Origin of the sequence: Pectinatus brassicae (assembly GCF_014201835.1) — a bacterium.
Taxonomy (GTDB): Bacteria; Bacillota; Negativicutes; order Selenomonadales; family Selenomonadaceae; genus Pectinatus; species Pectinatus brassicae.
Window position 1 is genome coordinate 1 of the sequence record NZ_JACHFH010000015.1, and the last position, 57,671, is coordinate 57,671.

At 33.1% G+C, this 57,671-nt stretch carries 56 protein-coding genes (1 of these 56 running past the window's edge); 41 read left to right on the forward strand and 15 right to left on the reverse strand.

The annotated features are described in order from the left end of the window. Window positions 1-80 precede the first annotated feature (80 nt). Both HNR32_RS06810 and bla read right to left on the reverse strand, forming a co-directional pair. Window positions 81-296 carry a hypothetical protein gene (locus HNR32_RS06810; RefSeq protein WP_183861020.1) on the reverse strand — a complete coding sequence of 72 codons (216 nt, stop codon included), beginning with the start codon at window positions 294-296 and terminating at the stop codon, window positions 81-83. Window positions 297-812: 516 nt separating this feature from the next. Continuing rightward, window positions 813-1,718, reverse strand: coding sequence for a class A beta-lactamase (bla, locus tag HNR32_RS06815; RefSeq protein WP_183861022.1), 906 nt, complete (start codon window positions 1,716-1,718; stop codon window positions 813-815). A gap of 286 nt (window positions 1,719-2,004) precedes the next feature. Between bla and HNR32_RS06820 the strand changes: the two genes are divergently transcribed. Next, window positions 2,005-2,226: a hypothetical protein gene (locus HNR32_RS06820; RefSeq protein ID WP_183861024.1), complete on the forward strand. Its 222-nt coding sequence runs from the start codon at window positions 2,005-2,007 to the stop codon at window positions 2,224-2,226. 109 nt (window positions 2,227-2,335) lie between these two features. On the opposite strand, the gene HNR32_RS06825 is transcribed toward HNR32_RS06820, so the two are convergent. Both HNR32_RS06825 and pdxR read right to left on the reverse strand, forming a co-directional pair. Then, window positions 2,336-2,947: a LysE family translocator gene (locus HNR32_RS06825; RefSeq protein ID WP_183861026.1), complete on the reverse strand. Its 612-nt coding sequence runs from the start codon at window positions 2,945-2,947 to the stop codon at window positions 2,336-2,338. 332 nt (window positions 2,948-3,279) lie between these two features. Then, window positions 3,280-4,695 (reverse strand): MocR-like pyridoxine biosynthesis transcription factor PdxR, encoded by a 1,416-nt coding sequence (gene pdxR, locus HNR32_RS06830; protein WP_183861029.1) that lies wholly within the window; start codon window positions 4,693-4,695, stop codon window positions 3,280-3,282. Window positions 4,696-4,894: 199 nt separating this feature from the next. On the opposite strand from pdxR, the gene HNR32_RS06835 reads away from it, so the two are divergent. From HNR32_RS06835 to HNR32_RS06875, 9 genes are all read left to right on the forward strand, one after another. After that, window positions 4,895-5,596, forward strand: a complete 702-nt coding sequence (locus tag HNR32_RS06835; protein WP_183861031.1) for an AzlC family ABC transporter permease — start codon at window positions 4,895-4,897, stop codon at window positions 5,594-5,596. Beyond that, complete coding sequence (locus HNR32_RS06840; RefSeq protein WP_183861033.1) at window positions 5,583-5,918, forward strand: branched-chain amino acid transport AzlD family protein; 336 nt, start codon at window positions 5,583-5,585, stop codon at window positions 5,916-5,918. The genes HNR32_RS06835 and HNR32_RS06840 overlap by 14 nt, the downstream gene beginning before the upstream one ends. Before the next feature lie 80 nt (window positions 5,919-5,998). Continuing rightward, window positions 5,999-7,129, forward strand: a complete 1,131-nt coding sequence (locus tag HNR32_RS06845; RefSeq protein ID WP_221300581.1) for an ATP-grasp domain-containing protein — start codon at window positions 5,999-6,001, stop codon at window positions 7,127-7,129. A 20-nt stretch (window positions 7,130-7,149) separates the two neighbouring features. Further along, complete coding sequence (locus HNR32_RS06850; protein ID WP_183861037.1) at window positions 7,150-7,731, forward strand: hydrolase; 582 nt, start codon at window positions 7,150-7,152, stop codon at window positions 7,729-7,731. 119 nt (window positions 7,732-7,850) lie between these two features. After that, window positions 7,851-8,681: a 4Fe-4S binding protein gene (locus HNR32_RS06855; RefSeq protein WP_183861039.1), complete on the forward strand. Its 831-nt coding sequence runs from the start codon at window positions 7,851-7,853 to the stop codon at window positions 8,679-8,681. An 87-nt stretch (window positions 8,682-8,768) separates the two neighbouring features. Continuing rightward, window positions 8,769-8,930, forward strand: a complete 162-nt coding sequence (locus HNR32_RS06860; RefSeq protein WP_183861041.1) for a hypothetical protein — start codon at window positions 8,769-8,771, stop codon at window positions 8,928-8,930. Beyond that, the gene (locus tag HNR32_RS06865; RefSeq protein WP_183861043.1) at window positions 8,930-9,328 is read left to right on the forward strand and encodes a type II toxin-antitoxin system death-on-curing family toxin; all 399 of its coding nucleotides are present in this window, start codon (window positions 8,930-8,932) and stop codon (window positions 9,326-9,328) included. The genes HNR32_RS06860 and HNR32_RS06865 overlap by 1 nt, the downstream gene beginning before the upstream one ends. Window positions 9,329-9,435: 107 nt before the next feature. Next, a complete protein-coding gene (locus HNR32_RS06870) occupies window positions 9,436-9,795 on the forward strand; it encodes a VOC family protein (RefSeq protein WP_183861045.1) in 360 nt (119 codons plus the stop codon). Between the two features lie 218 nt (window positions 9,796-10,013). Then, window positions 10,014-12,668, forward strand: a complete 2,655-nt coding sequence (locus tag HNR32_RS06875; RefSeq protein WP_183861047.1) for a calcium-translocating P-type ATPase, PMCA-type — start codon at window positions 10,014-10,016, stop codon at window positions 12,666-12,668. 100 nt (window positions 12,669-12,768) lie between these two features. Here HNR32_RS06875 and HNR32_RS06880 read toward each other — a convergent pair whose 3' ends face one another. Then, a complete protein-coding gene (locus tag HNR32_RS06880) occupies window positions 12,769-14,031 on the reverse strand; it encodes an APC family permease (protein WP_183861049.1) in 1,263 nt (420 codons plus the stop codon). Window positions 14,032-14,156: 125 nt separating this feature from the next. Here HNR32_RS06880 and HNR32_RS14120 point away from each other — a divergent pair, with 125 nt between their 5' ends. The 9 genes from HNR32_RS14120 (at window position 14,157) to HNR32_RS06920 (ending at window position 24,802) form a co-directional block, all read left to right on the forward strand. Continuing rightward, window positions 14,157-14,294 (forward strand): helix-turn-helix domain-containing protein, encoded by a 138-nt coding sequence (locus HNR32_RS14120; protein WP_231038069.1) that lies wholly within the window; start codon window positions 14,157-14,159, stop codon window positions 14,292-14,294. Window positions 14,295-14,324: 30 nt separating this feature from the next. After that, window positions 14,325-15,050, forward strand: a complete 726-nt coding sequence (locus HNR32_RS06885; RefSeq protein ID WP_231038068.1) for a substrate-binding domain-containing protein — start codon at window positions 14,325-14,327, stop codon at window positions 15,048-15,050. A 555-nt stretch (window positions 15,051-15,605) separates the two neighbouring features. Further along, window positions 15,606-16,667 carry a Fic family protein gene (locus tag HNR32_RS06890; RefSeq protein ID WP_183861051.1) on the forward strand — a complete coding sequence of 354 codons (1,062 nt, stop codon included), beginning with the start codon at window positions 15,606-15,608 and terminating at the stop codon, window positions 16,665-16,667. After that, window positions 16,668-18,182, forward strand: a complete 1,515-nt coding sequence (locus tag HNR32_RS06895) for a class I SAM-dependent DNA methyltransferase (protein ID WP_183861053.1) — start codon at window positions 16,668-16,670, stop codon at window positions 18,180-18,182. 33 nt (window positions 18,183-18,215) lie between these two features. Further along, entirely contained in the window at window positions 18,216-19,352 is a 1,137-nt protein-coding gene (locus tag HNR32_RS06900; RefSeq protein ID WP_183861055.1) for a restriction endonuclease subunit S, read from the forward strand. Window positions 19,353-19,372: 20 nt separating this feature from the next. Continuing rightward, window positions 19,373-20,203, forward strand: a complete 831-nt coding sequence (locus tag HNR32_RS06905) for a GIY-YIG nuclease family protein (RefSeq protein ID WP_183861057.1) — start codon at window positions 19,373-19,375, stop codon at window positions 20,201-20,203. A 39-nt stretch (window positions 20,204-20,242) separates the two neighbouring features. Further along, complete coding sequence (locus tag HNR32_RS06910) at window positions 20,243-23,548, forward strand: DEAD/DEAH box helicase family protein (RefSeq protein WP_183861059.1); 3,306 nt, start codon at window positions 20,243-20,245, stop codon at window positions 23,546-23,548. 273 nt (window positions 23,549-23,821) lie between these two features. Next, a complete protein-coding gene (locus tag HNR32_RS06915) occupies window positions 23,822-24,268 on the forward strand; it encodes a GNAT family N-acetyltransferase (RefSeq protein ID WP_183861061.1) in 447 nt (148 codons plus the stop codon). Window positions 24,269-24,298: 30 nt separating this feature from the next. Further along, window positions 24,299-24,802, forward strand: a complete 504-nt coding sequence (locus tag HNR32_RS06920) for a GNAT family N-acetyltransferase (RefSeq protein ID WP_183861063.1) — start codon at window positions 24,299-24,301, stop codon at window positions 24,800-24,802. A gap of 124 nt (window positions 24,803-24,926) precedes the next feature. Here the strand turns inward: HNR32_RS06920 and HNR32_RS06925 are convergent, their stop codons facing one another. The 3 genes from HNR32_RS06925 to HNR32_RS06935 all read right to left on the reverse strand — a co-directional run bounded on the left by HNR32_RS06925 (window position 24,927) and on the right by HNR32_RS06935 (window position 27,550). Continuing rightward, entirely contained in the window at window positions 24,927-25,364 is a 438-nt protein-coding gene (locus HNR32_RS06925; protein WP_183861064.1) for a hypothetical protein, read from the reverse strand. Between the two features lie 282 nt (window positions 25,365-25,646). Then, entirely contained in the window at window positions 25,647-26,057 is a 411-nt protein-coding gene (locus tag HNR32_RS06930) for a hypothetical protein (protein ID WP_183861065.1), read from the reverse strand. Next, the gene (locus HNR32_RS06935; protein ID WP_183861066.1) at window positions 26,054-27,550 is read right to left on the reverse strand and encodes a Y-family DNA polymerase; all 1,497 of its coding nucleotides are present in this window, start codon (window positions 27,548-27,550) and stop codon (window positions 26,054-26,056) included. The genes HNR32_RS06930 and HNR32_RS06935 overlap by 4 nt, the downstream gene beginning before the upstream one ends. 462 nt (window positions 27,551-28,012) lie before the next feature. Here HNR32_RS06935 and HNR32_RS06940 point away from each other — a divergent pair, with 462 nt between their 5' ends. From HNR32_RS06940 to HNR32_RS06980, 9 genes are all read left to right on the forward strand, one after another. Continuing rightward, on the forward strand, window positions 28,013-29,791 hold the full coding sequence (locus HNR32_RS06940) for a BglG family transcription antiterminator (RefSeq protein ID WP_183861067.1): 1,779 nt from the start codon (window positions 28,013-28,015) through the stop codon (window positions 29,789-29,791). 13 nt (window positions 29,792-29,804) lie between these two features. Then, the gene (locus HNR32_RS06945) at window positions 29,805-30,272 is read left to right on the forward strand and encodes a PTS sugar transporter subunit IIA (protein ID WP_183861068.1); all 468 of its coding nucleotides are present in this window, start codon (window positions 29,805-29,807) and stop codon (window positions 30,270-30,272) included. A gap of 22 nt (window positions 30,273-30,294) precedes the next feature. Next, window positions 30,295-31,164 (forward strand): ketose-bisphosphate aldolase, encoded by an 870-nt coding sequence (locus HNR32_RS06950; RefSeq protein ID WP_183861069.1) that lies wholly within the window; start codon window positions 30,295-30,297, stop codon window positions 31,162-31,164. Between the two features lie 25 nt (window positions 31,165-31,189). Next, on the forward strand, window positions 31,190-31,504 hold the full coding sequence (locus tag HNR32_RS06955) for a PTS fructose transporter subunit IIB (protein ID WP_183861071.1): 315 nt from the start codon (window positions 31,190-31,192) through the stop codon (window positions 31,502-31,504). 14 nt (window positions 31,505-31,518) lie between these two features. Further along, on the forward strand, window positions 31,519-32,604 hold the full coding sequence (locus HNR32_RS06960; protein ID WP_183861073.1) for a PTS fructose transporter subunit IIC: 1,086 nt from the start codon (window positions 31,519-31,521) through the stop codon (window positions 32,602-32,604). Between the two features lie 16 nt (window positions 32,605-32,620). Then, entirely contained in the window at window positions 32,621-33,472 is an 852-nt protein-coding gene (locus tag HNR32_RS06965; protein ID WP_183861075.1) for a class II fructose-bisphosphate aldolase, read from the forward strand. A 225-nt stretch (window positions 33,473-33,697) separates the two neighbouring features. Further along, entirely contained in the window at window positions 33,698-33,976 is a 279-nt protein-coding gene (locus HNR32_RS06970; RefSeq protein WP_183861077.1) for a hypothetical protein, read from the forward strand. Beyond that, the gene (locus tag HNR32_RS06975) at window positions 33,977-34,579 is read left to right on the forward strand and encodes a hypothetical protein (RefSeq protein WP_183861079.1); all 603 of its coding nucleotides are present in this window, start codon (window positions 33,977-33,979) and stop codon (window positions 34,577-34,579) included. 204 nt (window positions 34,580-34,783) lie between these two features. Further along, complete coding sequence (locus HNR32_RS06980) at window positions 34,784-34,948, forward strand: hypothetical protein (protein ID WP_183861081.1); 165 nt, start codon at window positions 34,784-34,786, stop codon at window positions 34,946-34,948. Window positions 34,949-35,027: 79 nt separating this feature from the next. Here the strand turns inward: HNR32_RS06980 and hbs are convergent, their stop codons facing one another. Further along, window positions 35,028-35,306 carry a non-specific DNA-binding protein Hbs gene (hbs, locus tag HNR32_RS06985; RefSeq protein ID WP_183861083.1) on the reverse strand — a complete coding sequence of 93 codons (279 nt, stop codon included), beginning with the start codon at window positions 35,304-35,306 and terminating at the stop codon, window positions 35,028-35,030. A 217-nt stretch (window positions 35,307-35,523) separates the two neighbouring features. Here hbs and HNR32_RS06990 point away from each other — a divergent pair, with 217 nt between their 5' ends. The 5 genes from HNR32_RS06990 (at window position 35,524) to HNR32_RS07010 (ending at window position 41,184) form a co-directional block, all read left to right on the forward strand. Beyond that, a complete protein-coding gene (locus HNR32_RS06990; RefSeq protein ID WP_183861085.1) occupies window positions 35,524-35,976 on the forward strand; it encodes an Lrp/AsnC family transcriptional regulator in 453 nt (150 codons plus the stop codon). Window positions 35,977-36,126: 150 nt separating this feature from the next. After that, window positions 36,127-37,497, forward strand: a complete 1,371-nt coding sequence (gene murD, locus HNR32_RS06995) for a UDP-N-acetylmuramoyl-L-alanine--D-glutamate ligase (RefSeq protein ID WP_183861087.1) — start codon at window positions 36,127-36,129, stop codon at window positions 37,495-37,497. 342 nt (window positions 37,498-37,839) lie between these two features. Next, entirely contained in the window at window positions 37,840-38,742 is a 903-nt protein-coding gene (locus HNR32_RS07000; protein ID WP_183861089.1) for a DUF4392 domain-containing protein, read from the forward strand. Between the two features lie 43 nt (window positions 38,743-38,785). Next, entirely contained in the window at window positions 38,786-39,655 is an 870-nt protein-coding gene (locus HNR32_RS07005; RefSeq protein ID WP_183861091.1) for an aminotransferase class IV, read from the forward strand. A gap of 734 nt (window positions 39,656-40,389) precedes the next feature. Then, on the forward strand, window positions 40,390-41,184 hold the full coding sequence (locus HNR32_RS07010) for a hypothetical protein (RefSeq protein ID WP_183861093.1): 795 nt from the start codon (window positions 40,390-40,392) through the stop codon (window positions 41,182-41,184). Window positions 41,185-41,250: 66 nt separating this feature from the next. Here the strand turns inward: HNR32_RS07010 and HNR32_RS07015 are convergent, their stop codons facing one another. Together HNR32_RS07015 and HNR32_RS07020 are read right to left on the reverse strand one after the other, a co-directional pair. Continuing rightward, a complete protein-coding gene (locus HNR32_RS07015; protein WP_183861095.1) occupies window positions 41,251-41,469 on the reverse strand; it encodes a (2Fe-2S)-binding protein in 219 nt (72 codons plus the stop codon). A gap of 49 nt (window positions 41,470-41,518) precedes the next feature. Beyond that, entirely contained in the window at window positions 41,519-41,926 is a 408-nt protein-coding gene (locus HNR32_RS07020) for a LytTR family DNA-binding domain-containing protein (protein WP_183861096.1), read from the reverse strand. A gap of 547 nt (window positions 41,927-42,473) precedes the next feature. On the opposite strand from HNR32_RS07020, the gene HNR32_RS07025 reads away from it, so the two are divergent. From HNR32_RS07025 to HNR32_RS07040, 4 genes are read left to right on the forward strand one after another with little or no spacing between them, the layout of a single operon-like run. Beyond that, window positions 42,474-43,178 (forward strand): 4'-phosphopantetheinyl transferase family protein, encoded by a 705-nt coding sequence (locus HNR32_RS07025; protein WP_183861098.1) that lies wholly within the window; start codon window positions 42,474-42,476, stop codon window positions 43,176-43,178. Beyond that, window positions 43,141-43,329 (forward strand): hypothetical protein, encoded by a 189-nt coding sequence (locus tag HNR32_RS07030; RefSeq protein WP_183861100.1) that lies wholly within the window; start codon window positions 43,141-43,143, stop codon window positions 43,327-43,329. Before HNR32_RS07025 ends, HNR32_RS07030 begins: the two co-directional genes overlap by 38 nt. Then, window positions 43,295-44,863, forward strand: a complete 1,569-nt coding sequence (locus HNR32_RS07035) for an MATE family efflux transporter (RefSeq protein WP_183861102.1) — start codon at window positions 43,295-43,297, stop codon at window positions 44,861-44,863. The genes HNR32_RS07030 and HNR32_RS07035 overlap by 35 nt, the downstream gene beginning before the upstream one ends. A gap of 38 nt (window positions 44,864-44,901) precedes the next feature. Beyond that, the gene (locus HNR32_RS07040) at window positions 44,902-50,982 is read left to right on the forward strand and encodes a non-ribosomal peptide synthetase (protein WP_183861104.1); all 6,081 of its coding nucleotides are present in this window, start codon (window positions 44,902-44,904) and stop codon (window positions 50,980-50,982) included. A 67-nt stretch (window positions 50,983-51,049) separates the two neighbouring features. On the opposite strand, the gene HNR32_RS07045 is transcribed toward HNR32_RS07040, so the two are convergent. Both HNR32_RS07045 and HNR32_RS07050 read right to left on the reverse strand, forming a co-directional pair. Continuing rightward, window positions 51,050-51,511 (reverse strand): ATP-binding protein, encoded by a 462-nt coding sequence (locus HNR32_RS07045; protein WP_311636573.1) that lies wholly within the window; start codon window positions 51,509-51,511, stop codon window positions 51,050-51,052. A 3-nt stretch (window positions 51,512-51,514) separates the two neighbouring features. Beyond that, window positions 51,515-51,814: an STAS domain-containing protein gene (locus tag HNR32_RS07050; RefSeq protein WP_183861108.1), complete on the reverse strand. Its 300-nt coding sequence runs from the start codon at window positions 51,812-51,814 to the stop codon at window positions 51,515-51,517. Between the two features lie 159 nt (window positions 51,815-51,973). Here HNR32_RS07050 and HNR32_RS07055 point away from each other — a divergent pair, with 159 nt between their 5' ends. Both HNR32_RS07055 and HNR32_RS07060 read left to right on the forward strand, forming a co-directional pair. Continuing rightward, window positions 51,974-52,393: a hypothetical protein gene (locus HNR32_RS07055; protein ID WP_183861110.1), complete on the forward strand. Its 420-nt coding sequence runs from the start codon at window positions 51,974-51,976 to the stop codon at window positions 52,391-52,393. Continuing rightward, a complete protein-coding gene (locus HNR32_RS07060; RefSeq protein ID WP_183861112.1) occupies window positions 52,309-54,096 on the forward strand; it encodes a SpoIIE family protein phosphatase in 1,788 nt (595 codons plus the stop codon). Before HNR32_RS07055 ends, HNR32_RS07060 begins: the two co-directional genes overlap by 85 nt. Window positions 54,097-54,213: 117 nt before the next feature. On the opposite strand, the gene HNR32_RS07065 is transcribed toward HNR32_RS07060, so the two are convergent. Both HNR32_RS07065 and sigH read right to left on the reverse strand, forming a co-directional pair. Continuing rightward, window positions 54,214-54,429, reverse strand: coding sequence for a hypothetical protein (locus HNR32_RS07065; RefSeq protein WP_183861114.1), 216 nt, complete (start codon window positions 54,427-54,429; stop codon window positions 54,214-54,216). A gap of 710 nt (window positions 54,430-55,139) precedes the next feature. Beyond that, complete coding sequence (gene sigH, locus HNR32_RS07070; protein WP_183861133.1) at window positions 55,140-55,856, reverse strand: RNA polymerase sporulation sigma factor SigH; 717 nt, start codon at window positions 55,854-55,856, stop codon at window positions 55,140-55,142. Between the two features lie 275 nt (window positions 55,857-56,131). Here sigH and HNR32_RS07075 point away from each other — a divergent pair, with 275 nt between their 5' ends. Both HNR32_RS07075 and HNR32_RS07080 read left to right on the forward strand, forming a co-directional pair. Beyond that, window positions 56,132-56,935, forward strand: a complete 804-nt coding sequence (locus tag HNR32_RS07075; protein WP_196611012.1) for an epoxyqueuosine reductase — start codon at window positions 56,132-56,134, stop codon at window positions 56,933-56,935. A 14-nt stretch (window positions 56,936-56,949) separates the two neighbouring features. Next, on the forward strand, window positions 56,950-57,671 hold the 5' portion of the coding sequence (locus HNR32_RS07080) for a DUF362 domain-containing protein (RefSeq protein ID WP_183861116.1). The gene runs 430 nt beyond the window's last position; the window shows 722 of its 1,152 coding nt (coding positions 1-722); its start codon is at window positions 56,950-56,952; the stop codon falls past the right edge of the window.

Sequence of the window (57,671 nt, forward strand, 5' to 3'; positions counted from 1 at the left end):
CCCGTGTAGATATTTTTATGGTGATTATATTCTAACACGAGAATAGTCCCTATGGATTTTTTATTTACTGTTCAATTTGATTATACAATTAACCAAAGTATTTTATTATAAAATTTATCCGTTATTACTTCTGCATTTTCAATAATTATTGGTTTTAACTGTTCCAAATAATCTATTCCGGGATTACTCATTTCCAATAATTTTCTTGTAAGCGCATCCGTACCTGTGCTTTTATTAATCAAATCGACATCAACACCATTTTTCTTAGAAAATAACATTTCATTCACTCCGTTCATAATTATTTGATAAATATTACTTCTACAATAATACATCCGCTTCCTTTAATAAAATTAAAAGCCAGACTGGTATAGTCAGATAACTGTTATTTATCCGTTGCTTTCTGGAATCTTTTATAAGACGCTCAAAAATATTATTATGATAAAGATTGTATAAACAGATACATGTTTTTACAATTTTTGTACTCACATACTCTTGATATATTTCAAAACCAAGATTTTGATGTAACTTAATACTAGCAATATAATTCTTATTAACATTACTTGCAATAATTTTATAACCTAATGATTTAGCATATGCTATAGCTGTTTTTGAACCTTGTAATGCATAGCCTTTCCCCTTTTTCTGGTGAAATTCCTATACCAAAACTAACAGTTGAGCTTATATGTTAATATAAGGAAACTACTCCTTTTATATCGTCATTAACTACAATTGCAAACATTTCAAAATATCGTTTACAATATATTTTTAGAACGGTTATTGTTGTCTTTATTGATAACAATAAATTTACAGGTTTATCTTGATGGCCCTCTATTTATTTTATTTATCACAATTTTTGTAACCATAGCCACCAATGCATCATTACTTTTTGCATCTACATTTTTATGTGTAGTCATAACAACAAGGATAATTGGTGCATGGCTAGGACGTGTAATAAATGCGATATCATTACGTGTTCCATAACCACCACTTCCGCTTTTATCAGCAACTTTCCAATCAATTGGAACACCTGCCCGAATCAATGTGTCAGTAATATTATTTCCCGACATCCAATCAAGCAAGAGCGTACGTTTTTCCCTTGGCAATATATTATCTAAAGTATATGCTTTAAAATTCATTGCCATTTGATAAGGGGTACTTGTATCTGAAGTGTCTCCTGGTATAGCTGTATTTAATGTAGGTTCATTTCTCATCACTTGTGTGGTCGTATCATTTATATTTAATAAGGATTTTTTAAAACCATTAATACCTCCAATTTGGCATAATAATAAGTTTCCTGCGGTGTTATCACTAAATCGAATAGCTGCCGAACAAAGATTTTCGATTGTCATGCCTGTTTCTATATGTTTTGATGTAATTGGAGCATAAGATAAAATATCTTCATTATTATAGCTTACGTTTTTTTTCAAATTTTTTAATGAGTTTTGACGTAAAATTTCGCCCACTATAAAAACTTTAGCTAGAGAACAATATGCAAAACGTTCATCATAACGATAACGCACAACAGATCCATTTTCTGTATCCAAAGCATATACTCCAATACGTGCATTATTATCTTTTTCCATTTGTCTAAATTCAGTTTCTATATTTTCTTTTTTATTATTTGCTGATGCTATTAATATTTCATTTCCTGTGAAAAAGAAAACTGCTATTAAAAATATAATATACATTTTCTTATGTCCAATAAATTTTGTATTCACTTTAGTAAACTCCTTTATATTGACATTATGATAGTCAATTTGATATTTGAAAATAATTATCATAAGTAAAAAAATAGAAAAGAATAGTGTCTTAATCACTTATTTTTATATTAATTAAGCATAAAATCGTATAATTTATTTCATCTATTAATTTTAATAAAAGTCAAGAAAACTATTTAAAAAAATAAATAAATATTTATAAAAAATTTGATACAAAACAATACAAAAGTGCTATTATAATTTGGTGATTTATATTAGATGTTTTATAAAAGGAGATCTTAAAAAGATGTTAAAAAAGAAAAAATTAACCACTCTTGTTCTATCTTCATTTATGGCTGTTGGCATATTTGGAGCAACTATTGCATCCGCACATCATGCTACGTCAAAGGTTGACACTAAACCTAAATATGCTGTTGAAACTAATAATGTTCAAGCTGATCAAACTAAACATCATCACCATCATAAAAAAGCTACTTCAGAAAAATATTCTGCTGCAAAAACCAAATAAATTATTTTAACAATTAGAAATTATTTGGTTTCATTTACTTAAATAATAAAAATAAATCACAAGTGCTGTCAGTAATCTGATAGCACTTTATTTTTATATAAACAATATATTATTTAATTTGTGAAATTATACTATACATACCAAATGTACAAATTATTATTCCAGATACTTTATTAATCCAGTTTAATTTTCTTTGATCAAACCGATTTTTAAACTTATTTACTAATTCGCTTAATATTATCCACCATAATATAGATCCTAAAAAAACACCTATTACAAGAAACCGGGCTGACATATATTTCCCTGTAGTATTTCCTACTCCTAATCCCATAAATATTGCGCTAAATGATACTATGGTCATTGGATTGGTTAAAGTTAATATTAATGCTGAGGTGTAATCTTCTAATCTATTAGTACTCCTTGCTTTAGATGATTTTTCAGCTGGTAGAGATATGAATATATGATATCCTAAATAAATTAGATATATTCCTCCAATAATTTGTAAATAACTATGAATATGTAACAAAAAATCTGATATAGTATTTACACCAAATGCAGCTATACATCCATAAAACATATCTGCAGTAGCTGTACCTAAACCAGATATAATTCCACTTGTTCTCCCGTTGGCGATTGTCCGACGTATACAAAGCACTCCTATAGGACCTATTGGCGCTGCAACAGCAAGACCTAATATTAAGCCCTTAAATAAAAAAATCATAATTTCAACTCCAAAACCATCATTCTAATTGATAACACTTCTACTCAATATAGTAAATTCCTCTTTTTGTTTTACAACATAAATAACAGAAAGTGATATCTTGTCCATGCCTATTTATTAGTCATATACCGAGCTTATTCCTAACCCGAATAATTAAAAAACTAAAAAACAATAGACCTTCTCGCCAAGATAATAGAAAGCCAGGGCTGATGGGCACAATTACAGTGTCCACTTGCTCTGGTTTTGTCGTTCGCAGCCACGGTTGTTTACAGGCCGCATTATTATTATAAATATGTTGAATTTTTGAGGTATATTAGTAGATTGAAATTGAATCATAAAAATTTAGACCAGGCTTTTTTTAATCTATGTACACAATCAGGAATATCTTTTAAAGAAATTTTACTAAAGCCTAAAAAAAGTGTATTATCAGGGCAGTCTGCTCTATCCTGCCAAAATTGCATTGTAGGATAAACTTGGACGGACTGTTTTTTGGCGGCGATAATCAATTCAGACTGCTGGACATCGGCAGCAAATTCCAATAGGAAATATTGTCCGCTGTTATTGCCAATGATTTTAATTTTATCATTAAAAATACTAAATTCTTTATTAAAAAGCTCTAAACGTTTGCGAAATATACTATTAAGCCGCCTAATATGACGGTCATATTCACCGTTTTCCAGTAAATAAGCAACTACATATTGATTTAGGATAGGAACAGTACTGTTATAATTTTGGAATTTATCCATATAAATTTCTAGTAACTGTGGTGGTAAAATTATATATCCCATGCGCAGTGAGGGTGATAGTCCTTTGGAGAAAGTCCCAAGATAAATTACATTATTATTTTCATCAATGGACTGTAAGGATGGTATTTGCTTGGCATAATAACGCAGCTCGCTGTCAAAATCATCTTCTAATATATAGGAAGTATTTGTTTTAGCCCACGTTAATAATTCTAATCGTCTATGTATTGGCATTGTGATACCGGTGGGAAATTGATGCGAAGGTGTTGAATAGATTAGGCAGCTTGATATGTCTTGGGGAAATTTATTGACATTAATACCGTATTTATCAATCGGAATAGTCTTGATTTTTAAGTTGTTATTTTTAAATACAGCGGCAGCTTTATGATAACCAGGTTCTTCCATTAAAACGGAAGGTCTCTTATCATGTAATAACTTACAAATAATATCTAATGATTGCTGTAGTCCGCAGGTTATTATAATTTGTTCAGGCTGGCATTTAACACCACGAATTCTTCTGAGATAAGCAAGTAAATTTTCCCGCAGATATATTTCTCCCTGTTTGTCTAAATGTGAAGATAATCGTGCTTGCTGGTCGAGAATATCAAGGCATTTTATTGTAGTGCGGCGCCAGAGCGTTTTAGGAAATAAATCATTGGTATGGCTGCCATTAGTTAAGTCATATTTAATGTCTTGTGCTTTATAAGTAGCTGGCAATGGCTTTTTTATCACTAAAAAAGGTTGTGCAGATGTGGTGATGGACAATTTAGGCAAAGCAGTAATTATATAGCCAACACCTTTTTGGGCAATGATATATCCTTCTGTAGCTAATTGGCTATAGGCAGTATCAACAGTATTGCGGCTGATATGTAAAGTTTGGGCTAAGGTACGGCTGCCTGTCAAAATAGTGCCTTCTTTTAAAACATGCAGTAGTATATCAGTTTTTATTTGGTTATAAATTTGTAAGTATAAAGGTTGTTTAGTATTTTTATTAAGATAAATCATAATATTATCCTCCAAATAAAATGGTGGCACTGTTTTTTTATTATTTAGTGGCTCTTATATAAGTGCCACTTTTAGTGTATCATAAATAAAAAATAAAACAAACGATTATAATAAGAATAAAATTTGACAGTAATACTTAAAAAGTGTAATATTGTAAAAATATATTGTATACAATAATAGTTTGGAAAGCGAGGTAATTATGTCTGTACAAAAGGCTGCTTTTCGCGCAGCGCTGCCCCATACTTTACCAATTTTAGCAGGTTTTTTGTTTTTAGGTATTTCCTATGGTTTTTTAATGATCAGTAAAGGTTTTTTGCCCTTATATCCTATTTTTATGAGTATGTTTATATTTGCCGGTTCTATGGAATTCGTTACAATGGGGCTATTATTAACAACTTTTAATCCGTTAGCGGCATTTATACTGACATTAACAGTAAATGCCAGACACATTTTTTATGGTATTTCCATGCTGGATAAATTTAAGCATATGGGAAAAAAGAAATTATATCTTATTTTTGGTATGTGCGATGAAAGTTTTGCCATAAATTATGCCACCAGAGTCCCCAATGGAATTGATAAAGACTGGTTTATGTTTTTCGTTACCTTGTTGAATCATATTTATTGGGTTGGCGGAGCTACTATCGGGGCAATACTTGGCAAGTATATACATATTGATACTACGGGGATAGATTTTGTTATGGCAGCATTATTTATCGTGATTTTTCTTGAGCAATGGCTGCAAAATGCTCAGCATAGCTTTTCATTATTGGGGCTATTTATTTCAGGCTGTTGCTTATTGTTATTTAATGATAATTTTATAATTCCGGCGATGATTTGCATCGTGGTAAGCTTTTTATTATTAAAGAAAGTAAAAGAGGTGAAGGCCGATGCAGTCAACTAGTTATGCCATTATAACTATTGCCGTAGTAGTTTTAGGAACGATGCTGACACGGTTTTTACCATTTATTGTTTTTCCGTCAAACAAACAGCCTGCACCAATCATAAAATATTTGGGCAATACATTGCCGGGAGCAGTAATTGCTTTACTAGTAATATACTCATTAAAAGACACTACTATTCTTAGTGGTAATCATGGCTTGCCGGAATTAATCTCTATAAGCGTGATTGTGATATTACATTTATGGCGTCGTAATATGCTGCTTAGTATTGCAGCAGGAACTATTATTCATATGGTACTGCTACAGACAATTTTTGTCGGATAATATTATTGTATATATAAGCAAAATATATTGGAGGAAGTGTTGTTGTGGTTATTTTGGATAGGCCTTATATTTCAGAATTAATGTTAAAGTATTTAAGTGATAATGATATTCCGGTACTTAATAATGATTTTGCACGAGAGTGTTCAACAAGATATAAGCTAAACCTTATGAATGATGAAAAATTTAAACAAGAATTTTTAAAAACAGGAAAACTATATACAACCTCTGAGAATGCGTTGGAATGGATATATGTCAACTTACCTGAGCATGATATTGTAAAAAAGATACAATTATTAAAAGATAAGGCTGCTTTTAGACAAAAATTGCAACCATTATATCCAGAGTTTTTCTATAAAGAATTATCCTTTGAGGATCTTGTTGCATATAAGGATAAAGAAATAAAATATCCCCTGGTATTAAAGCCGGCTGTTGGCTTTTTAAGTTTAGGTGTATATACAATTTATACTAAAGATGATTTTGATGAAGCGATAGCTGAAATACAGAAGAATGAACAGAAGTGGTCGGAAAATTTTCCGGCAGCAGTAATAAAAAAATCCTGCTACATTTTAGAAGAATATATACCGGGAAAAGAATATGCTGTTGATTTTTATTATGATGAAGCTGGTAACCCCGTTATTTTAAACATTTTTACGCATAAATTCGCTTCCTGTTCTGATGTCAGTGATAGAGTATATTACACAAGTAAAGAAATAATTGAACAGTATAAGCTGGCATTTGAAGAGTTTTTTCAAAAAGCCAATACGTATTTGGGATTAAAAGATTTCCCAGTGCATGCCGAGATAAGAATGCATAATGGCAGGGTTTATCCAATAGAATTTAATCCGATGCGGTTTGCCGGTTTGTCCAGTACTGATGTGGCTTATTATGCTTATGGCATAATAACTGTAGATTATTTTTTACATAATAAAAAACCTGATTTTGCAAATATACTTGCCAATAAGGGAAACTTATTATACAGCTTGATATTGCTTGACAAAGCTGATAAAAATATACCGTGTAGGGCATTTGATTACGAAAAAATTTGTCAGTCATTTAAAAAAGTATTGGCTTTGCGTAAAATAGATAATCCTGCTTTAGATGTATTTGGTTTTGTTTTTGCCGAAACGGCAATGAATGATGAACAGGAACTAGACTATATATTAAAATCGGATTTGCGGGAATTTTATAAAGAAGCAGTACCAGTAAAATAATATATTATGAGGTGATTTAAATGCAGACAACGATAAGTAAAGAACAGGCAATAAGTCTTTTGAAAAAATACAATAAAGAAGAATTCCATATTGTACATGGGATAACTGTTGGGGCGGTTATGCGTTGGTACGCAGAAAACTTAGGTTATGAACAAGAGGCAGATTTTTGGGAAAAAGTAGGACTTTTGCATGATGTTGATTTTGAACAATATCCGCAGCAGCATTGCCAAATGGCACCGCAGTTATTGCAGGAAATCGGGGCGGAAGATGAATTCGTTCATGCTGTATGTTCACACGGCTATGGTATTTGCGTTGATATTGAGCCAAAAGAAGAGATGGAAAAAGTACTCTTTGCCAGTGATGAACTTACCGGCTTAATCGGGGCAGCAGCTCTTATGCGTCCATCAAAAAGCGTGCAGGATATGGAACTAAAAAGTCTAAAGAAGAAATTTAAGGATAAAAAATTTGCAGCTGGCTGTTCAAGGGATATTATAAAGCAGGGTGCACAAATGCTTGATTGGCCAATAGATGATTTGTTGGAAAAAACGCTTATGGCGATGAAGGATAAAGAAGAAATAATACATAAAGAAGCTGTAATGTAAATAAAAAACTCTTGTTGAAATAATTTTTACTTCAGCAAGAGTTTTTTATTGATTTTACTAATAGTGTATGTGGGCGTATAGTATAGATATAAGAAAATATAGTTAAATAAGGTGATTTTATGAATAAAATGGATATAATGTCCTTAGCGGAAACATTTGTAAATAGCTCAAAAGATAATATTATGATGCAGGAACGAGCAAATGTTCATCAATTATCAGAACCAAAGATATTCGAAGAGCCATTATGCGGGATAAGTGCAGCAACAGACAGTCTTTATTATGAATTAAAGAATGAAACCGGGATAGGTGAGCATTTCCTTTTGCCGCAGCAGTGGCTACCACAGGCGAAAAGTGTTATATCATTTTTTCTGCCGTTTACTGAGCAGGTACGGATAAGTAATAGAAAAGATAAAATCCAGCCTTCACAGGAGTGGCTATATGGTCGCGTTGAAGGACAGGAATTTATTAAAAAATTCATTATACATATACAACAAAAAATTCAGCAGACTGGTTATAAAGCAATTGTTCCAGCTATGGATGAAAAATTTTGGTCTAAAAGTAAATATGATTCAGCTACAGCCCATCCTGATAATTCATTTACCAGCAATTGGTCAGAGAGGCATGTCGCATTTGTGTCGGGGCTTGGAACATTTGGTTTATCAAAGGGGATTATTACCGAAAAAGGGATGGCTGGACGTTTGGCAAGTTTAGTTACTGACATGGAATTAGCGCCTGATATTCGTCTGTATAAGGAAATATATGAATACTGTACTGAGTGTGGTGCTTGTGTAAAAAGATGCCCAGTCAGTGCTATTTCATTGGCGCAAGGGAAAAATCATGATATTTGTTCTAGCTTTTTGAATAGCACCAAAGAAAAATATGCGCCTAGATATGGCTGTGGTAAATGCCAGACAGCAGTTCCTTGTGAAAATAAGATTCCGTACGTATGATATGTTAGCGAATATGGTATATCAAATGAGTTAGCTTTTAATAATTTGTTGTTGTATAATATAACTACATAGAAGGGAGTGCTTTGTATGGAGATACAGAATGATGGTAAACAAAAACCAATTAATCCGCAAAAAAGAAAAATTATTACCAGTGCGAATAATAATGATTTGGCTGAAAGAATAAAAGCTTCGTCTGCACGCATTATGAAGAAAAATGCTAAACTCTATAAAGCTCTTGAGAATAAATAATGGACTTTAAAGAAATCAGAGCTTTTATTATGGAAGATGTCATTGCTTTTCATAATGATTTAGAAAAAGATTTTGTTGTTAAGTCAGGTATTAAAGATTTGGGATTACTGGATTCAGCTGTTAATAATCCATTTCAAACATTCGGCAGTGAAGAGCTTTATCCATCAATTTTTGATAAAGCTGCCCAGCTTTGCTATGGTATTGCAAACAATCATGGTTTTACAGATGGCAATAAGCGGACCGCTGTACACAGCATGGAAGTTTACTTAGATATTAATGACATAATTATAGATTATGACGAAGAAGAAATGGAGAATATTATAGTCAGTGTTGCCGCTGGTAATATGACCAGCAAAAAATTAGCTGATTGGCTAAAAGAAAAAGAAATTAAAAAATGATTCTTCACTGCTTAATAATATTCGAGACTTTGTTAGATTATTATAACTAGATATTGTTAATGTAAATGAATTAGTGTTATCTTTTAATAAGAAAAGGAACTGATTTTATGAAATTTAAATTTGCTCATAATAATTTTAATGTGCTTGATTTAGAAAAAAGCATGGCTTTTTACGAAAAGGCATTGAATTTAAAAGAAGTACGTCGTAAGGAAAAGCCTGATTTTACTTTGGTATATTTAGGTGATGGTAAAACTAATCATACATTAGAGCTTACTTATTTAAAAGACCGTAAGGAAAAATATAATCTGGGAGAAAATGAATTTCATTTAGCATTTGCTGTGGAAAACATGGATGAAGCTCATGCTTTGCATGAAGAGATGGGCTGTATATGCTATGAAAATAAGGAAATGGGAATATATTTTATTTCTGATCCCGATGGTTATTGGCTGGAAATAATACCAGCTTAAATGCAGGGATAATATACAATTAATAATAATAAAAGAGTTATTGCTTTAGATAATATTTTATAATATAGTAAGATATTGTTTAGATGCGGATAACTCTTTTTTATGTAGTATTAGCAAAATTAATAAAAGGAATTTTTATCCAGTGTTTAGAAAATGTTATTTAATAGTTATTAAACAACAGCAATTTCTATCGAAAATAATAGTCGGGGAGAACGTATATGAGTGAGTTTATAAAGGACCGCAAAAAATTATTGCAGGAATTGCATAGTGATTTAGAGCAGGGCCTGTCTAATGAACAAACTGAAAAAAACAAGGAAAAATATGGGATAAATATACTTTCACGTGAGAAACCAAAATCCATGGTAAAGCGGGTATGGGAAGCTTCTACCGAGCCAATGATTATTATGCTGATTATGGCAGGGATTATTGATGTAGCCGTTAATTTTATACGCTTAAGTGCTATGGGCGAAGCTGATTTTTTAGAATCAATTGGAATATTTGTGGCAATTGCTCTTTCAGTGGTAATCACTGTTGTTATGGAAGGAAAAAGCGCCAAGGCTTTTGAAGCACTGGCTAAAATTGGTGATGATGTCAGCAACAAAGTTCTTCGTAATGGGGAAATTTCTATATTAAAGCAACAGGAACTTGTTGTTGGAGATATTATCATGCTGGCTATGGGGGATAAAATTCCAGCAGATGGAAGACTGCTGGAAGGAGTAAGTATAGAATCAGATGAATCAGCGTTAACAGGTGAGAGTGTTCCGGTCAAGAAAAATGCAGATGCTATATTGAAAGACGAAAAAACGCCGTTGGCTGAGCGTATTAATATGTTGTATGCCGGTAATTATATTACTAATGGTTATGGCAAGATGCTTATTACTGCTGTAGGCGATAATACGGAATTTGGTAAAATAGCCCAGGAATTGACTAAAACGGGGAAATCTTCTACACCATTACAGGAAAAACTATCTAAATTGGGAAAATCAATCACTATTTTAGGTGTACTGGCGGCAGCAATTATTTTTATTTCTGAAGTTATAAGTTTTATGACAGTAGGTACCCTTACTTTAGAAGTGCTTTTGGAAGCATTTATTACCAGTATAGTATTGATAGTAGCGGCTGTTCCTGAAGGGCTGCCTACTATTGTAGCGGTATCATTATCTATTAACATCATTAAACTATCACAGCAAAATGCTTTGGTTAAAAAGATGATTGCGTCAGAAACAGTTGGCTGTATTAATGTTATATGCTCGGATAAAACTGGGACATTAACTGAAAATAAAATGACAGTAGCTTCTTATTATGACAATGAATTCCATGCTAATCCGTTAGAGCTTAGCTGTAAATGGATGTATCATAATATCTGTTTAAATTCCACTGCCGATATTTCGCCTGAGGGCGAGTTTATCGGAAATCCCACTGAATGTGCCTTGCTTAATTTTTATGAAAAGTCGTCAGCTCGTCAAGAAATAGGTAAAGCTTATAAAGAAGAACGTATTAAGCATGATGTATTGATGGCATTTCCCTTTTCTTCAGAATTAAAACATATGACTACCATCAGTAAGGTCAATAGTCAGATTATTTCTTATGTAAAAGGAAGTCCCGAAGTAATTTTTTCCATGTGCAGTATTTCTGCTGAAGAACAGCAAAAAATTGAACAAAAAATCATAGCTGCTGAAAAAAAGGCGATGCGGATAATTGCTTTTGCCCATAAAGAAATAGATGCAATGCGTGATTATGAAAATGAAAATCTTCATCCTTTGCTGGAAACTGATATGGTTTTTGATGGTTTTGTCGCTATTTCAGATCCACTGCGCAGCGATGTATATGAAGCTGTTAAAAATTGCCGTCGGGCGGGTATTGATTTAAAAATATTAACAGGCGATAATATTATCACCGCCACTGCTATTGCTCAAGAGCTGCATATTTTAGACGAAGGAAAAATTGCAGTTGAAGCAAAGAAAATAATTGATTTGGATGATAATGCTTTATTAGAAATATTACCGCAAATAAGTGTAATTGCCCGTAGTACGCCAACGATAAAAATGCGTGTAGTAAAATTATTAAAAGAGCAAGGTAATGTAGTTGCCGTTACTGGTGATGGCATTAATGATGCACCGGCATTGAAAAATGCCGATGTTGGTATTGCTATGGGCATATCGGGTACAGATGTATCAAAAGAAGCCAGTGATATTGTCCTTTTAGATGATTCATTTTCCACTATTGTCAAGGCAATTGCCTGGGGACGTGGCATTTATGAAAACTTTAAACGATTTATTCAGTTCCAATTGACAGTTAATTTAGCGTCAGTTATTGTTGTTTTTGTATCGATTATCTTAGGACTAAAGGCACCGTTCACAGCTTTACAGTTATTATGGATTAATATTATTATGGATGGACCGCCGGCACTTACATTGGGGCTTGAACCCATTTATGCTGATTTGATGAGCCGTAAACCAACCAAGCGTAATGAAAGTATCGTATCTAAGCCGATGCTAATAAGAATTGGTCTGACAGGTGTATATATATCCGTAGTATTTTTGGCACAGTATATAATCAATTTCTTAAATGCACAGTCACAGGAAATGATTACGGTATTATTTACACTATTTACCTTATTTCAGCTGTTTAATGCCTTTAATTGCCGTGAACTTCACTTAGTAAGTATTTTTACCCATTTATTTAAAAATAAAATGATGGTGGGAATAATTTTGCTTACATTTTTGTTACAGATGATTATTATTCAATTTGGCGGTGCTTTTTTTGGTACGGTTCCACTTGATGTGCAAATGTGGGGTAAAATAATCCTTACAGCATTTAGTGTAATAGTATTATCGGAAATTATAAAATTTATGGGACGAAAGTTATTCTAATCAGGCAGAAAAAATAACTTTATTTCTAGCAAAAATACCACCAAGCGTATTAATTATTTTACGATTGGTGGCATTTTTTGTGGGGAATTCAGAGAAATTATTAAATCCTTTTAGGCACTAAAAAGTGGGAGTATTTAATAGAGAAAATAATTGTAATTAATAATGGATATAAAATATACCACCCCATAAATAGAAAAAGTATACCGGTAATAATACAACTTAAATATGCTAAAATTTTAAATTTATAATTTTTCAACATTCTAGCGGCTCCCAGCAGTCCAAGGGTATATACCATAAGAAAATTAGTGCAGGGAATACTGATAAACATTTGCAGATTCCAAGAAAAAAAATAACTTAAAAACAGCATCAAATAACATATAGGCAAGAAAGATAACAACGCATTAGCAGGTGTTTGGAAGCGGGGATGAAGCTGGGCAAATATAGCAGGCAAATGATGTTCACGAGCCTGAGCATAAATTACACGGGAAAAGCCGGCAAAAAACGTATGTACGGGGCAATAACAGGCTAGGCAACCTAAAATGCCAATAATGCCAGCGGCTAAATTGCCTGAGCCGAAAGAAAAAAGTGTAAGCATGGCGGTAAAAGGACTGGCTTTTAAATAAACTTCACTGCCAATGATAGCAATAATAATTGCTATATAAAGAAAATTTATGACAATTGCTGAAATCCCCAGACTAAGTGGAATATCACGCTGGGGATTTTTGAATTCTTCTGCCAAATTACTAATGATTTCCCAGCCAGTAAAGGCAAAAAAGATTAAAGATATTGATTTTAAAACGGGGATAAATCCATGTAAGAAGAAAGGTGTAAATGCTGTATGATGAATATGGGGCAGGCTGGTATAAATAGCAAATAATAAAATGAATAGAATAAATAAAACAAAGATAAGCTGAGTCATGCCGGAAAATTTGATGCCGCGGTAATTAAATAAAATAGCCAAGGTAATAAGTATAGCGGCGGCTAAATGATTCATTCCACTACTCCAGCCTAAAAATGCACCAAGATAAGTTGTACCAATAAGTGAGGTGATGGGCATGCCAAATGGCATAGCACCTACGAAAAACAGACTGGATAGTTGTCCGCAATAGGAATTTATACCTTGATCAGCATAAGTGGAAATGCCGCCGGCGTTTGGGTATTTAGCAGACATTATGCCAATTATGCTTATCATTGGCAGTGATAATATTCCCATAAAAAACCAGCTAAGCAGCGCACCGGGACCGGCAATCTGCGCTGTTAATGCCGGCAGTACAAGAATTCCAGCACCGATTACGGAACCAATTGTTATGGCACTGCCCTGCAGCCAGGAAAGACTTTTCTTTAGTGTAGTTGATGTTTGCATAAAAATCGACTCCTTTAGATTAAAATACTTGTCCAAAATATGAATTTATATTATCATGAAAACATATAAAAGATAAGTCGATTATTTTAGATATAACAATCGGTAAAATCGATTAAGGGGTATTTATGCAGACAAAAAATTTAAATTCATTTTTAGTGGCCGCCCGGGTATTAAACTTCGGTGAGGCAGCTAAAATACTTAATTATTCACAGTCAACAGTATCTGATCAGATAAAGAATCTGGAAATTGAGCTGGATGTGTAGTTATTTGAACGTATCGGTCGCAGGATATTTTTGACGGAGGAAGGCAAAAATCTTCTGCCGATTGCTGATAATATGGTACGCCAAGCCGAGAATATAAAAATAATGTTTCAAAAACCAGAAATGATGCAAGGAACACTGAGAATTGCTGCATCAGAGACACTAAGTTCCTATTGGTTGCCACCGCTATTAAAGGAATACCAGCAAAGTTATCCCAACGTGGAATTATGTATCAGCATAGGTGACTGCAGTAAATTTCCCCAATGGCTGCAGGAAAATATGGTGGATATTGCTTTTTCCCAGCAGCATAAAATAGTACTGCCTCAGATACGACAGACTGCTTTGTTTTCATGGGAAGCCGTCTTTATCATGTCCAAGGACCATTCGCTTAGCAATAAAAAAGAATTGCTGCTGCAGGATTTTGTTAATCAAACACTGCTCTATCCTGATTCTGAAGTTGGTTATCCCTGGGAATTGCGTGATATATTAAAACAACATAATATAAAAACACATACTGTTTTAGAATTTGGCAGTATTGAATCAATAAAACAATTTGCTAAATATGGGTTGGGTATATCAATATTGCCAGAAATAGCAGTGCAAAAAGAAATAGAAACAGGCGAATTAGTCGGTATTAAAAGCAAGGTAATTAATATTCCAATTACAGCTCGCATGCTGTTTCATAAAGATAAGTGGTTATCGCCTCAGCTAGCGGCATTAGAAAAACTTGTATCAGGAAAAATAAAACTTGATTATTAATTTGGAACTCTATAACTATTGAAATACATCACAAGTTGTGTTATTATAAAAACAAAAGAAGCAGTCCTGACGGCCTGCTTTCTCAATCGTTTATTTCATAAAAATAATCGTCCAAGTTTGCGAGGCTGGGGCGATTATTTTTTTATGAGTAAAACCAAAATGATTAACAATGTTATATACATAATATTATTATCCATATGGCATCACCCCCAATCATAGGACAACATAAAAGCTAGATATTATGATTGAGATAACAAACCGCCCGAACTACTTCATAAATAATAGTATATCATAAGAGTTTATTAGCGTCTACCAAGTAGGTAGGAACCTTTTTTATTTTGCCGCCCATTTTTAGGGTGGTTATTTTTTGCCTAAAATTTAAGAAGATTTTTCCCTGAGCTCCATGCTTCAATTGCCTTTTTACTTATTCATATATAGCTAGCTGATATGTCTTGTGCTAAATTGAATTTGACAATGATATAATTAAACTATATTATTTAATTATATCAAAACTACAAAAAATGATTAAATTGAATCTTAAATGAGGTAATTAAAATGCGTGATTATAATTATACGCAAAAATGGCAAAGTTTATTGACACCCGATATTGTATCCTTGCTTTCTAAAATTCACGAATTCAAGGGTGAGCAAACTTTATTTATAGAGTCATATGCTGACGAGTTAACGGAATTAGTAGAAGTTGCTAAGATACAAAGTGTTGAATCATCTAATAAAATAGAAGGTATTTACACCTCGGATGAACGTCTGAAAAAAATTGTCTTAGCCAAAACTATGCCAAAAACCAGAGATGAATTGGAAATTGCTGGCTATCGTGATGTTTTAAATACAATTCACGACAGTTATGAATATATCCCAATTAAGCCAGCTATCATCCTTCAATTGCATCGTGATTTATATAAATTCAGCGGCAAAGAAAGCGGTGGCAATTATAAAAATGCTGATAATGTCATAGCTGAAACAGACGCTCAGGGAAATAAGCGTATAAGATTTGCACCTGTTGCTGCATGGGAAACAGCAGTATCTATAGAAAATCTTTGTATAGCCTATACTGATATTATAAATAATAATGAATTAGCTGATCCATTAATAATCATTCCCATGTTTATAATAGACTTTTTATGTATACATCCCTTTAATGATGGCAATGGCCGCATGAGCCGCTTATTGACGCTTTTATTGCTATATCGTTCAGGGTATATTGTAGGTAAATATATAAGTATAGAAAAACTTATTGAAGCATCCAAAGATACTTATTATGAGGTATTACAGGCAGGATCTGCTGATTGGCATGAAAACAAAAATGATTATCTGCCTTTCGTTAAATATACATTAGGTATAATTGCAAATGCTTATCGTGAATTTTCGGCACGTGTCAAACTGCTTACAACAAGCGGTCTGTCAAAACCAGCTAGAGTGCGGGAAATTATCAAGGAAACTATTGGGAAGATAACCAAAGCTGAAATCATGCTCAAATGCCCTGATATTAGTCAAATAACGATACAACGCGCATTAAATAATTTGGTAAAAAATAATGAAATAATTAAACTGGGCGGCGGGCGCTATACCGCTTATACATGGAATAGAGAGGATAAATAAATGATAACTGGAGAATTAAAAAATAAAATTGACAGTTTATGGGATATATTTGCTGCTGGTGGTTTAGTCAATCCGCTAGAAGTAATTGAACAGATAACCTATCTTATGTTTATTCATGATTTAGATGACTCGGATAATAAACGGGCAAAAGAAAGTGCTATGCTGGGACTGTCTTATCAAAGCATATTTGCTGAATTGATAAAGATTGGTGATAGAGAAATTGCCGGTGAAAATTTAAAATGGTCTGTTTTTCATGATTTTCCTGCGCAAAAAATGTATGCTACTATGCAGGAATGGGTATTTCCCTTTATAAAAACATTGCACGACGATAAAAACAGTGCCTATTCTAAATATATGGATGATGCTATATTTAAGCTGCCAACACCATTAGTATTGTCTAAAGTAATAGATTCTCTCGATGAAATTTATAAACTTATGAACGCCGCAAAACAAGCTACCGATAAAACTGAGCTTGATATACGCGGTGATGTATATGAATATTTATTGTCTAAAATTGCTCAATCTGGACGCAATGGACAGTTTAGAACACCGAGACATATTATTCGCATGATGGTAGAACTTATGCGTCCACAGGCCGATGATATTATCTGTGACCCGGCTTGTGGTACATCAGGCTTTCTCGTTACAGCCAGTGAATACTTAAAGGAAAAGTATAAAGAAGAAATATTCTTTGATAAACAGAAAAAAGCTCATTATATGAGCCAGATGTTTTTTGGCTATGATATGGACAGGACAATGCTGCGTATTGGCGCCATGAATATGATGACACATGGTGTCGAAAGTCCGTTTATTGAATATAAAGACAGTCTATCCGAGCAAAATGCTGATAAGGATAAATTCTCATTAGTTCTTGCTAATCCACCGTTTAAAGGTTCATTGGATGCTGATTCTGTATCACCGGATTTATTAAAAGTATGTAAGACCAAGAAAACAGAATTGCTTTTCTTAGCCCTTTTTGTAAGAATGCTGAAAATAGGCGGTCGTTGTGCCTGCATCGTACCGGATGGGGTGTTATTTGGCTCATCCAAAGCACATAAATCAATTAGAAAAGAAATCGTCGAAAATCAACGTTTAGAAGCGGTTATTTCCATGCCTTCTGGGGTATTTAAGCCCTATGCGGGGGTATCAACCGGTATTTTGATTTTTACCAAAACAGAACATGGCGGTACTGATAATGTCTGGTTTTATGATATGACTGCTGATGGTTTTAGCCTTGATGATAAAAGAACACCAGTAGAGCAAAATGATATAAAAGATATTATTGAAAGATTTCATAATAGAAACGCTGAAGTCAATCGAGCTAGAACAGAAAAATCTTTCTTTGTGCCGAAACAGGAAATAGCTGATAATGATTATGACCTTTCTATTAATAAATATAAAGAAATAGAATATGAAAAAATTGAATATCCGCCCACAGAAGAAATTATTAATAAAATAATGAAATTAGATGCACAGATAACTAATGATTTAGCTGATTTAAAAACAATGCTATGAACATAATTAAAATATAAACGTATAGGAATAAATATGAATAATATAAAATTAGGTGAGGTTGCATCTTATATTAATGGTTATGCTTTTAAACCAACTGATTGGGGACGGAATGGTCTGCCAATTATTCGCATACAGGATTTAACTGGTTCAAGTTATCAATTAAACTATTATGATGGAAATTATCCTAAAAAAATTGAAATAAACAATGGTGATGTTCTAATTTCATGGTCAGCAAGTTTAGGTGTGTATATCTGGAAAAAAGGAAAAGCTTTATTAAATCAACATATTTTTAAAGTGGTTTTTGACAAAAAAGAAATTGATAAAAATTATTTTGTTTATGCGGTACAGTTTAATCTTCTAACAATGATGTCGTATATGCATGGAGCAACAATGAAACATATTACCAAAAAGAATTTTGATAATATTGAGATTCCTTATCCAACAATTGATCAACAAAAAAAAATGGCTCAAATACTGTCAAAAACTGAAATAATTCTTTTAAATAAAAAATCTCAGTTGAAAAAATTGGATATTCTTATTAAGGCACGTTTTGTTGAAATGTTTGAGAAAGAAAAATACAAAGTAGTTACAGTTAAAGATGTTTGTGCTTTTATTACTAAGGGAACAACACCAAAATCAGATGAAATATATGAAAAATACTCAAAAGGCTTTGTTCCATATCTGAAAGTATATAATCTAAGTTTTGATGGTAAAATGTTATTTAATAAAAAATCACAATTTATTGAATCCAAAATTCATAATGGAATTTTATCACGTTCAAAAGTATATCCAAATGATGTATTAATGAATATTGTAGGACCACCTTTAGGAAAATTTTCTCTTGTACCAAAAACATATGATGAATGGAATATAAATCAAGCAATTGCTATATTTAGAGCAACTGATAAAATTATTCCTGAATTTTTGTTGTATGCATTAATGCAGCCAAAAATATTAAAATCCTTTATTGATTCTGCAGTAGGAATAAGACAGCAAAATTTAAATTTAGAACAATGTAGAAATTTAGAAATCCCATTACCTCCAATTGAAATTCAAAATCAATTTGCCTCTTTTGTTCGGCAAGTAGATAAATTAAAAACTGAAGTTCAAGAATCATTGGATGAAGTGCAATTATTATTTGATTCATTAATGCAAAAGTATTTTGGCTAAAATAATAGAAGGGAGCTCTTATGCAAAAGGCAATTACATATTTATACCCCGACGCTGATAATGCTGCAAATTTAAAGATGTTTCAAGATCGTACTAATCAAATTCGTGCTTTTTATTTTACTCGTGAAAGTTATAAACAAATTTATGATTTAGAGTTTGCAACAAATTATGCTATTTATTTCCTTTTTGATGCAAGTAAAGATGAAAACATTGTATATGTGGGACAATCCGTAAATGGAATACAAAGAATCGAAGAACACATTAGGGCTAAGGCATTTTGGTCATATGCTATTTTATTTGTTACCGACAATAATAGTTTTGATAAATTATCAATAGACTACCTGGAGTATAAATTTATCCAAAAGTTTAAGAAAAGCAGCTATATATTAACTAATAAAGATCTGCGCATTAATAAACCTAATATCAGTACCTATGATCGACCTAATTTAGAAACATTTATTGAGCAGATAGAATTTTTGTTAAATGCTGAGGGAATTGCTTTTGATGAGAAGTTAGTTTCAGTGAAACAAATAAAGTATTATTATCCATCAGCAAAACATAATGCTAAATTGTTTGTAAAAGATGGCAAGTTTATTTTAGCCGCTGGCAGTGAGATTAAGCGTCCAGCTGAAACTACAAAAAACTGGAAGGATAAAAAACATTTCCCTAGAGGTAATTCTATTATTGATAGTTATGTAGAAAATGAAAAAGCTAAAATAATCGATGGGAAAATAATAACTCAAATAAACCTAGCCTTTAAATCACCTTCAGCGCCAGCTGATTTAATTACCGGATTATCTGAAAATGGTTGGAAATTTTTCAAAGGCCTCGAAGAATTAAGGAATAATTAAAAATGGTATACAGCGAAATTGGCAAAGGCAGGTATTGATATGACAAATTTTGATTATTTAAAAAAAGAAGTAAAATTTAATAGTTTTTCCTCTGTGGCAATTGCCGCCGAAAAAGTTATTCAAATAGATATAGAATCTTGTATTATCAATTGTCGTCGAGCTATGGAATTTGCCATTAAATGGATGTATTCCGTGGATAAAGCCTTGGCTATGCCTTATCAGGACACTTTAGCCAGTTTGATGAGTACTGATGATTTTCGTGATTTAGTAGATGCTGATTTATTAACTCGTATGCATTTTATTCGCAGAACAGGTAATAATGCCGCCCATAATGGGAAAAAAGTGACAAAAGACGAAGCTATTCTCTGTTTGCAAGATCTCTATATTTTTCTTGATTATGTAGCGTATTGCTATGCTGATGACTACAGTGAAAAAGCTTTTAATCCCACGCTTTTAGAAAAGAAAAATGATAATTATATAGTAAAATCTGCTGATAGTGACATAGATTTACAAGCACTTATTACAGAAAATAAGGCTTTGAAAGAAAAGTTGACTGAAAGACGCGAAGAACAGCAACCTACATATGTACCAAAGCCTCTAGAGTTATCGGAATATAAAACCCGCAAAATTTATATTGACTCGATGTTAAAAGATGCCGATTGGATAGAAGGTTACAACTGGATTAACGAAGTAGAGCTGCCGGGCATGCCTAATAAATCTAAAAAAGGCTTTGCTGATTATATATTGTATGACGATATGCATAAGCCCCTAGCAGTAATTGAAGCCAAAAGGACTTGTGTGGATATAGTCAAAGGACGCCAGCAGGCCAAACTTTACGCGGATTTATTAGAAAAGCAATATGGCAGAAGACCAGTCGTGTTTTTAACTAACGGATTTGAAACAAGAATTATCGACAATTACTATCCCGAAAGAAAAACTGCTGCTATTTATTCTAAACGTGATTTGGAAAAACTATTTAATCTGCACAAGATGCGTACAAGTCTTCAAAATATTATTGTCGACAAAAATATTGCTGGGCGGTATTATCAGGAAGCTGCTATTAAAGCAGTGTGTAGTGAATTTGAACAAAAAACTCACAGAAAAGCATTATTAGTTATGGCTACAGGTTCAGGTAAGACCAGAACAGTTATTGCTTTATGCCAAATATTGTTAAATGCTGGCTGGGTTAAAAATATTTTATTTTTAGCCGACAGAAATTCACTAGTAACACAGGCTAAAAGAAATTTTGTAAATTTACTGCCAGACTTATCTGTAACCAATCTATGTGAAGATAAAGATAATTATAATGCGCATTGTGTATTTTCTACTTATCAAACAATGATGAACTGTATTGATGAAGTTAAAGATGAAAATGGTAAGCTTTTTACCAACGGCCATTTTGATTTGGTAATTTGTGATGAAGCGCATCGTTCTATTTATAATAAATACAAAGATATTTTCAATTATTTTGATGCTCTCTTAATAGGTCTTACGGCTACACCTAAAGATGATATTGATAAAAACACTTATGAAATATTTGAACTGGAAAACACTAATCCAACATATGGTTATGAATTAGCACAAGCCGTAAAGGATGGCTATCTGATAGATTTTATGTCAGTAGAAACGACATTGAAATTTATTGAACAAGGTATTGCCTATGATGAGTTGTCAGTAGAAGAAAAGAGAGAATATGAAGAAACTTTTGAAGATGAACACGGCGAATTACCAAAAATAATTAATTCAGCAGCATTAAATACCTGGCTGTTTAATGAAGATACCATAAAACAGGTGCTGCGCATTTTGATGACAAACGGCAATAAAATCAATTATGGTGAAACATTAGGTAAAACTATTATTTTTGCTAAAAATCATGATCATGCTGAAAAGATTCTTGAGATATTCAATAGAGAATATCCGCATCTTTCCCGAAATGGACAATGTTTTGCCAAGGTGATTGATAATTATATGACTTATGCGCAAAGTGCTATTGATGAATTTTCCGATCCTAAGAAAATGCCGCAGATAGCTATTTCTGTAGATATGTTGGATACCGGTATCGATATCCCTGAGATATTAAATCTTGTTTTTTTCAAAAAAGTTATGAGTAGGGCAAAATTTTGGCAGATGATTGGTCGGGGAACACGGTTGTGTCCGGCTCTATTGGATGGCGAAGATAAAAAGAAATTTTATATTTTTGACTTCTGCGGAAATTTTGAATTTTTTAGAGTTAGTAAAGGAAAATCAGCGGCTAATAGTCCGGCATTACAAAGTGCCATATTTAATTTAGAATTTCAAACTGTCTATAAATTGCAGGATATAGACTATCAGACCGAAGATTTAACTGCCTATCGTAAAAATTTAGTAAAATCCATGACAGATAAAGTAACGGAGCTTGATAGAGGTCATTTTGCCGTTAAACAACATTTAAAATATGTTGATTTATATTCTAATGAAACTAATTATAATACACTGACTTATGAAGATACTTTACTGGTAAAAGAAGAATTAGCACCGCTTATTCTGCCTGATACAGATGAAATAACAGCAATTAGATTTGATGCCTTAATGTATGGTATTGAGCTGGCTTATTTGGCTGGTAAGAAGTATTCTAAGGCTAAAAAGGATTTAATGAAAAAGGTAAAAGCTGTAGCAGGCGTTGCCAATATACCGGAAATACAAGTACAATCTGAATTTATTAATCACATTCTTCACACGGATTACATTGAACGCGCTGGTATTAATGAATTTGAATATATAAGAGAAAATTTAAGAAATCTTATGAAATATATTCCTAAAAATAAAGTGCTGAAATACACAACACATTTTAATGATGATATTTTGTCACAGGAATGGAATGAATCCGAATTAGACAGTGATGATTTAAAAAACTATAAAGCCAAAGCTGAGTTTTATATTCGAAAGCATCAAGATAATATTGTAATTGCTAAACTTAAGACTAATAAAGCACTATCTTTGCAGGATATTACTTCCTTGGAGAAAATATTATGGAATGACATTGGGACCAAAGATGATTATGAGTTGGAATATGGGCAAAAACCATTAGGCGAATTTGTCCGGGGAATAGTAGGAATCGATATGAATGCTGCTAAAGAAGCTTTTTCTGAATTTATGTCCAATACTAATCTTGATGCTAGACAAATTTATTTTGTTAATCAGATTGTTGAGTATATTGTGCATAATGGCATACTTAAAGATTTTTCTGTACTGCAGGAATCACCATTTACAGATAAAGGTAGCGTAGTTGAGTTATTTAACGATATGAATGTGTGGATGGGGATACGTAAAGTTATTGAAAGAATAAATGCTAATGCTGTGGCTTAACTTTGAAAAATTGAAAACTATGTGCTACATATCAGAAGTATATAAAATAAAAATATATAGAAATTAATTTTGAATTATATAAAAAACTAACGCTCTTGTTCATGGTATAAAACTTATGACTAGAGCGTATTTTTGTATAAAGGGAGACTGATTTATTATGTTAAATTTAGAATCTGAAAAATAAAACTTGACACTTTATGGAAATTGTAGAAAATATATGTAATAGATAATCTCATTATATCTGTTTAATTTTATATTGAAGAAGGGATAGCCATGGCGGAGACTTTGGAAGTGGAAAATGCTACTATTGATGATGCGTTAGCAATTAAAGAGTTATTACAAGTATGTGATTTACCAATAGTTAATATTGAAAAACAAATAGGCGATTTTATTGTGGCAAAACAGCAGAAAAAACTGCTTGCAATATTGGGCGCTGTTTATGATGATGAAGGCAATGTATTATTGCGTTCTTTTGCAGTCCGAGAGGAAAACCGCCGACAAGGAATTGGGAAAATGCTCATTCGAACTATGTTGGAAATTATGACAAAGAAAAAAATCACAAAGATATTCTTGTTAACTGAAACAGCGGATGCTTATTTTAGTCGAATGGATTTTAATGAAATACAACGCACAGAAATCCCAAATGATTTACTTAGTAAATCAGGCTTGGATAAAGCCTGTCCATGCAGCAGTAAATGTTTTATATATAATAATATCTGATAATAATCAGATAGAGGAGACAATAGATAAATGAAGTACAGTATACAAGTAATGAATGGTCATGATTGGGAAGTCGTAAAAAATATATATTTACAAGGAATAAACACCAATAAAGCTACTTTTCAACCTAATTTACCTTCATGGAAGCAATGGGATGAGGGACATTTACAGGAATGCCGCTTTGTTATACGGGCAGACGATAATATTGTTGGCTGGAGTGCATTAGGTGCGGTATCTGGACGTGAATGTTATCGTGGCGTTGTTGAAGTAAGTATATATATTGCCGAAGAAGCACGGGGATTAGGGCTGGGAGAAATATTGCTTAATCATACGATAAAGGCATCAGAACAAGCAGGATTTTGGTCGCTTTATTCAGCTGTTTTGGCGGAAAATATCGGCAGTATTGCTTTGCATAAAAAATGCGGCTTTCGCCAGATTGGTGTGCGGGAAAAGCTGGCTAAAATGGAAAGTACCGGCAAATGGCATGATGTAGTTTTGTTTGAAAGAAGAAGTAAGAGCATTGGGATAAATTAATTTTTAAAATAGAAAATAATCACAGTTATTGTTGTCAGATAAAAAAATATAAATTTATATAGATAGACGAACGATCGGAAAATTCTCAGTACCATGTGAATTTTCCGGTCGTTTTTTTAATTGATTATTGATTTTCCCTTTCATTGCTTAGATATTTAAGCCTATATTGGAGAAAAGAAAAGATAATTACAGCAAAAATAGACGCGAGGATAAGAAGAAATGATGTACTTAGTGAGTAAATCGTGCCTTCATATATTATATAATTGATAATATACTGTTTTATTGAATTATCATATATTAAATGGACTTTAATATATATAGTTGTATTCTGAAAATCTTTTATAGGCTGTGTTGTATATAGTTTTGCAATATACAAGTATTGTGTCAGGGTTGGATGAATGGTAATAAAATGATCGACAGGTGTTGCTTTAGCAGGCAAATGTGAGAGCTTAGGATTGTTAGGTAGAAATACCTGCACGTTGCCATCATTATATTCATCAATGGATACGACATAGCCTTGAAGATTCTGTTCAGTGTTATGAGGAATAGATTTAAATGCCAAGCTTTTGTAATCATTTGTATAAATAATTTTGGCGGCAAATAAGCTGCATGAGACAAGAATAATTAATGATAATCCCATAAAGATATATAATATGAACTCAACTAGATTTTTTATAATGCTCACTCCTTGAACATACTGTTTGATATTAGTATTAAGAATTTAAAGTATATTCAATTAATTCTAACTTATAATAAAAAAATCCTGTATTCTGGCAATATTACTTATACAAAAATATAAAAAAAGTAATTTATTTAGTTTATAGGATTATGTAAGGTATTTAACCTAAAAAATTTTACCTTGTATATTGATAATAGCATCAATTGGAATAAGTGTCTCGTCCGACATCACAATAAGGCGTTCATACTCTTTGATTTTTTTTACAAAGCCTGTGCTTATTACGTATGCTCCACCAGCTTTTTTCATATCAGGGACAAAAAATGTTATATTCACCTGCGGTTTATTATTTAAATTTTTCTTTAATAATAAAAGCCGTTCGTTTAAAATATATTTTATTGTTTCATCTAGTTCAGGTTTTTCATGGGTTATTCGGGTAGCTTCTTTTACTTCATCATTATAAGGAGTAAGTGCTGCAAAAGGCGCAAATTGTGCGGCACGGGCAGAAATTGACATACGTGGGTGAGTTTTTGGTTCTGGATGGGGAAGATTAATAATATCATCATATGGTCCAGTCATGCTTTATGTCCTCCAATTTGTTTGTTTCTTAAAATAGTGGTTGCGCCTGCCTGTAAATCACTGCCCATTAATATAGCATTTTTACCATGTTTTCCTTTTATAGCAAGTATCGTTTTTTGCTGTTTTTTTTCTTTTAAAATATCATTGGTCTCTTTTTCTATTGCGGTAGTGTCAGCAAAAAGATCATATTGTTCAATAACAGAAGTTTGAGCGCTTTTTTCATCTACGATATGATTAGCCGTAACATTTATTCGCCTAACCGATAAAGATGGATTTAGTATTTTATCAGAAAGCTGCATAACAGCATTTACAATTATTTTGGTAGAAGAGCTATATTTCTCTAAAGTTGCTGTGCCATGAGCATGTTTAGGGATTTTACGTCCATAATAGTCAGTAGCTGTTTCTCCGTTATAATTGCCGCTTGCGATGTTTTCAATATCATATCCGATAGTTAATACGATTTGGTCGGTTACGAAATTTTTTCCTATTAAATCAAAAACAAGTAATTCTGCCATTTCGCGAATGACTATTTTAGCTTTTTCAAAAGGATAAGGACATTGCAGTACCTGTCCAGAGCTTAAACTGTTATTATCAGGTTTATATTCTTTAACATTTTTAATAGTACATGGTTCCCAGCCCCAGGCATGATCGATCAAAAGTTCAGCATTTATGCCGAATAGTTTATATAATAACCGTTCATTATGAAATTCATCTTTTTTGCCTAATGAACAGCGAGCAATATCTCCCATAGTATATAGTCCGTTTTTTTCGAGTTTTTTTACATAGCCTTTTCCTATGCGCCAAAAATCAGTAAGTGGACGATGTGCCCAAAGATTTTGACGGTAACTTATTTCGTCCAGCATAGCAATACGCACACCATTAGCATCTGGCTTAACATGTTTTGCCTGAATATCCATGGCAATTTTACAAAGATAAAGATTAGTGCCGATGCCGGCAGTTGCGGTTATACCAGTAGTTGCTAACACTTCATTAATTATTTTCATAGCAAGTGCTTTTGCTGATAGTTTATATGTATTTAAATATGGTGTAACATCGATAAATACTTCATCAATAGAATAAATGTGAATATCCTCTGGTGCAATGTATTTAAGATACAGCTCATATATTTTTTTGCTGTATTTCATATATAGTGCCATTTGAGGCGGTGCGGTAATAAAATCAACGGCTAATGATGGATCTGATTTCAAGGCTGAATCATTATACGATGATTTTTTTAATATTTTAAGATGTGTATTGTATTTTCGCAGTGAATTAGCTTCTTTAATTTTTTGTATAACTTCAAATAACCGAGCCCGTCCGGGAATACCATAAGTTTTTAATGATGGTGATACAGCCAGACAAATAGTCTTTTCTGTGCGGGCAGCATCAGCTACGACTAAATTTGTAGTAAGTGGATCTAAATTGCGCTCTATACATTCGACAGAGGCATAGAATGATTTTAAATCAATTGCAATATAGGTATGACTATTCATAGATGCCTCCATCGTAAAATATAGTTAATTGCATATTTTTATAATATATGATATCATAAAAGCATAAAAAGAGGAGTCCTGACGGTCTGCTATCTCAATCGACTATAAAAAAATAACCGCTTAAGTCGGCAAACCGGGGCGGTTATTTTTTTATGAGTAAAACCAAAATGATTAACAATGTTAAATATAAAATATTATTATCCATATGGCATCACCCCCAATCATAGAGCAACATAAAAACTAAATATTATGATTGGATAACAGACCGCCCGAACTACTCCATAAAAAATAGTATAACATAAGAATTTATAAGCGTCTACTTAACAATAGGTAGACGCTTTTTTATCTTGAAAAATAAAAAAGTATACTAAAAATGGCAATAACATATGGAAAATATTTGTTATTTCTGAAATTTTCAAATAATGATAATATAATAACAAGGTAAAGAACAGGAGAGATAAGATGGAGAATTCATATAACAGGCAAAAAAAGGTTTTAAAAGAGCTGACAAGTTTTGAAGAGTTTACGCCCGTTAAAGTTTTTGCCCAATTATTATCATGTTCCGATAAAACTATACGCAATGATATAAAATATTGGGAAAAACAGGGGGTAAATATAGAAAAATTAACGGGTAAAGGAATAAGATTAGCAATAAATCAAAAATATCCATTACGAGAACTTTTAGTAAAAGATCAAAGTACAGTTGAGCTGTCTATTATGCAACGACGAATGAAGATTTTATTTGATCTTTTGGAAGGCAAACAATTAAAATGTTCGATACAATCTTTAGCAAATAAATACTTTGTAAGTAAAACATCTATTGTTAATGATCTTACAATAATTGAAGCTGAAATAGCGCCTTATAATTTGCAATTATATAAAAACGTAAAAGGTACTTTTTTGCATGGCAATGAAATAGATATCCGCCATGCGTTGGTGGATATAATAAATAAACTAGTGGAAAATAAGGAGATTTGTTTTCAAGAAGATTGTACACGTATTGATGATAATACATTAAAAGAGTTGGAACAGCATTTTGGTATTAGTAATGTGAAAGCTGTAAAAAACATAATCGATAAAACAGAACAATTTTTAGATTATAAAATAATAGACCCTTATTATATCAATTTAGTAACACATATTTTAATATCAATTGAAAGAATAAAAAATAATCGTACAATGCATCCAACGAAGCTTGAAGAAAATTTTCTGCCCTTTAATCAGCATTTTCATTTAGCAGCAAAATTGATGTCAGAGTGTATTGAAAAAGAATTTAAAGTCATATTAAATGATTCGGAAGTGTTTTACCTTTATCGATATTTAACCTCATCAGGTGGAATTATCAAAGCAGACAACCAGCTAAGTGATTTAGATGATTTAGCGTTTATACGAGAAATGGCCGAGGAAATAATTGAGTGCAGTTTAAAAATATATCCGTTGAAATTTTCATTCAGTAGTAATTTGTATAAAGCACTATTAGTACATCTTCGTCCAATGCTCAATCGAATAATATATAAAATTCACATAAGAAATCCGATATTAGAGCAAGTGAAAAATGAATTTCCGGAAATAATGCTATTGTTAAAATTAATTATGATAAGAATTCAAATTAAATATAATTTGCCAATAATAACTGATGATGAAATTGCTTATCTTGTAATATACTTTGAAAATGCAGTTGAAGAAATAATAAATAAAAAGAGAGTTCTTATTGTTTGTTCAAGTGGTATTGGAACATCGCATTTATTAAAAAAACGTATTATGAAATATTTTCCAGAGTGGAACATAATAGATACTATTTCAGTGAAAAATTTTGAAGGAACAATTGCTTCAGAACAAATAGATCTGGTTATCTCTACAATAAAATTAAATACCAAAGTAAATGTCCCCATAGCATATGTCAATGCGTTATTTAGTGACGCTGATGCTAATAACTTACGGGAATTAGTTTTAAAAGAATTTCCTGATAAAAATTCTACTGATACCTGTACAGATAAAATCATTAAGATCCTTCCTGAAAAATTAAAGAAAATTAAAGAAAATCCAATTGTTATTTCCGCCAATATAACTAGTTCGGTAAATATTCTTGTTTACCAATCAATGAAATTAAATGATAACGAGTTATGTGTTGATATATCTAATGATAAAAATAAATCAATAGATATATATGTTAATGAAAAAAAGTATTTATCAAAAGATACAATAAAAACTATTTATTATTGGAGCTTAAATAATAAATAACAAGGAGGTTACTATGGAAATTAATAATGTCAGGGAAATAATAAATGAGCAGTTGATAAATTTAAATCTGAAAGCTTCTACCAAAAAAGAGGCTATCGAAGAACTTACAGCAGATCTTTATCGTGAAGGGAATGTTATCAATCCTAAAAAATTTATAGCAGATGTTTATTATCGGGAAGAAGAAGGTCAGACCGGCTTAGGAAATCATATCGCAATACCACACGGAAAATCCGATGCCGTGAAAATTACATCGATAGCCTTTGGACGCACAGTAAAAGATCTTAAATGGGAATCACCGGATGGCGAACCTGTACATGTAATAATTTTATTTGCTGTGCGCAATGTAGACAAAACGACAGTTCACTTAAAATTATTATCGCAGGTGGCCATGGCTTTGGCTGATGATGATACGCTAAACAGGCTGCTGGAAACAAATGATAAAACTGAAATCATACAACTGCTTTCGCAGGAAATGAAATAAATATAACAAAGGGGTTTTTATTATGTTAATAACGATGAAAGAAATGCTTAAAACAGCTCAGGAAAACAAATTTGCAGTACCAGCTTTCAATGCAGGAACAGGGCAGCTCTTGACGGCGATGATGGAAAGTGCCGAAGCAAAACAAGCACCAGTAATTATGGCTATTCATCCTGATGAATTAAAGTTTTTACGGGACAGTTTTATCAGCAGTGTTATTTATGAAGCCAATCATTCTAAAGTCCCTATGGTAATTCATTTAGATCATGGCGGTACATATGAACAGTGTATTCATGCTATTCAGCTTGGTTTTACGTCAGTAATGATTGATGGCTCACAGTTATCTTTTGAGGAAAATGTAGCTTTAACAAAGAAAGTAGTCGATGCTGCTCATCCGGTTGGTGTTTCGGTAGAAGGTGAACTGGGAACAATCGGACAAACAGGTGATTCTATCGAAGGTGGCACTACTGAAATAATATATACAAATCCTAGTGATGTAAAAGCATTTATTGAAAAGACTAATGTAGATTCATTGGCAATAGCTATAGGCACAGCACATGGAATTTATCCTAAAGGATTCGTACCAAAATTGAAACTTGATTTATTGTCTGAAATCAGAGAACTTGTTGATACACCTTTAGTATTGCACGGCGGTTCCAGTAATTCTGATGATGAAGTTGCCGAAGCAGTAAAAAGAGGTATCTGTAAAATAAATATCTCAAGTGATATTAAGTTCAGTTTTATGAAAGGTGTAGAAGGATACTTAAATGAGAACGGTTTTGAACGTGAACCCAATGTAATATACCCATCTTGTATACAAGAATGTAGAGAAACCATCGAAAATAAAATGAACTTATTTAATGATATTGATAAAGTTAAATGCTTTCAAAATTAATAGATGACTTTAGGAGGAACTTATTATGAATATTGTTGGTGTTGCGGCATGTACCTCAGGAATAGCTCATACGTATATTGCAAAGAAAAAATTGGTAACAACAGGCGAAGCATTAGGTCATAATATTCATATTGAAACACAAGGAACGATAGGCACTGAAGATAAATTGAGTAAAGAAGAAATTACAGCGGCGGATGTTGTCATCATAGCGGCGGATATAAAAATTAATGGCATGGAAAGATTTAAAGGAAAAAGAGTTGTTGAAGTACCTACTAGTATTGTAATTAAATCACCTAAGGGACTTATTACTAAAATTGCCACTGATCTTGGATTATCATGAAAGGAGACAAGAAAATGGTAGAACAGTTACGATTAAGTGAATTAAAACGTCATGCAATGACTGGGGTTTCCTATATGCTGCCACTGGTTGTAGCATCAGGCTTATTGATTGCTATTGGCAATATTTTAGGACACAATCCATCTTTAATATCAGACTATAAAAGTTCATATACTATATGGCAGGCATCGGTAACGCTTGGTGTTTATGGAATGCAGCTAATTCCGGCAATTATGTCGGCGGCAATATCCTATTCTATTGCTGACCGCCCAGGTATTGCGCCAGGTCTATTAATGGGGATGATTGCTAATGCTATTGATGCTGGATTTTTTGGTGGTATGCTGGGGGGCTATTTATCAGGCTGGTGCATTAATTTATTGAAAAAATATGTTAAAGTTCCTGTTTGGGCACAAGCGTTATTGCCAATGCTGATATTACCATTACTGGCTTCATTAATAGTAGGTTTTATCATGTTCTTTGTTATAGGAGGGCCTATTGCCGCAGCATCGTTTGCTTTGACAGCAATGCTGCAAAATATGCAGGGGGGATCAGCAGCACTGTTTGGGGCAATTATGGGAGCTATGGCAGCATTTGATTTTGGCGGCCCGGTAAATAAAGTTGCATCATTATTTGCTGATGGACTTTTATTGCAAGGTGTATATGGCCCGGAGGCAATAAAAATTTGCGCTTCAATGATTCCGCCATTTGCAGTTACACTTTCATGGCTTATACGTAAAAAAAGATACAGCAAGGGAGAAGCCGCCAATATAAAAGTGGCTTTTCCATTAGGAATATGCATGATTACTGAAGGCGTTATTCCTATTGCAGCTGTTGATCCAATACGAGTAATATTTTCTTGTTCAGTCGGAGCGGCAGTTGGTGGCGCATTGATAATGCTATTTGGGGTAGAATCACAGGTTCCTTCTGGTGGAATGTTTATAGTTCCGGCAATGAATAATCCTACTGGTTTTCTTATGGCACTTGCGGCGGGTACGATAACAGCAGCCGGACTACTTACATTATTAAAAAAAGATGCGGTAGAAGAACAAATCGTCGAAGAAGATGAAGAAGAAATCGATTTAAGCGGTATTCAAATTAAATAGCAGAAAGGATATAAATATGTATGTTTCGATGAAAAAAATGCTGGAAAAAGCAAATGAAAAAAACTATGCAGTTATGGCAATTAACTGCTTTAATCTAGAAACGGCACGAACGGTAATAACGGCTGCTGAAAAAGAGAATGCACCAATTATAATAAATATATTTCAAGATCATCTATTGGAACATTGTGATAGTGAATTAATAACACCAATAGTAAAGAGATTGGCATCCAGAACACCAATAAATGTTGCATTAAACTTTGATCATGGGCAGGAAGTTATTGACTTAAAAAAGGCAATTGACGATGGCTTTTCCTCGGTCATGGTAGATGCTTCACAACAGGGACTGGAAAATAATATAAAAACAACAAAAGAAATTGTTGAATATGCTCATCCCAAGGGAGTAAGCGTTGAAGGTGAAATAGGCTGCATGGGAGCAGTTGCTGACGATAATTACACTAGCAGTTCAATGTATACTGATCCTGTAGAAGCCGCCCAGTTTGCCAAACAGACGGGGATAGATGCTTTAGCTATATCTATTGGTTCATCACATGGAACATATCCTGATGGCATGATTCCTGATTTTGATTTTGCCAGATTGCAGAAAATAAAAAAATTAACACAAATGCCGTTGGTGCTGCATGGCGGCTCAGGCTCAGGTGAGAAAAATATACGAAATAGTGTTAAATATGGTATTAATAAAATCAACGTCGGCTGTGATTTTATGATGGCTAATACGCATATTGCTAATGGTATTTTAAATGACAATCCTGAGATTAATTTTTATGATTTGGTAACGGCAACAGAACGAGGCAGTATAAATATAATAAGAGATTATATTAAGTTATCTGGTTCGGCAAATAATAATTAAACTAAGGGTAAAATGACATGTTCTGTCGTTTTACCCTTAGTTTATGTATAGTAAAAAAGAATCTGTCATTGAAAAAATGATAAAATCTGAGTTTAGTATCGTAGAATTATGGAATAAATATAAAGCCGTATTGTGATATATTGTAAATGCTATTGTAAGTTTTGTACTAAATAGATATAATTAAAGGAATGTCTATAATTTAAACAAACAATTGGGAGGACAGAAATGTCAGAAAGATTAACTTTACAGGAAATACTTCGAGAAAATGGTGTCCCGGAAATCAAGCTCGATATTCATGCTACGCGGACAGAATGTTTAAAACTGCGTGAAAAATTAGTTGCAATTCGTGATGTAAGTCAGGGAAAAGAACAAGGCTATTTAGACATTAACTGCAAACTGTATATTGATGTGCATGACATCGACCGATACTTGTCAGGTGAATTAGATACTTTAAATGAAATATACGCGTTTTCTGAAGATATAAAAGCATACGAGGAGAAATAAATGAATTATAAAAAAATAATTATCCTTGCTGTTTTGGCAATATTTGCTATGTCATCGCTGACTTTTGCTGCGAGAGGCAGTGCCAGAATTTCATCATTTAGATCAGCACCTAGCTTTTCAAGTCATCAAAAAGCCCCGTCAATCTCTAAAACTAGAGAATATAAACCGTCACAGGATGCAAAGTCTATTAGTAAAAATGCACCGGAATCTACTAATATGGCAAGGTCTAATGCAAGTACTTCAACAGGTACTTCTCGTTGGGGGAATACACTGAGAAATATTGGCTTGTTTGGCGGGGGAATGTTTCTTGGCAGTATGCTTGGTCATATGTTTGGCATGGGAGGGACGGGTTTCTTTTCCAGCATGATGGGATTACTGTTTAATATAGTAATGATTTTTGCAGTTATTGCAATTGTTCGAATGATTTGGAGCAAGCTAAAGGGATCATCTAAGCAAAATACAAGTAATTATCAGCGTCAGTCACAATATTCTGATATGATGCAGTCAAGGCCGCAGGAAAAAATCGTTGATATAACTCCTAAGAGAGCTATGGGTAATGATTATGATAGTAAAACAACCGCAGACGAATACCGCAGACGATAATACAATATATTACTAACTGATACTATACGAAAACATTATAAATAAAAAAACTTACTTCCCATATACGCGGGAAGTAAGTTTTTTTATAAAATGATATCGATCAAAGATTTGAAAATAATTTATTGAATTACGTTAATAAATTATTTACTTTTGTTTAAAACAATGTTATACTTACATTGAAATAAAAACAAAGGAGAATAAAATATGTTATCTAAAAAACAAGGTTTTGAAAAATTGGTTAAGGTCACAATGAATAATGGTGCAGTAGCTGCGCATAATGAATGGCAAAACAGCTATAATTCAGGACTTGAAGTATGGCAAAATAAAATTAATGGGATTATGAAAGAGTATAATGTGGCAAAAAAATAATATAAGTAATAATGAAATCCCCCCTATGTATAATTATAATAATTAGACATAGGGGGGATTATGTATAAAATGCAATTTATTATTTGTTATTAACTAAATCTTTTAGAGTCTTACCAGCTCTAAAAACAGGAAGTTTTGATGCTTTAATTTTAATTTTTTTGCCTGTTTGTGGATTTCTTCCTTTGCGAGCTGCACGTTCTTTGACTTCGAAAGTGCCAAATCCGATAATTTGTAAAGCATTATTTTGGGATAAAGTCTGTTCAATAGTTGAAAAAAAAGCTGTTACAACTTTTTCAGCGTCTTTTTTAGTCCCACCTAATTTTTCAGCAACATTAGCAATCAATTCTGTTTTATTCAAAGAATCATCTCCTTTATTTTTTAGTATTATAGCACAAAAATTGACACTTGTAAGTAATATTTTCAAAAAATTAATTTTTATTGCAAAAATCTATAATCTTCTCCTTTTCCATTGTAGAACATAGCCTAAAATAGTATATGTTTTCATGATATTTGTGATATACTGTATCAAGTATAAAGTTATTTATTTACAAAATAAATTATTAAAGGGAATTTATATGAAAAAGAACCAACTCGACCATATTGATCGTAAAATATTGCAGATTCTCCAAAAAAATGCCCGTACCCCGATAAAAGAAATTGCTGAGGTAGTGTTTTTATCATCACCTGCTGTTTCAGCCCGTATAAAATATCTAGTCGATGCTAATTTTATCACAGGATTTTATACAGCTGTTAATGAAAAAGCATTTGATTATCATATTAAGGCATATATAAATGTGGATGTTGATTTGACAGATAAAAAAACTTTTTATCCATTTATTAGAAGTCAGGACTGTGTTATTGAATGTGATTGCGTTACAGGAGAATATTCAATGATGCTTAAAGTGATGTTTCCGAGTACTGATAAATTAGATAAATTTATTGATGAGCTGCAAAAATTTGGAAAAACGGAGACGATAATTGTGTTTTCCAATGTAGTTGAACATAGAGGAATTAAGATTTCGGACTAAACTATTTTAAAGAAGTTTTAACTGTATTTGCTTATTTTATAAATAACTCTTTTATTTTATTGAATACATCATTATAATGATATATAGTTTTTGTATGTTTATAATATATATTTATGCTATTGTCATTTTAAAATATTGGAGGCTATTAATATGGAGTTTTATTGTAAGAAAATGCTGGTTGTTGGTGCTGGTATTAGTGGGTTCGCTGCTGCAAAACTTGGTCGTCGTTTCGGCGCAGCTGTCACACTTTCTGATGTACAGCCCGAACAAGAATTAAAGTATGATTTTAAAGAGCTGCGTGATATAAAGGTTGAGCTTGTCTTTGGACCTCAGGAAAATAGCCTTCTTGATGGTGTTGACCTTGTAGTTGTTTCACCAGCTGTACCTATGCGTATTCCTCTTATTAAAGAAGCACTGCAGCGTAATATTAGTGTTATTAGTGAAGTGGATTTGGCACAAAAACTGGCTGCTTCGCCATTTTTTGCTGTTACTGGCACTAACGGCAAAACTACAACAGTTACACTTCTTGGGCAACTATTGGAAACTATCTATGGTAAAGAAAAAACAGGTGTTGGCGGGAATATAGGTGTCTCATTGTCTGAAGAAGCATTGCGAATTGGTGAAGGCGGTGGTATTGCTGCTGAAATTTCCAGTTATCAAATGGAAGCTACATCTGATTTTCATCCGCATGTGTCTGCGGTGCTCAATGTAACGCCAGATCATATTGTGCGTCATGGTTCAATGGAAGTTTATCAGCAAATGAAAGAACGTATTTTTCAAAATGAAACAGCTGATGATTTTCTTGTATTGAATTATGATGATGAGCATACCCGTTCTATGGCAGAACGCACTAAATCACAGGTTTGTTTCTTTAGTCGGAAAACAATTTTGGAAAAAGGTGTATATTTACAAAACGATATATTAGTCATCAATTGGGATGGTACTAAACATGAGCTTTGTAAAGTAAAAGAGTTAGGCATTAAGGGGAACCATAATGTAGAAAATGCGTTAGCCGCGAGTGCTGTTGCATTTTTGGCTGGTTGTAAGCCTGAACAAATAACTAAAGTGTTAAAACAATTTCCTGGTGTGGAACATCGTATAGAATACTTTGCTACAGTTAATAATGTACCATACTATAATGATTCTAAGGCAACGAATACTGATTCAGCCATTAAGGCTTTGGAAACTTTCCCAGACCATATCATATTGCTTGCTGGCGGCGATGATAAAATGACTGATTTGACAGATTTTATGAAATTAGCCAAGGAACGCGTAGATGAACTTATTTTGCTTGGCGATGCAGCAGAACGTTTTCATAAAGCTGCTGTCATGCAGGGAATATCAGAAGATCATATTCATGAAGCTGGTTATTCTATGGAAAAGGCAGTGGAAATTGCGCATGGTCTTGCTCATGAACCACAGGTTGTGCTTTTATCACCAGCTTGTGCAAGTTTTGATATGTATGATGGTATGGCACAGCGTGGACGTCATTTTAAAAAGTTAGTACAGTCAATTAAATAATAAGATATATATATACCATTAACCCAGATAATAAAAACAATTGTCTGGGTTAATGCTTTTTGTTATAATTATATATATGGAATTATTGTATTATTGTTAACTTGCTTGTTAATTAAATTAAGCTGAATCCAATTTTTACAGAGATAAAATAAATATTATGCAAAAAAAATTAAAGTTACAAAGAATGATATCAATAGTATTGCGTTATATTTTAGTTATGGTTATACTGGCACTATAACAGACAAGGGCGTCTGATATCTAATCCCCTTGTCTGTTTTTTTATTAAAGTAAAAATAGGCTTTGAATGGCTTTTTACAGAAAAGGCCAAAGATGAAAGCTTTTATGGATGATTTGTTAATTACGGGAAAGCAGGTGGATGTAATGGATCACATTGAAAATATTATTCTTCGTCATTCGAAAAGAGGTATGCAAAAACTTCGGCCGTATCTTGATTCACAATATTGCGGAATTGCCGCACAGGAAATTATGGCATGGAAACGGGGCATAGTATTCCTTACAACGGGTTTTTATGTTGCAGGATTCCCCGAAACCGATGGGCCGGCAGGAACTGTAGTAGTCGCTGAAGTATTAAGTAAGATGGGCTTTAAGCCGATAATAGTAACAGAATCTGCATATGCAAAATTATTCGAAATTCGTGGTTTTGAAGTAGTTCCCATAGAAGTTGGGGATGAAACAGCATATTGTCGGCAGTTAATTATGCGTTATCATCCAGTGGGGATGATTTCTATTGAACGATGTGGAATAAATAATAAAAATGATTATCAAAATATGCGAGGAATATCTATACGTGAGCATAATGCCCCAGCAGATATTTTATTTAGTATTGCTTCGGAATATTCAATAAAGACAGTTGCTGTTGGTGATGGCGGTAATGAAATTGGTATGGGGGTAGTGGCTGATATTATTGAGAAGGAATTAAGCTTAATTCCTTGTAAAGTTCCTGTAGATTTTTTGGTAATTGCCAGTGTATCTAATTGGGGGGCATATGGGATTGCCGCTTATTTATCGATAATGGCTGGACAATTATTAATGCCTGAATATTCATGGATTGCTTCTTATATCGAAGAAACTGTGGCAATTGGCAGTGTTGACGGCGTAACTCATGAACAGGTTCCACATGTGGATGGGTTCGATGAAAGTGTCGAACAAGAAATTGTAGAAGCACTTATTAATGAGGTGCAGTTAAATATTGCAGCAGGCACAAACAAGAAAGCTTCTGTTTAATAAGAATATATATTATACTGGATGAATAGAGAGGAAGTTTATTATGAAAAATCTTGGCTACTATAATGGAAAATTTGATGAATTAGATAAAATGATGATACCAATGAATGATCGTGTACATTGGTTTGGTGACGGTGTTTATGATGCGGGGCCTTGCCGCAATTATAACATCTTTGCTATTGATGAACATGTTGATAGATTTTTTAATAGTGCATCCTTATTAGATATTGTAATGCCAGTAACAAAACAGGAATTAAAAAATTTGTTAAACGAATTAGTTCAAAAGCTTGATACTGGTAATCAGTTTGTTTATTATCAGGTCACGAGAGGAACAGGCGTTCGAAATCATGCTTTTACACCTGGAGCAGGGAATTTATGGGTAACACTTGTTCCGGCAGAAGTTTCAGATGGAACAGAGCCGATTCAGGTTATAACAGAAGAAGATACACGTTTTCATCATTGTAATATCAAAACTTTAAATCTTATTCCATCAGTTATGGCAGCAGAACATGCTAAGCAAAAGGGATGTAAGGAGACAATTCTTTATCGTCCAGGTGGACGCGTTACAGAATGTGCACATAGTAACTGCCATATTATTAAGAATGGTAAACTTTTTACGGCGCCTACTGATGAACTTATTTTGCCAGGTATAGCTCGGGCACATCTGATTCGTAAATGCAAGGAATTAGGAATTGCGGTTAGCGAAACCCCTTATTATTTAAAAGACCTTATGGAAGCAGAAGAAATACTGGTTACAAGCTCTAGTAATTTTTGCCTGCGTGTAGATAAAGTTGATGGCATAAGTGTTGGCGGAAAACAGCCAGAATTGTTTGAAAAGATTAGAAAAGCTGTGGTTGATGAATTTATTACAGCAACTAATGTAGAAGCAGGAAAAATTAGAACTGCCAGTTAAAAAATAGTGAGATCATGTAGAGTGAATAGTTTTATAGAAATAAGTGGTCATTCGTTAAAATAGGGTGACTGCTTATTTTTGTTATAAAAAAAGTTATAAAAATTTTTAGAAAGTTCTTGCATTTATATTTTGAGTATGTTATACTTTATCCATAGTAGAAAATGCATTTGATGAATGCGTGCAGAATGAAGAAAGCACGAAATGAAAATCTTTATGATTTCATTATCTGGGGCGAACTGGCGTCCTTAAAGTAAAAAGTATATTATATAATATGTAGGTTATATAAATATAGTATTTACTAACTGTCTAAAAAACAGGCCTTAACTATAGAGATTATTCGTTATATAGCACCGTTTATAACGGTTAAAAGACTATGATGTTACTTGTAAAAAGAGTGATAAGTGGAATATTGTCGCCAGATAATCAAACTGCTAACAAATAAAATTTATGGTCTCCGTTTTGCATGCATCCATGAAATGCATTTAAATAAATAGAAGAGTTAGTTCATGAAAATGGGCTGACTCTTTTATTTATTTAATGAACTATATAAAATTATTAAAAATACAAATAATTTACTGATTTAACAATATATTATGAATAACATATTGTATAGACAAAGCAAAATATATATATTATAATAAAATAAGAATATATTATAAATTAATTGTTGCAGCATTGTATTTATTTTTTTGTCACAACATCCGCAGCACTATTTTTATAAGGATGTGGAGATTATGTTAAAAAAATTAGATGAAAAAATTTATCTAGCTGGTAAATACAATGGAATGGAAGCAATAGACGGTTGGTCATTACCTACTATTAGCAGAGGCGAAAAAGGTGAATATACTGATTCTACCGGCAAAGAATTATATGGGATATTTAAGCAAAACATTCGTGGCAAAAATACTAATTATTTTATTATCAATAAAGGAAATATAATATATGATTGTGAATTGCCAACTGATATTGATAACATTTCGATTGACTCGCCTTTAATAAGCTGGAAGAATTTATGCTATCATACACCAACTGTTTTGCCTGATAAAAACAATAATCCTCTAGGGGCTAATTATACGGCGTTACTGGCAATTATTGAAGAACGTAAACCGTGTTCTGTTTTTGTAGTAGATTCAGATATTCAATTAGCCAATTCTATAAATCTGATGAAAAAATTTGCTATAGAGTATAGAGTTCATAGAAATTATAAAGACATTACCAGCTATTATGTAAAAGCAGCACGAAAAGGTTTTATCCATGAATATGTCGATTTTAATAGGTATATTTCAATATTATATAAGTGTGCGGAATCAGCTGGTTTCAATCTTTTTGAAGAAATTGATATTACTTTGATTTATGTAATGCTAGATAAAGAGATAATAGAAATTATGGAACTGTTTGAACTTATGAATGAATCATATCCGGAATTAGTAGTGGTAACAGGACTTTGTTTAGGATTTCCACCACAAGCTGTACTTGGCTATTTAACAAAGGGATCTACAAGAGTTCGGTTTAAAAATAAATGTAAATAAAAAATAAGCGTATCTGCGATATTAAATAGCAGATATGCTTATTTTTTATTTACATTTAATATATATTTATTTTTGCTGGGACTGTTTTAATAGTTCTTCGATTTTTGGTGTACAGCGCCGCCCATGACAAGGTCCAGAGCCTGCACCAGTTGCTTTTTTTACTTTCTCTACAGTATCGGCACCATTTGCTATCGCCTTTTTCATGGTTGCACGATTTATTACTTTGCATAGACAAACGCGAGTCATTTTGTCCAGCACTTTTTGTCGCAATGCTTCGTCTTCCATTTTTAAGTTCTCCTTTGTTTTGTATAGTATGAAATAATTTTATATTTTATTATTGGAAATTGTGATGCTTAATAAATGCCGTTTGAACTTCTTTGGCAACACTTCGAGCTAGCGGGATACGAACAGTGGTTAATAAACGAAGTTCATTATTTAAGCAGTCACGAATATAATTTAAATTAACCACATAGGAGCGATGTGGTTTTATGAAATCTGGACAGTGAAGCAATTTTCTTGCAGCTATGGTAAAACCGTCCAGTCCTTCTAATGTCGTATTATCGATAAGATGACATTGATATTTTTTTTGCATAGCTTCAATATAAATAATATCAGATAATGGCAAACGATGGAAGCCATTTATACTGCGTAGTAATAGTGAATGATTATTATTTAAGCGCGATTGTGCTGTAAGGCGGTTAAGTAAATGAAAAATTTTGCGTGACTGCAATGGCTTTAGCATATAATAATATGCTCCTAAATCATAACTTTTTTCCACAAAATTAGTCAAGGCACTAAGAAAAATGATTTTAGCGCTGGGATTGTTTTGCTTTAAATGATTAATTAAAATAATTTCTTTTTTTTCAGTAGACAGTATATCTAAAATAAATACATTATAATAACGTTTTTTTGCCGTACTGAATAATTTAGAGCTTCAGTATCAGAAAAAAATTCATAATATATAGTAAGATGTTTCTTTTTTTTATATTCTTCGAATAGCATAGTAAGATATTTTTGATCATTTGAATTGTTTTGCCAAATTGCAATACGTAGCATAAAATCAGTCCTTTTCAGATTATTTTGCTGCTATATAGTGCGATACTATCTATAAGTATATCATAACGTATAAAAAAATCCTAAATATCTGACATAAAACATTAAGAATAAAGGGGAAAACATTTCATTCGCGAGAAAATACTTTTCGTTCCACTAACGAGTAGCTACTAAAATAATTTAGTTATAATTAAAATAGCAATATTTTCATAATATAAAAGAGGGGAGAAAGGGCTGTGGCAGAAAAAGTAGAAGTTTATATTATGTCAATCAAATCAGTTGTCAATAAGGTATTAGATGATTTGTTGCCGCTTTTTTCTATAGCACGACAAAAGAGGATTAAACAATATTATTTTTGTGCTGAACGTAATAGGACGATGCTGGCAGAACTTTTAGTACGTTATTTATTAGCTAAAAAAACTGGGAGTTCGGCAACTGATATTATTTTTGAATATAATTGTTATGGCAAGCCTTATTGGCCGGAAGCAAATTATTCTTTTAATTTATCCCATAGTGGAAATTGGATAGCATGCAGTATTGGGCAAGAAGAAAATGGTGTTGATATAGAAAGCTTGGAGGAAATAAGCATGCAAATAGTTAAAATGCATTTTTCTTCAACAGAATATGAATGGATTATTGCGCAACCAGAAATAAGCCGATCTTTAGAAATATTAAAATTATGGACGATAAAAGAAAGTTATTTAAAATACCAGGGGGTGGGTATAAATCAAAGTCTTGATTTAGTTGATGCACTGGCGCTTAGTGCTTGTAAAGAAAATATTGGTGTTAAAAACTTTATATTAAAGGATAAAACGATTTTGGCTGTGTGCACAAAGAATCAGTTGATACCGACGAAGATAAATGAAATTGCTTTAGAACAAATAGTATCAGGAGGTGAATTTAATGAAATATTCTTCACTGACTCAGCAGATATATACTAAAATATTTATAACTACCTTTGTTGTACAGATTGTAACAACAGCTTCGTTTTTTCTTGATTTCATTATTCCAGGAAGCTTTTTAGGTGAGGAGGGCATTATCAGCGATAACGCTTACAATGCCATTAGTGCTTTTGATGCAGGCATTTGCTGATATGATGTCTCTGGGGGGCAGTAATGCATTTAGTATGGAAATCGGTTCAGGCAATAAGGAAAAGGCACATTGTTATTTTACGGCTACATTGGCAGCATCATTTGTTATTGGTCTTGTAATAATGATTATAGGCTTGGTATTTATTGATCCGTTGGTTAAAATACTCGGTGCTAGTGGTGATTTATTCAATATGACCAGGCAGGTTACCATGGTTAGTCTGGGGTTTTTCCCCATAATGCCCTTATATATATCACTGGATTTTTTTGTGCGAAATGATGGAAGTGTTACACTGGCCATGATATCTAATGTTGTTTTTATTGTATGTAATGTTATTTTGGACATTTATTTTGTAGGTTATACAACAATGGGAATAGTTGGTGCGCCGTTAGCATCGATAACAAGTGCTATTATTGGCATGATTATTTTGTCAATTGCCTTTTTTCATAAAAATACGATATTATTATTTACTAGAAAAATGGGAGTAGAAGATATTATATATATAATGAAAACAGGTAGTGGACTTACGTTTCGTCAAATATATCAAGGTGTGACAACCATGATTTTCAATAATCTCATAATGCGTTTTTATGGTGGCGATGGTGTAGTAGTATATACTGTAATTGTGAATGTAATGGCCCTGGCTACAGGATTTTTTGCCAGTATTCGGGAAACGATACAGCCGATTATTGGTACGTATATGGGGGAAAACCATGTTAATGGCATTAGAGCGACCATGAAAATTGCCAGAGATACAGGTGTCTTTTTCTGTATTCTATTATGGTTGTTTTTAGAATTTATGCCTACATATTTTTTGCATATTTTTGGTATCTATGATGAGGCATTGCTGCTTCAGATACAACAAGGAATTCATATTTATGCCTATGTTTTCCCCTTCTTATGTTTTACAGAAATCATGAGCAGTTATTATCAGTTTATTGGTTATCCTCGGCTGACTTTTATGATTTTAACAATGAAAGGATTATTGCTAATGTTACCTGTTAGTGCGTTGGGATTATGGTTGGGTGGTCTCAATGGATTATGGCTGGGCTTTATTGTCACAGAGATTTTGGCGGTAATATATTTAATCTTGGCTACAGCAAAAAAAGCAAGACAGTTTAGCCCACCAGTATCTAGTCTGATGTTATTAGATAAAAGTAAACAACGACGTTTGACGTTGGAAATAGAGCTTGATATAGATTCACTTATGGATGCAGTATATTCTGTGCATGATTTTTTGCAGCAGGAAAATATAGAAGAAAAATACTGTAATCCTGTATGTTTAGCATTGGAAGAACTTGGCGGAAATATGATACAGCATAATCCTGACCAAAATAATAGACGATTAGAGATTCAATTGATTATTCATGAGGAGCTTACACTTATACTGCGGGATAATTGTCGTAGCTTTAATACAGAAGAAAAGCGGGAAGCAGCAGGACAATTAGGCTTGCGTCTAGTTCGGGGTGTAAGTAACAATGTCAGCTATTTGCCGACAATAGGTTATAATCGTAAAATATTAAGTTTTGAAGCTTAATATTTTTATAAAAAGATAATTAAGAGGGGAGCTTTAGCATGGAAGAAAAAAAGTACGGTAAATTAAAAGAAATTATATCAAATGAGGATATGAAATTTTATGCAGATTGCAATACAAATAAATATACTTGTGATCCCAATCAGACAATTGTATCTTTATTTAGGACACAAGCAGCAAAATATCCGCAAAATATTGCTGTTGTTTTTAAAAATAAGCAGCTTACATATAAGCAGCTAGATGATATCACTGATAAATTAGCGTCATATATTTTCAGTTTAGGTTTAGGCAAGGAAGATGTTGTTTCAATATTGATAAATCGTTCTGAGTATATGCCTGTTACAGGATTGGGCACAGCCAAGGCTGGTGCGGCTTACCAGCCTCTTGATCCATCATATCCGGCTGAAAGGCTTAATTTTATGATGCAGGACGCCAAGGCAAAATTGTTGATTGCTGATGAAAATTTGTTGCCAATTATTAAAGATTATAATGGGCCAGTATTACTAACGAAGAATATTGGAAATTTGCCCAATTCTAAAGTGCCGGTTATTCCCCAAATACATGATTTGTTTATTTTATTATATACATCAGGTTCTACAGGTATTCCCAAAGGATGTATGATTGAACATGGCAATTTATTGGCATTTTGCCAAGACCACATGAAAAGATTTAATTTGGCTGAGAATTGTGCTGTAGCAGCCTATGCCAGTTTTGGGTTTGATGCTAATATGCTGGATATGTATCCAACATTATTGGCCGGTGCAGTACTCCATATTATTCCAGAAGATATGCGATTGGAGCTAGAAAAACTTAATAGCTATTTCAATGATAATCATATTACGCATTCATTTATGACTACACAGGTAGGCCGTCAATTTGCTGTGGATATAAAAGATAATCATTCATTACGCTATTTAATGGTAGGTGGTGAGACGTTGGTACCTTTAAAGCCGCCCGCTAATTATCGTTTTTTTAATATGTATGGGCCAACAGAATGCACCATCATCAGTACAGTATTTGAAGTAGATAAATTTTATGATAATGTTCCTATTGGCAAACCTTTAGCTAATATGAATTTTTATATTTTAGATAAACGTGGGGAAAGGGTTCCTGTTGGTGAAGAAGGGGAACTTTATCTAGCCGGTCCCCAAGTGTCGCGCGGTTATTTGAATCGTCCAGATAAAAATGAGCAGGCCTATAAAAAAAATCCGTTCAGCAACGAGCCGGAATATGCCAGAATGTATTATACGGGAGATGTTGTGCGGTTACTTGCTGATGGCAATATCGAGTTTATCGGGCGGCAGGATTCACAAGTAAAGGTACGCGGTTTTCGTATAGAGCTTTCTGAAATAGAACAGGTTATTCGTGAATTTCCTGATATTAGTGATGCTACTGTTATTGCTAAGCAAGCACCAGCTGGAGGGCAGATGGTACTTGCCTATATAGTAGCTGGAAAAAAAATATCGATTGATGACCTGCATGCCTTTATTGCTGAGCAAAAACCGCCCTACATGGTGCCAGCAGCAACAATGCAAATTGATAAAATTCCGCTTAATCCTAATATGAAGGTAGATAAACGTAAATTACCGGAAATGAGTTTTACCACACAGGATAATAATAGACCATGTACGCAGCTGGAAAATGATTTGATGAAAATTATTGCTGATATTATAGGCGTTCCACAAATACCTATAGATATGCCGATTATCAATGCCGGACTTACATCTCTATCGGCAATTAAATTAGCTGGACAAATATTAAAAAATTACAATTGCAGTATTGATGTCAAAGCATTATTACAAGGTGCCAGTCTTATCAGTATAGAAAATATTATTGTTAACGAACTCTTGCAGAAAAAAACAGTTACTGACAAAATTAAACCTCAGCAAAAATATTGTCCGCTGACTCAAACACAGCTTGGCATATATTTAGAATGTATGAAAGAAAATGGCTCAGATGCATATAATATCCCATTATTGATTCGTTTACCGCAAATGATTGATATTTTACGTTTAAAAACAGCGATACGGCAAGCCATTGATTGTCATCCTATTTTTTATTCAATAATAACTACTGATGCTGTTGGTGATGTTTATATGAAAGCTCAGAAAGATTTTACATGGGCTATTGAAGATGTTGAGATATCTGAGGCAGTAATGCCGCCAAAACTTACAGCATTTTCCTTAAAAGAAAAGGCGTTATTTCGCGTACGTATTCTACAAACGGAGAAAGCATTATATTTAATGCTGGAAGTTCATCATATTATAGCTGATGGAGAGTCGGTAATGCGTCTGTTAGATGAAATAAATCGAGCTTATGATGGATATGTGCTAGAAGCAGAAACGTACACTGCCTTTGATTTAGCCATTGATGAGGCTGCTGCCAGAAATAGTGATGAACTTGTAGTGGCAAAGGCTTATTATGATTCAGTATTTAAAGGTGTAGCTGTTGATTCATTGCCTGCTGCTGATATCTGGGGAAAAGAATCCTTTTTATGCCGGAGCCGTCATGCTGTTATGATACAGCCAGACAAGATAAAAATGCTTTGCAATGATTATAATGTTACGCCGAATGTGTTGTTTACAGGAATATTTGGTATAATACTGGCAAGATTTATGGGAACGGATGAAGCCTTATTTACAACTATTTATAATGGACGAACTGATCCGCGTACTTTTAACATGGTGGGAATGCTGGTTAAGACATTACCCGTATATGCGGCAATGTCCTTGGCAACATCGGTAAAAGAATATATGCAGCTACTGCGTGGACAACTGGATGACTCTAAAAGCAATGATATTTACTCATTTGCAGAGATAAGCAGAAACTATAATATTTCCAGTGATATTTTATTTGCCTATCAGGGAGAAATGCTCACAGGAATTAAGTTGGGAGGAGCGTCGGTAGTTCCTGAGCAGCTCGATTTAACTAAAGCAATGGCAGCTATAAGTGTAGAAGTATTTCAGCGCGAAGATGATTTTGAAATTTTAGTGGAATATGATGGTGCAAAATATTCGGCAGGATTTATGGAAAGCTTTGCTGATGCCTATCGTATGGGGATTATGAGCATCTTTAATGCACAAATAATTTCTGATATAAAACTATTGTCGCCTGAGGGATTAAAAAAATTGCAGGAAATGCATAATACGTATTGGCCAGTAGAAGAACGACCAGCATATCGATTACTGCAAGATAGTGCTGCTAAATATCCGGAACGAATAGCCGCTATTGCAGCGGGAGAAGTGATGACCTATGATGAATTGAATCGGGCGGCTAATCGTTTAGGCAGAAGCTTGCGGCAAACTGGCTTGGGGACGGAGAAAATTGCTGGGGTAATGCTTGAACGCAGTTCATTGGTTTATATTGCTCGTCAGGGGGTACTTAAGGCTGGCGGGGCATTTTTACCGATAGATCCGCAATATCCTGATGAACGCATTTCTTTTATATTGCAGGACTCTCAGGCTGGTCATTTGATTGTCAGCCGCGCAGTATATGATAATCGCAAAGAGTTTTTAAACGAACTTAATATTAATATACATTTTGTTGATGAACCTGATAGATCAATATCAGATGAAAATCTGGATATTGATGTTTTACCGCAGGCATTGGCTTATTGTATTTATACATCAGGCTCTACTGGTAAACCAAAAGGCGTAATGCTGACTCAGCAAAATTTAGTTAATTTCGTTGATAATAATCCTAAAAACCATGAAATAGTGGGCTATACCAAATATGGAAAAGTATCATTAGCTTTAGCAGCTATCACTTTTGATGTATCTATTATGGAAGAATTTATTCCGCTGGCTAACGGGCTTACCATATGCATGGCAACAGAGGAGGAGATTCATAATCCGTTAGCGCTGGAAAAACTCTGCCGTGATAATAATGTTGACATAATGACCTGCACACCATCATTTCTGCTTAATATTATTGATATACCGGCCATGCTACCAATTATTAAACAGATAAAGTCGATTGATTTGGGCGCTGAGTCATTTCCAGCAGCACTCTATGAAAAGTTGCGGATGATAAATTCCACTGTTTATATTATGAATGGGTATGGACCAACTGAAACAACGATAAGCTGTACGATGGCAGTCATAAATAGTGCTGAGCATATAACAATCGGTATTCCTAATACTAATGTAAAAGTAGTAATGGTTGATGAAAATAATGAGCCACTGCCAATAGGGGCACTCGGAGAAATGGTTATTTTGGGGGCAGGTGTCGGACGAGGCTATATTAATCGTGAGGAGCAAACTAAAAAAAGCTTTATTAGACTATGGGAAATGCCAGCATATAAAAGCGGCGATTTAGCCCGTATTTTAGTTAATGGTGAAATAGAATTCCATGGTCGTACGGATAATCAGGTCAAATTACGGGGACTGCGTGTGGAATTAGGCGAAATAGAAGCAGTATTAAATACTTTTCCCCAAATAAAAAGCAGCATCGTTGTAATGAAAAATAATGATGGTGAAGATTTTTTGGCTGCTTATTTTACAGCCGCAGAGACGATTGATAAAAAGGATTTGACTGCCCATTTAGCAGCTGCATTAACGCATTATATGGTTCCCGGAGTATTAGTGCAGTTAGAGGAATTTCCCTTAACGGCTAATGGGAAAATTGATAAGAAGCAGCTGCCGGATGTTGAATGCAATATTGTTAAACGAAGTTATGAGGCACCGCAAAACTCAGTGGAAGCAAAATTTTGCGATATTTTTGCAGAGGTATTAAAGCAGGATAAAATAGGCATAAATGATGATTTTTTTGCATTAGGAGGAACATCCCTTAGTGCATCAAAGGTTGCAATGGCGGCAATGAACGAAGGTTATCCAATTGTTTATAGTGATATTTTTCAATATACCACGCCACGCCGATTAGCTATGCGTAGTTTAGCAAATAATAATGAAACAACAGCAGCTGTAATAGATAAAGAAATTGTAGATTATGATTATAATTTATTGCAAAGTATTTTAAACTATAATAGTTTGGAGTATGTAAATGAGATAAAAGCGCAATCGCTGGGAAATCTTGTACTGATTGGAGCAACAGGCTTTTTGGGGATACATGTGTTAAAACAGTATTTGCAACAAGAAAATGGCATTGTTTATTGCTTAATACGTAAAGGAAAACGTGCTTCAGTAGAAAAACGGTTAGCAACAATGCTTATGTATTATTTTGATGATACCTATGAGCAAATGATGGGAAATCGTATTAAGTGCGTCGATGGAGATTTAACGGATGAAAATTCATTACAGCAATTAGCAGACCTGCCATTTACTACAATGATTAACTGTGCTGCCAGTGTTAAACATTTCAGCCATGATGATTCCTTGGAGCGCATTAATGTGCAGGGAGTGAGAAACCTGATTGCATTGTGTCAACAGCTTAATAAACGTTTGATACAAATTTCAACTGTCAGCGTTGCGGGCGAAGGGAAAAACGAATTACCGCCCTCAAATAAGCGTATTGCTGAGAATGAGCTTTATTTCGGGCAATTGCTGGATAATGCTTATGTTCATACCAAATTTATGGCGGAAAGGTATATGCTTGAGGCAATTAAAAATGGTTTGGATGGTAAAATTATGCGGGTCGGTAATCTAATGAGCCGTAATAGTGATGGTGAATTTCAAATCAATTTTCATACCAATGCATTTATGCGGCGATTGCAAGGGTACAGGGCCTTAGGAAAATTTCCGCTGGGCCTCATGGATGCGCCGGCAGAGTTTTCTCCAATTGATTCTACTGCTGGCGCGATCTTGCAGTTGTCAGCTGTTAAAAGTGAGTTTACAGTATTTCATCCTTATAATAATCATCAGATTTTTATGTCTGATGTTATTGCATCAATGAATCGTCATGGTTTTGTTATTGAGATAGTGGATGATGAAAAATTTAATGAGTGTCTTCATATAGCGATGCAGGATGTAAAATTGTCGAAAGCTGCCGCCGGTCTTATTGCCTATATGGAACATGATGGTGATACTCGTTATGAAATCGAAGCAGTAAATAAATTTACCATTGAAGCCTTATATCGTTTGAATTATTTGTGGCCAATAACAAGTTTGGGCTATCTTGATAAAAGTATTTCTATGCTGGAACAATTAGGTTTTTTTGATAATTAAATAATAAAAACTGTCGCACCCTTTTATTGATGTGCGACAGTTTTTAAAAATAGTATATAAATATATTTTATTTAGGTAAAACCAATGATTTTTTGAGCGTCAGTTTATTTTTCCCATTTGTAAATTCATAAGTTATTCCATCCATGAGCTTTTTAGCCAAATAAATGCCCAGGCCACCAATAGAGCGTTCCTCTATAGATGCATCTATAAGGGGAATCTGTTTCTGCAAGGGATTAAAAGGTACACCCATATCGCAAAATTGCAAATAAAATATTGATGAATTTTCAATAAAACAATTAATGATAATGACATTTTTATCATTTGTATTAGAAAAACCATATTGAACAATATTTACAAAAATTTCTTCGGCAGCTAGATTAATTGGCATTATTAATTGTTCATCACAACTGTAGGATTGTAATTGTTGTTCAATGAAATCTTGTACAAGATACAATGATTCTATTTTTGCTGGTACAGTTAAAGTGCTTATAATATCACACCCCTTGTGACAGCTATATAAACATAATATTAATTATTGAATGATAGTTAATATATCAGTAAAACCAGAAATTTCAAGAATTTGCAGAACAGCCTCATTTACATGAAGAAGTTCCATTTTACCCTTTCCGTTCATTTGTTTTTGTGCCATCAGAAACACACGCAAACCAGCAGACGAAATATATTCAAGCTTGGTTAAATCAAATTGCAGTAAAGTAATGTCATGCAAATCTTTTTTTAAGGCATCTTGTAATAGCGGTGCGGTTACGGTGTCTAAACGTCCGGACAAAGTTAATATCAAGGTGGCAGCTGTTTTACTAGGTATTATTTCCATAGCGAGACTCCTCCTATATGCAACAGAATATATTTGTATATATTATAACATAGTATATACTATGAGAATTTTATTTTAATCGCTATTCATTCCCTAAAAATAACCGTTCATTCTATAACATATGGCAATTATCTTATTATTGTAATGGAGACTGGTAATATGCTTAAGAAAACTAAAATTACAACAAAAATATTAATTATTATATTGATAACTGCTGTGAGTGCATTAGCAAGCATAGGTCTTATTTCTTATAATGAAATATCTAAAATGGCACAATATACACAACAAGCCAGCAGTGAGCTGGGAAATATATCGGCAAATGAAAGCAGACAGGCTTTAGAGCAGCAAGCAAAAAAATATTTATTGAAAATGGCTGATATGCAAGCCGAGAATATAAATTATAATTTTGATAACATCGCTGCTAAGGTAGATAGTATGGCACAGTACATGGAAAAAATATATGCAAATGCTGATGCTTTTGCAGGTCATTTTCTATGCCCTTACCTAACCAGGTACAAGCGGGAACGGCCAGCGAAAAATATATGCTGGCGCCTGATGTCGTTGAAACCCCTATATTAGATAGAGAAATCAAGCTTATTTCTAATGCCACATATATGTTTTCGGCAATTTATGCTAATAATAATATAATTGATAATTGCTATATAGGAACCAAAAGTGGTATTTGTTATGACTATTCCAAAGACAATGATTTAACTGCTGATTATGATCCCCGCAAAAGGGAATGGTATAAAAAGGCAATGGCACGAAAGGGTAATATAGTATGGATTGGAACATACACTGATTCCGCAGGGAAATTGGAGATAACATGTGCCAAAGCATTTAAGGATGCCAACGGCAATTTTATTGGTGTAGTAGCAACTGATATCATACTTAAGCAAGTAATAGACAAAATTATTGGTTTACGTATCGGCAGCAATGGGTATGCATTTTTACTCGACGATAAAGGAGCATATATTGCACATCCTGATTATATGCAGGCAGGATTTAATGTAAATGCAAGGGAAAATGCAAGCGATACTTATAAAAAAGCGCTTACAAATATGATAAATGGTAAATCTGGGACACAAAAAATTTCAATAAAAGATAAAGAATATTATTTAGCTTATAATGTATTACCAGCAACTGGCTGGTCATTAGGATTAATTATTCCTATCAAGGATGTTGTAGCTGCATCGGAGGCATCAAAAACAAAGATTGATGGCTATAGCACTGCAACACAAAAATATATAAATCAAAGCATTAACGATATTGTTTGGCGGTTCTTTGTATTATTTATATTATGCTTAGTTTTTTTTGTAGTAATATCTTGCCAATTAGCTGGAAAAATAACTAAGCCTATTAAAATATTGACAGCAGGTGTAAAAAAAATCAGTGCCGGAGAATTCAATTATAAAATTGCTGTAACAAGTAAAGATGAGATAGGTGAATTAGCTGATAATTTTAATAAAATGGGGACGGATATTCAATCATATATGCGAAATCTTGCAAACTCTATAGCTGAAAAAGAAAAAATTAACAGTGAGTTGAATGTAGCAGCTGATATTCAAAATGATATGCTGCCAAAAATATTCCCCAAATATGAACATATTAATGGGTTAAATCTTTATGCCAAAATGCAGCCAGCAAAAATTGTTGGTGGTGATTTTTATGATTTTTTTTATATGGATGATAACCAAACAAAATTATGCGTTGTAATTGCTGATGTTAGTGGGAAAGGCATTCCCGCTTCATTATTTATGGTAATAGCGAAACATATCATAAAAACAAGTGTTCTAAATAGTGAGAATTTATCGGATGGTATTAGTAATGCCAACAATCTTTTATGTGAGGATAATAATACCAGCATGTTTGTTACAGCTTTTATTGCGGTATTAGATTTATCAGATGGTTGTCTGGAATATGTGTCCTGCGGACATAATCCACCTCTTTTTGCGTCAAATACAGAGGAGTTTAGATTTATTAAGGTTAAGAAGGCATTACCTTTGGCTGTAGCGGAAAAGATAATATATCAATGCGATAAATTATATATGGAAAGTGATGATACATTAGTTTTATATACAGATGGTGTTAATGAAGCAGCAAATGAAAATAATGAACTATTTGGCGATAATAGATTTATAAATATATTAAACAGATGCCATAATAATAATATTGAAAATATTGATGATTTTTTACGACAGGAAATCTCTAAATTTGCAGGAAAAGCTGAACAGGCTGATGATATTACAACACTTTTTATTCGTATAGTGCCAAAAGATTAGCAGGTATAAAAATGGGAAGTTAAATTAAAAAGACTTTCAAACTAATTTATATAAGTTTGAAAGTCTTCATAAGTACATAATAACGATTTTACCCTTTGTTAAATTCATGATACACAATTAATAAATTTCTCCTTTAATTTTAATCCATAAATTTATATAGCCATCGACTATTCCATCATAATCGACATTTACAAGCTTTGATCTAATAAATTTGTTTGGGTAATTATTTAGTATAGATGCTGTTTTATTCACAGTTCTATGCCTAATACTGATAGCTAAATTGCGTTTTTGCTGATGCGTACAACGCTTTTCCAATACATTAGATGATTGCATAATTAACTGCCCCCTATTATAAAACAATAGTCATTTTTACAACATAAGTATATAAACAAAGGGTAAATCAACTAAACTATAGAATATATGATATTAAAAAATATAATATTTGTCAAATTCTGACAAATCAAATTATAAGCTTATATGGATTAAATTCTACTCATATATTGGCTTTTTAGACAAAAAAAATACACCTGATGGATGCATGCAAAATGTAGACCATAAGTGATTCTATTCGTTAAGCAGGTATTTTATTATCTTACGACAATTCCTCTGCATACTACCCATATTTATATGAATAATATAATAGTTTTTTATCCGTTTGATTACGGCACTATATAACGTAATAGCTCTTTTTTGGTTAAGGTCTGTCCTTAAACAGTTTGGTAAGTTTTTGATTCTAATACAATATTGTTATATATTGTATGGCCAATTTCTTACTTGCAGGATGCCAGTTCATCCTTTGTTAATGAACGAAATTTTTTAGGATTTCGTTACGCGCATTTCTCCATCCTGCACGCATGCATCAAGTGTATTTTATATTTAGTTTTTCCTTGTGTTTAGTATAGCATAATATAAAAATATATGCAAGAATTTTCTAAAAAATCTTATAATACTATTGAGCGCAACTATTATTTACAACGATGTCCGTAATATTAATCGTTAAGGACATCGTTGATATTATGTATTTAAATCTACTGAAAATCGACTTAAGATATTCGATTTTGATAGTATTCCTGGAAATTTGTACCATATATTAATTTGGATAAATCATCCTCTTTATCAGGAGAATTTGCAATATATTGTCCGAGCTTGTGTTTTATGCGCTGCAACGCATTATCGATTGATTTTATATGGCGATTTAAATCAATTGCAATTTCTTTATAGGAATTACCGCTAAGATAAGAGATAAAAACCTGCCATTCTAATTTGCTAAGAACACTTTTCACTTTAGATTCAACTGTTAAACATTCTTCATAATTAATCATTAATTCTTCCGGATCACTAGCATACGCTTCTGATAAAATATCAAGCAAGGTACGATCTGAGTCATCATAGATTTGTTTATTAATTGATATGTATGAATTTAAAGGTATATGTTTTTGTCGAGTACTTGTTTTCACAGCAGTAATTATCTGCCGGGTGATACATAATTCAGCAAATGAACGAAATGATGCAAATTTATCATTTTGAAAATCACGAATTGCCTTATATAGTCCTATCATACATTCTTGGATAATGTCTTCACGATCAGCACCAATTAAAAAATAAGAACGTGTTTTGAAACGGACAAAATTGGTATATTTTTTCATTAAAAAATCTAAAACATAAGCATTTGGTTTTATTCTTATTGCTGAAATTAATTCTTCATCGGTGAAGGTCGCAAGAAAATCATCAAAATCAGACATTGTATGTGCGTTAGGCATATTTATTTTTTCACAAGCTGAACCTGTTTTTTTATAACATTGATTATTGAAAATATTGTTGTTTTTAACTTTTGACATAATCAACACTTATTACTCCTTTAGTTTAAGTATTTTCTTCCTTGTAATACTTAGTACAATATTTTAATATTATTAGTTTGACTATTATAAGTTATTATTGATTATATCACATATAATCATATTAATAAATCATATATAAAAATCTTTATGTTATAATATAAACAGCAGTGATGAATACAGTAGGGGGGATTTTTTATATGAGTATAAAACAAATCATAGTCAAAAATATATGTGAATATGTAAAAGTAAAGCAAAAACGAATAAATAATATACCTTTATGGCGAGAACCACTAGTAGGATTTGCTGACGCCAACAATGAAGACATATTAAATCTTAAAGACACTATATCACTAAACCATTTAGTTCCTAAAGATGTATTACCTCACCCGTCAATTATTATTGCTTATTTTTTACCATTTACTAAGGAATTAGCAGCAACTAATAAGAATGAAGGCGATATTGCCTCAGTAGAATGGGCTTATGCTTATGAAGAAACAAATAAAATATTTGGGGAAATAAACAAATTAGTCATTGAGAAACTTGGCGAACTTGGTTATAGGGGAGCTGTCCCTAAAGCAGCCGGAACATTTAATAAAGAAAAACTCATTAGTGATTGGTCGCAGCGTCATATTGCCCGTGCAGCTGGATTAGGCAGCTTTGGTATAAATAATATGCTGATCACTGCTAAAGGCTGTTGTGGCCGGTATAATACAATAGTCACAAACCTTGATATAAAGCCAGATGATATACAGCCGCATGAATATTGTTTATATAAAAAAAACGGCAGCTGTGGTATATGTGTAAAACGTTGCCCATCAGGTGCGCTTACCCATAATGGTTATAATAGAAAAACATGCTATCAAGTATGCAGCAAAAATGCCCGGATATATAAAGACTTTGGCAGCTCATATACTAATGAAGCGGATGATAAGCCCAATAGCGTTGGCAGTGACGTCTGCGGCAAATGCGTTACTAATGTTCCCTGTGCTTTTTGGAAATGATATAGGTGTATATAATGGAAGATGTTATTATAAAAAAATGCGCGTCTTATAATTATAACGAAGTAGAAAGAGCTGTTTTTTCCAGTATGGAATATTGTTTGGATTTAAAAACAATAAATAAAACTACAGGAAAAGTGTTACTAAAAGTAAATCTACTAAAAAAAAATCTCCCTGAGGATGCGGTCACTACACATCCTGCAGTGGTAGAAGCTGTCGTTAGATATATGCAGAATTTAGGCTGGCAGGTTATTATCGGGGACAGCCCTGGCGGACCATTTTATAAAAAACGTATGCAGGAAATTTACAAAGCCAGCGGTATGCAGCAGGTTGCTCAAAATACTGGCTGCGAACTTAATTATGATTTTGATTCAGTAGAGATAAATAATCAGCAAGCAGATAAATTACATTCAATAAAAATCATTCGCATAGCAACTACAGTAGATTTAATTATTTCAATTGCTAAATTTAAAACACATTGCATGATGATGTACACTGGTGCCGTAAAAAACTTATTTGGCACTATTCCAGGGCTTACCAAGGCTGAATATCATTTTAAACTTCATAGCGCAGAAAATTTTGCTGGTCATTTACTGGATATTTGTGAATATATTAAACCTGTTTTCTCAATTATTGATGCAATTGAGGCAATGGAAGGAAACGGTCCGGCATCGGGAGAAAAACGTCACGTTGGATTGCTTTTAGCTGCTAAAAACCCTTATGCTCTTGATACAGTTGG

Excerpts from the sequence above, each read along its gene's own strand:
- HNR32_RS06855 (WP_183861039.1), top strand. The coding sequence starts at position 7,851 with ATGAATAAAATGGATATAATGTCCTTAGCGGAAACATTTGTAAATAGC.
- HNR32_RS06840 (WP_183861033.1), top strand. The coding sequence starts at position 5,583 with ATGCAGTCAACTAGTTATGCCATTATAACTATTGCCGTAGTAGTTTTA.
- sigH (WP_183861133.1), bottom strand. The coding sequence starts at position 55,856 with ATGCCTAACGCACATACAATGTCTGATTTTGATGATTTTCTTGCGACC.
- HNR32_RS06940 (WP_183861067.1), top strand. The coding sequence starts at position 28,013 with ATGGAGAATTCATATAACAGGCAAAAAAAGGTTTTAAAAGAGCTGACA.
- HNR32_RS06980 (WP_183861081.1), top strand. The coding sequence starts at position 34,784 with ATGTTATCTAAAAAACAAGGTTTTGAAAAATTGGTTAAGGTCACAATG.
- HNR32_RS14120 (WP_231038069.1), top strand. The coding sequence starts at position 14,157 with ATGCAGACAAAAAATTTAAATTCATTTTTAGTGGCCGCCCGGGTATTA.
- HNR32_RS07020 (WP_183861096.1), bottom strand. The coding sequence starts at position 41,926 with ATGCTAAAGCCATTGCAGTCACGCAAAATTTTTCATTTACTTAACCGC.
- HNR32_RS06920 (WP_183861063.1), top strand. The coding sequence starts at position 24,299 with ATGAAGTACAGTATACAAGTAATGAATGGTCATGATTGGGAAGTCGTA.
- HNR32_RS06915 (WP_183861061.1), top strand. The coding sequence starts at position 23,822 with ATGGCGGAGACTTTGGAAGTGGAAAATGCTACTATTGATGATGCGTTA.
- HNR32_RS06905 (WP_183861057.1), top strand. The coding sequence starts at position 19,373 with ATGCAAAAGGCAATTACATATTTATACCCCGACGCTGATAATGCTGCA.
- HNR32_RS07005 (WP_183861091.1), top strand. The coding sequence starts at position 38,786 with ATGAAAAATCTTGGCTACTATAATGGAAAATTTGATGAATTAGATAAA.
- HNR32_RS07060 (WP_183861112.1), top strand. The coding sequence starts at position 52,309 with ATGCCCTTACCTAACCAGGTACAAGCGGGAACGGCCAGCGAAAAATAT.
- HNR32_RS07015 (WP_183861095.1), bottom strand. The coding sequence starts at position 41,469 with ATGGAAGACGAAGCATTGCGACAAAAAGTGCTGGACAAAATGACTCGC.
- HNR32_RS06860 (WP_183861041.1), top strand. The coding sequence starts at position 8,769 with ATGGAGATACAGAATGATGGTAAACAAAAACCAATTAATCCGCAAAAA.
- HNR32_RS06960 (WP_183861073.1), top strand. The coding sequence starts at position 31,519 with ATGGTAGAACAGTTACGATTAAGTGAATTAAAACGTCATGCAATGACT.
- HNR32_RS07010 (WP_183861093.1), top strand. The coding sequence starts at position 40,390 with ATGTTAAAAAAATTAGATGAAAAAATTTATCTAGCTGGTAAATACAAT.
- HNR32_RS06895 (WP_183861053.1), top strand. The coding sequence starts at position 16,668 with ATGATAACTGGAGAATTAAAAAATAAAATTGACAGTTTATGGGATATA.
- HNR32_RS06950 (WP_183861069.1), top strand. The coding sequence starts at position 30,295 with ATGTTAATAACGATGAAAGAAATGCTTAAAACAGCTCAGGAAAACAAA.
- HNR32_RS07055 (WP_183861110.1), top strand. The coding sequence starts at position 51,974 with ATGCTTAAGAAAACTAAAATTACAACAAAAATATTAATTATTATATTG.
- HNR32_RS06945 (WP_183861068.1), top strand. The coding sequence starts at position 29,805 with ATGGAAATTAATAATGTCAGGGAAATAATAAATGAGCAGTTGATAAAT.
- HNR32_RS06965 (WP_183861075.1), top strand. The coding sequence starts at position 32,621 with ATGTATGTTTCGATGAAAAAAATGCTGGAAAAAGCAAATGAAAAAAAC.
- HNR32_RS06835 (WP_183861031.1), top strand. The coding sequence starts at position 4,895 with ATGTCTGTACAAAAGGCTGCTTTTCGCGCAGCGCTGCCCCATACTTTA.
- HNR32_RS07030 (WP_183861100.1), top strand. The coding sequence starts at position 43,141 with ATGAAATATTCTTCACTGACTCAGCAGATATATACTAAAATATTTATA.
- HNR32_RS06930 (WP_183861065.1), bottom strand. The coding sequence starts at position 26,057 with ATGACTGGACCATATGATGATATTATTAATCTTCCCCATCCAGAACCA.
- HNR32_RS06825 (WP_183861026.1), bottom strand. The coding sequence starts at position 2,947 with ATGATTTTTTTATTTAAGGGCTTAATATTAGGTCTTGCTGTTGCAGCG.
- HNR32_RS06810 (WP_183861020.1), bottom strand. The coding sequence starts at position 296 with ATGAACGGAGTGAATGAAATGTTATTTTCTAAGAAAAATGGTGTTGAT.
- HNR32_RS06880 (WP_183861049.1), bottom strand. The coding sequence starts at position 14,031 with ATGCAAACATCAACTACACTAAAGAAAAGTCTTTCCTGGCTGCAGGGC.
- HNR32_RS06890 (WP_183861051.1), top strand. The coding sequence starts at position 15,606 with ATGCGTGATTATAATTATACGCAAAAATGGCAAAGTTTATTGACACCC.
- HNR32_RS06850 (WP_183861037.1), top strand. The coding sequence starts at position 7,150 with ATGCAGACAACGATAAGTAAAGAACAGGCAATAAGTCTTTTGAAAAAA.
- HNR32_RS07065 (WP_183861114.1), bottom strand. The coding sequence starts at position 54,429 with ATGCAATCATCTAATGTATTGGAAAAGCGTTGTACGCATCAGCAAAAA.
- HNR32_RS07035 (WP_183861102.1), top strand. The coding sequence starts at position 43,295 with ATGCCATTAGTGCTTTTGATGCAGGCATTTGCTGATATGATGTCTCTG.
- HNR32_RS06845 (WP_221300581.1), top strand. The coding sequence starts at position 5,999 with ATGTTAAAGTATTTAAGTGATAATGATATTCCGGTACTTAATAATGAT.
- HNR32_RS07000 (WP_183861089.1), top strand. The coding sequence starts at position 37,840 with ATGGATGATTTGTTAATTACGGGAAAGCAGGTGGATGTAATGGATCAC.
- HNR32_RS06875 (WP_183861047.1), top strand. The coding sequence starts at position 10,014 with ATGAGTGAGTTTATAAAGGACCGCAAAAAATTATTGCAGGAATTGCAT.
- HNR32_RS06900 (WP_183861055.1), top strand. The coding sequence starts at position 18,216 with ATGAATAATATAAAATTAGGTGAGGTTGCATCTTATATTAATGGTTAT.
- HNR32_RS06865 (WP_183861043.1), top strand. The coding sequence starts at position 8,930 with ATGGACTTTAAAGAAATCAGAGCTTTTATTATGGAAGATGTCATTGCT.
- HNR32_RS06955 (WP_183861071.1), top strand. The coding sequence starts at position 31,190 with ATGAATATTGTTGGTGTTGCGGCATGTACCTCAGGAATAGCTCATACG.
- HNR32_RS06975 (WP_183861079.1), top strand. The coding sequence starts at position 33,977 with ATGAATTATAAAAAAATAATTATCCTTGCTGTTTTGGCAATATTTGCT.
- HNR32_RS06820 (WP_183861024.1), top strand. The coding sequence starts at position 2,005 with ATGTTAAAAAAGAAAAAATTAACCACTCTTGTTCTATCTTCATTTATG.
- pdxR (WP_183861029.1), bottom strand. The coding sequence starts at position 4,695 with ATGATTTATCTTAATAAAAATACTAAACAACCTTTATACTTACAAATT.
- HNR32_RS06970 (WP_183861077.1), top strand. The coding sequence starts at position 33,698 with ATGTCAGAAAGATTAACTTTACAGGAAATACTTCGAGAAAATGGTGTC.
- HNR32_RS07075 (WP_196611012.1), top strand. The coding sequence starts at position 56,132 with ATGAGTATAAAACAAATCATAGTCAAAAATATATGTGAATATGTAAAA.
- HNR32_RS06910 (WP_183861059.1), top strand. The coding sequence starts at position 20,243 with ATGACAAATTTTGATTATTTAAAAAAAGAAGTAAAATTTAATAGTTTT.
- HNR32_RS06935 (WP_183861066.1), bottom strand. The coding sequence starts at position 27,550 with ATGAATAGTCATACCTATATTGCAATTGATTTAAAATCATTCTATGCC.
- HNR32_RS06990 (WP_183861085.1), top strand. The coding sequence starts at position 35,524 with ATGAAAAAGAACCAACTCGACCATATTGATCGTAAAATATTGCAGATT.
- HNR32_RS07040 (WP_183861104.1), top strand. The coding sequence starts at position 44,902 with ATGGAAGAAAAAAAGTACGGTAAATTAAAAGAAATTATATCAAATGAG.
- HNR32_RS07050 (WP_183861108.1), bottom strand. The coding sequence starts at position 51,814 with ATGGAAATAATACCTAGTAAAACAGCTGCCACCTTGATATTAACTTTG.
- murD (WP_183861087.1), top strand. The coding sequence starts at position 36,127 with ATGGAGTTTTATTGTAAGAAAATGCTGGTTGTTGGTGCTGGTATTAGT.
- HNR32_RS06870 (WP_183861045.1), top strand. The coding sequence starts at position 9,436 with ATGAAATTTAAATTTGCTCATAATAATTTTAATGTGCTTGATTTAGAA.